The organism is Eisenbergiella porci, assembly GCF_009696275.1.
GTDB classification, from domain to species: domain Bacteria; phylum Bacillota; class Clostridia; order Lachnospirales; family Lachnospiraceae; genus Eisenbergiella; species Eisenbergiella porci.
This window is the reverse complement of record NZ_VUMI01000036.1, coordinates 1-57,671: the sequence shown is the minus strand read 5'-3', so window position 1 is coordinate 57,671 and position 57,671 is coordinate 1. Positions and strand designations below refer to the sequence as shown.

The following is a 57,671-nucleotide window of genomic DNA, read 5'->3' as shown; positions in this document are numbered from 1 at the left end:
TTTTTTCAGCTTCTCTTTTGCATTTTCAGCCTTAGTATTACGAATGAGTTCATGGAAACTGTCAAAAACATACTGTGCCCTCTTCTGTATGACAGCCTCCAGAATCTCTTCTTTTGACTTGAAGTGATGGTAAAGCCCGCCTTTGGACAGCTTCAGAGCGTCTAGGATGTCCTGGATACTCGTCTGCTCATACCCCTTTTCTGAAAAAAGCCGGGCAGCTGTAATTATGATTTTCTCAACTGTTTGTTCAGGATATTTGTTTCTTTCCATAATGCCTCCATATAAACCGACGGTTGGTTTGTGTTGAGGATATCAGAGATTACATGAACCGTCAAGCTAAATAATGAACAATTGATTTATTTTCATTGACATCCGATCTTATATGAACTATAGTGAAAGTGTGAAAAGTAAGAAAAGTAATACTTTTAATACAAAAGTGCATATGTGAAAGAAAGGAAAACTGTGACATGAGTAAAATTGTATTTTTCTGCATTCCTGCCTATGGGCATACCAATCCTACCATAGAGGTCGTCCGTGAGCTGGTAAAAAGGGGAAATCAGGTTCATTACTATTCCTTTTATGAGTTCCGGTCCCGTATTGAAGAAACAGGCGCCGTCTGCATACCCTGCGATGATTTTATGCCTCCCGCTCCAAAAGATATTGACAAAAAAGTAGGCAAGGATCTGTCCTCCCTGGTGGATATGACTGTGGATGTAACGCTTGCCATGGAAGATAAGGTACTGGGTGAGCTGCGGGCCTGGAAGCCGGATTGTATAGTATCGGATTCCATCTGTATCTGGGGAAAGCTGTATGCGAAAATACTGAATGTTCCCTTCGTCTGCTCCACAACCACCTTTGCATTTAATCAGCAGACGGCGCGTCTTATGAAGCAGAGCCTTTCGGAGCTTCTGCGTATGCTGTCCGGGATGCCCCGAATCAATGCCAGGCTCAGGCAGCTGCGCCGCCATGGTTATGAAATCCGGCAGTTTTACGAGCTGTTACAAAATGATAATGATACGGAAACCATTGTTTATACATCGAAAGAATTCCAGCCCATGTCGGAAACCTTTTCCGATAAATTTACCTTCATCGGCCCTTCCATTGCGGTTCCGAAGCCGTCAGGACATAAGAAAAGCAGGCCGCTGGTTTACATATCCCTGGGAACCGTGCTGAACAGGCAGGAGGATTTCTACATAAGCTGCATGAAAGCGCTGAAAACAGAAGCTGTGGATGTCATTATGTCAGTAGGCGGGCGCACAGATATTTCCGGACTCGGAGTTATTCCGGATAATTTTCAGGTAACACCCAGGGTCAATCAGCTGGAGGTGCTTCAGGAGACTGATGTATTTCTTACCCACTGCGGCATGAACAGTGTGAGCGAAAGCCTGTATTTCGGCGTGCCTATGGTATTATTTCCCCAGCAGCCGGAGGAGGGCGCGGTTGCCCGCCGTGTGCAGGAGGTGGGGGCCGGAATCCCCTTGCCGGGAAGGGGAGCCTCCGTAATCCGGGAAAGTATCCTGCAGGTTTTGAAGAATGCCCGGTTTCGTGTGGCCGCGGGCGGAATCGGAGAAAGCTTCAGAAAAGCCGGAGGAGCGCAGAAAGCAGCTGATGTAATCGAAAAAATCTCCTCAAAATGATTTTTTTAAAGGGAAAATGTGGTATACTCTCATTAAAGTCCGGTTTCAGCCTGTTCCCTTGCAGAGCAGGCTGAAGCTGCGACATGCATTTTGAAAAGATCAGATTATTAAGGAGAGTAACACATGAGAATAGGAATGGGCTACGACGTACACCGCCTTACGGAGGACAGGAAGCTGATTATCGGCGGAGTGGAAATCCCTTATGAAAAAGGGCTTCTCGGCCATTCGGATGCGGATGTCCTTCTGCATGCCATCATGGATGCCCTGCTTGGCGCTGCGGCGCTTGGGGATATCGGAAAGCATTTCCCCGATACCGATCCCGCGTATAAAGGAATCAGCAGTATGGAGCTTCTGCGTAAGGTGGGCGAACTTCTGGAGGAACACAGCTTTCTGATTGAAAATATTGACGCAACCATTATTGCGCAGGCACCTAAAATGCGTCCCCACATCGATACAATGCGTAAAAATATTGCGCAGGCGCTGCAAATTGAGGTGGATCAGGTGAATGTAAAGGCAACCACAGAGGAAGGGCTTGGCTTTACCGGGACAGGAGAGGGCATTTCTTCCCAGGCCGTCTGCCTTCTGAATACACCCTACGGCCTGTATTCCCAGGATGTGAACGGAGGCTGCGCCGGGTGTGGAGGCTGCCCGAAGGCATAAATAATGAAGAAGGTTGGATAAAGGGATGGAATTACAAAAGCAGCGGATCAGACGGCTGGAGGCTGCCGGCTGCCGTAGTTTAAGGGAATTGTGGGAAGAAGCTTTTGCAGAAGACACGAAGCTGTTCAACGACTATTATTTTGATAATAAGGCGGAAAAAAACAACGCCCTGATACTGGAGGAGGATGGAAAGCTGCTGTCCATGGTTTCCATGACGCCTTATCAGGTCTATGTCCTGGAGAAAAAAGAACAGCCGGGATACGGTATGCTGGAGGTCAGGCCCATGGAGGAAGAGGATATCCCGGAGGTGGTGCGTTTTGCGGTTCCGTTGCTGGAGCGCAGGTTCCAGGTATATACGGAACGCTCCGCGGAGTACTATGAAATGATGCTGAAGGAAATGTACGCCCAGCAGGGGGACAGTTTCCTGCTTCTGGATGATAAGCGGATTGTGGGCTATTTCCTTTACAGCCGGGAAAAGGGCCCGGTGATACAGGAGGCGTTGATTTATCCGGAATTTGAGGAGCTTGTGCTTGAGCCGGATACTGTCAGCCAGCCGGCAATTATGGGAAGGATTATCAGTCTGCCCGACATGCTTTCTTTCATCCGTTGCAGGCAGAAGCTGGATGTGCTGCTGAAATATGAGGACATCTCCTGTAAGCAGATCAATCCCTGCCAACAGAGAAATTGTTCCCAAGCGTTTATATTCATAATCGCGATAGACTTCACCGTTATTTTCTGTTGGGCGCAGGTCATCTGAAGTATTTGAAACTGCTTGGATTCCCGGCTTTTCATCATAAGAAACAGTTATTGTAAGCTTATAATCATCCGATACTATGATTTCACCATTTGCGTCGAACTGCATCTCAACCTGTTTGTATACAAGCAGAACTTCATGCATTTTTGCTTCAAAATCCGGATCACGTTTTTCACAGTAATACTTGATTTTGAATGGTTTGATATCATTATCCTTAAGAAATTTTGAATATAAGTTTTTGTAACTGTTGAAGGCCTTGGAAAGCCAGCTTCTTCTGCATGTTTCTGAATGTGTTTATGAAGCTTTGCTAATGTCCAAAGTTCCTGTGCATATCCTAATTTTACAGGCCTCTGACAGCCAATCTGCAAGCGATTTCATCAAATGACAAACCATCGGCTTTGTATAAAAGAATTCTTGCACGATCAACTACTTGCGCCTGAATTGTTCTTGTTTTTGATAATGATTTAAGGTATTTTTTATCCTCATCTGTTAAGGGAAGGAATGTATTTTTCATGGCGATCATCCTTTCATTTATGAGTATATTTTACCATACATTATGCAAAAACGATATATGGTACTTATTATTTTTGTGTTGTACTAGTTAGCATTGACTGATAAAGAGCTTAGAATAATTTAACAGGGGATTAGGTGGGGGAATACGTAAAAAGAAGTTGACAAAAAAAGGAGTTTTGCATATCCTGTATATAGATAGCAAATGAAGGAAAAAGGCGATGAACGGAAAGAGTAGGTTGTTGGTTTGCCGCAGAGAGGGAGTGTCACCGGCTGGAAGCATTCCTGGCAGATATGGCTGAAAGTGCCTCCGGGAGCTGATCGGGTGAGGGGAGTTTTCCTGTAGCCGGGTACGTTTACGCACGTTACGCGTTTTGAGTGCAGGTATTAACCTGAATTAGAGTGGAACCGCGGCTTCAACCGTCTCTGTTGCAGAGAAGGGAAGGAACCGCGGTTTATTTGTTGCCCTGGAAAGAAGGAAGGTAAATGGGTATTATAGGAAACATAAAAGAGGAGATTAGGATTATCAGGGAGCGTGACCCTGCAATACATTCTTCTATGGAGGTATTTCTTTATCCCAGCTTTAAGGTCATGCTTCATTACAGGCTGGCTCATAAGCTGTATCGATCGGGCCATTTTTTTCTGGCAAGGTGGATTTCGCAGAGGGGCGTAAGGAAAACGGGGATTGAAATCCATCCGGGAGCGCAGATTGGCAGGGGGTTTTTTATTGATCATGGAAATGGTGTGATTATCGGGGAAACGGCGATTATCGGGGATAATGTGACTTTGTATCAGGGAGTAACGCTGGGGGGAACCGGGAAAGAGCATGGGAAAAGGCATCCTACGGTGGGGGATAATGTTATGATAAGCGCCGGCGCCAAGGTGCTGGGGTCTTTTACCATAGGGGAAAATTCCAAAATCGGTGCGGGAAGCGTGGTGCTGGAGGAGGTGCCGCCCAATTCCACTGTGGTGGGGGTGCCCGGCCGGGTGGTGAAAAGGGGAAATCAGCCGATTCCCCGTGATACCATGGATCAGGTCAATCTGCCTGACCCTGTGAAAGAGGATATTTCCAATCTTCAGCATGCAAACAGTGAATTAATCAACAGACTGCTTGACCTGGAGGCGGAATTGCGTTACCTTAAAAGAACAGAGGAAAAAAGCTGTGAGGAAGGAAAATGCGCTTATCGTGAGGTGTGCCGGCAGAAGGAACGGTGTCACGAGAAGATAAAATGCTGTCAGAAGGGGCAGGAGGGCTGTCCCGTGTCATGCGGGGAGAAACAGACGGAAAACTGAGCGTCCTGAACAGTTACGATAAAATTATTTGAGAATATGAAAAAGGAGAACCAGTCAAGATGAAAATTTACAACACCCTGACAAAGAGAAAAGAAGAATTTGTGCCGATTACCCCCGGTGAGGTTAAAATGTATGTCTGCGGCCCCACTGTATATAATCTGATCCATATCGGCAATGCCCGTCCGATGATTGTATTTGATACGGTGCGCCGTTATTTTGAGCATAAGGGCTATAAAGTAAATTATGTGAGCAACTTCACTGATGTGGATGATAAAATCATAAAGAAGGCGATTGAAGAGGGCGTGGATTCCACGGTGATTTCCGAGCGTTATATTGCGGAATGCAAAAAGGATATGGAATCCCTTAATGTGAAGCCTGCCACCACCCATCCCCAGGCAACCCAGGAAATCTGCGGCATGCTGGATATGATACAGGAGCTGATTGACAAAGGGCATGCCTATGCGGCGGAGGACGGCACGGTATATTTCCGTGTCAGAAGTTTTAAGGAATATGGTAAGCTTTCCCATAAGAATCTGGACGATTTGGAGGGCGGAAAGCGTTCCCTGCTGGTATCCGGCGAGGCTCAGAAGGAGGATCCCTTTGATTTCGTACTCTGGAAGCCGAAAAAAGATGGGGAGCCTTACTGGGAGTCTCCCTGGTGCAAAGGCCGTCCCGGCTGGCATATCGAATGCTCCGTAATGAGCAAGAAATATCTGGGGGAAGAGATCGATATCCATGCAGGCGGGGAGGATTTGGTTTTCCCTCATCATGAGAACGAAATCGCCCAGTCCGAGGCGGCAAACGGCAAGACCTTTGCCAGGTACTGGATGCACAACGCATTTTTAAATATTGATAATAAAAAAATGAGCAAATCTGCCGGAAACTTTTTTACCGTGCGTGATATTGTGGCGAAATATGATCCGCAGGTGGTCCGTTTCTTCATGCTTTCCGCTCATTACAGAAGCCCGCTGAACTTCAGCGACGAGCTGATGGAAGCGGCCAAGAACGGTCTGGACAGAATCCGTACCGCTGCAGCCAACCTGAATTTCCTTCTGGAAAAAGCGGGCGCGGGCGAAGCCACGGAAGAGGAGAAGAAGCTTCTTAAGGAGGCTGCCGGATTTGCAGTGAAGTTTGACGAGGCTATGGACGATGATTTTAATACGGCGGACGCCATTGCCGCTATTTTTGAGCTTGTGAAATTTGCCAATACCAATGCCGGCGCGGATAATTCCGCCGCTTATATAAAAGCGCTGCTGGAGGAAATCAAGGAGCTGGCCGATGTCTGCGGGCTTATCGTGGAGAAAAAGGAAGAAATGCTGGATGAGGACGTGGAAGCGCTGATCGCGGAGCGTCAGGCAGCCAGGAAAGCAAAGAATTTTGCCAGAGCGGATGAAATCAGGGATGAGCTGCTTGAGAGGGGAATCATTCTGGAGGATACCCGCGAGGGAGTAAAATGGAAGAGAGCTTAAGCCTGCTTACGCAGATTAAAAAAGAATTCAACCTGGGGGAAGTAGATCTTCGGACCTACTCCCCCCTGACTCTTGCCTTCGTGGGGGATTGTATTTACGATCTCATTATCAGGACTGTGGTGGTGGAGCGGCATAATGCGTCCCCCAACAGGCTGCATAAGGAAAAAAGCCATCTGGTCAAGGCGCAGACACAGGCGGAGATGGGAACTGTTTTGCAGCAGTATCTTACGGAGGAGGAGCTTGCCGTATACAGGCGGGGGCGGAATGCCAAGTCCTATACCACGGCCAAGAATGCTTCCGTAGGGGATTACCGGAAGGCCACCGCACTGGAGGCGCTTTACGGCTACCTTTATCTGGACGGCCGGATGGAACGGCTGATGGAGCTGGTGAAAATTTCACTCAGGGAGCTTGATCTTGCTCTCTGAATAAAAAGAGTATGAAAAATCCGTTCCGGTGTGACCTGCCGGAGCGAAACTGAAGGAGTTGTTATGAGATACGAAGAACTGACCATAGAAGGGCGGAATGCGGTTATAGAAGCCTTCCGTTCGGGAAAAACCATTGACAGAGTTTTTATTCTGGACAACTGTCAGGACGGTCCGATTATGACCATCAAAAGAGAAGCGAAAAAGACGGATTGTCTCATTAAATATGTTTCCAGGGAACGTCTGGATCAGATGTCTGAAACAGGAAAACATCAGGGGGTTATTGCCTATGCCGCTGCCTATGAATACGCGCAGGTAGAAGATATGCTGAAGCTGGCTGAGGAAAGGCAGGAGCCGCCCTTTTTGATATTATTGGATAATATTGAAGATCCCCATAATCTGGGGGCGATCATCCGTACTGCCAACCTGGCGGGCGCACACGGTGTCATTATTCCTAAAAACAGGGCTGTGGGCCTGACCGCAACCGTGGCCCGTACCTCTGCCGGGGCCTTGAATTACACACCGGTGGCCAAGGTGACCAATCTGGTAAAAACCATGGACGAGTTAAAGAAAAAAGGAATGTGGTTTGTGTGTGCGGACATGGACGGAACCAGAATGTATGATTTGAACCTGACCGGCGCAATCGGCCTTGTTATTGGTAACGAAGGCGAAGGAGTGGGAAGGCTGGTGAAGGAAAACTGTGACTTTGTCGCGTCCATCCCCATGAAGGGAAACATTGACTCCCTGAATGCCTCAGTGGCGGCAGGCGTGCTGGCTTATGAGATTGTCAGACAGAGACTTATATAAAAAGGTAGAAGGAAGGTAACTGCCTGAACCCTTCACAGCTACAGAGGCAACATTCCTTCATTGCAGGAGCATTAAGAAAAAATGAAAAATTTGAATTTTCTGGCGGTTACGGGATGCGGTCTTCTGGCTGTATTCCTGATTTCCTTTACAGCGGCATGCAGCAGGCAGTCCGGGGCGGCCGACGCTCCGGTCATGCAGGCGGACAGCAGCGGGCTGCAGAGCGTGGGAACCGTGGATAAAACAGAAAATGGAACAGCGGATGCAGGACAGGCGATGGACCGCGGCGGGGAGGAAGCCGAAGACACAGGCCAGGTGTCCGGAAATGATGGCGGAGAAGGCGGAGATGAAAGTCTCGTATCCGGAAATGGCAGAGCAGAATCCGGAGATGCAGGCCAGGTATCCGGAAATGACAACGGGGAATCCGCCGGTGAAAATCAGGTATCAGGAAATAACAGTGTGGCGTCTGTAAGCGGAAACCAGATATCCGGCAACGGCGGCCCCGGCAGTGACGGCGGTGAGAATCAGATTTCAGGAAACAGAATTCCCGCAAGGCAGTTACTCCGCCCATGCGGAGGAAGCGTATCCGGCAGTAGTATTTCAGAAAATGACATTTCAGGAAATTCCCTGTCCGGCAGCACTTCCGGCAACAGTATATCTGCAAACAGCATTTCCCAAAACAGCACAGGTGGAAATAAGGATTCAAAAAAGGAAAACTCCTCCGGAAGTGAATCCGGCAAAGAAGAATCGGGAGGCAGTTCCTCCGACAGCACAGTTTCAGGCAGCAGTACGTCAGGCAACACCGTTTCAGGCAGCAGTGCCTCCGGCAATTCTGTTTCCGACAGTGATATTATAGCTCATATGGGAAGGAATACGGCAAAGCTGGAGGATCCTTTTGACAGGAAACACTACACCCTGGCCCAACGGCAGGAGGTCCGCAGCTCCCATAAGGAAACGCTTCTCGCCAATGAATTGGATAAACAGACGATATCGGGAAACAACATTGATTTTTCGGATATCAAAATAACCTGTCTGGGCGACAGCATTACCCAGGCCGTAAACCTGGATAATCTGGATAATTATCAGGAGCTTGCCTATCCTCATATCCTGCAGGAAACGCTGGATGCCAGAAAAGTATATAATCTGGGAATAGGAGGCTCTTCTATCGGGAGATACTGGGCGGACGCCTTTGTAGACCGCTATCAGAAAATCCCTGAGGACAGCGATATCATTCTTGTAATGGGCGGCACAAATGACGAGTTCTGTGCAAGCCTGGTGGAATTCGGAAATTCCGCGGAGCGTAAAAGGAGAACCTTCTGGGGGGACCTGGATGAACTGATGGATGGGCTGAAGACGGACTATCCCAATGCGGAGGTGATTTTCATGACACCTCTTCCCAACAGCCTTCAGGATTACCTGAAAATCCAACACCCCTACCTGATTCCCCAGGATAAATTCGCGGATGTCATCAAGGAGCTGGCGGACGAACATGGAATGGAAGTGATTGACCTTTACAATTCCAATATTCTGGACGGACATGATAAAGACAATGTCCTGCATTTCATGCCGGACGGCGTACATCCCAACGCGGAGGGCTATGAGATTCTGGGAGAGCATGTGGCGGCGGATTTGATACGGATTCTGCAGTTAAGGCAGAAGAAAGGAACGGATTCCCAATGAAAGATTCCTACCGGGAATATACCGACGAGGAGCTAATCGTGCTTCTCCGGGACGGTGAAAATGATATCACGGATTACATTATGGAAAAATATAAGGGCATGGTGAAGGCAAAAGCCAAGTCCATGTACCTTTTAGGCGGGGACAGCGATGATTTAATCCAGGAAGGCATGATTGGGCTTTTCAAAGCTATCCGGGATTATGACAGCGGCAGGGATGCCAGCTTCAGCACCTTTGCGGATCTTTGCGTATCCAGACAGATGTATACGGCAGTGCAGGCCTCTTCCCGGAAGAAACACATGCCTCTTAACACCTATATTTCCCTGTACAGCAAAAACATCGGGCCGGATGGGGATGGCAATGAGGAAAACAGTCTGATGAACGCCATTCCTGCAGCGCTGGAAATGAGTCCGGAGGAGCTTTTTATCGACCGGGAAAATGTGGAAGGGCTGGAGCAGGCGATTGAGAAGGAATTAAGCGGCTTTGAAAAGCAGGTGCTGGATCTTTACATTACGGGGATGAGCTATAACCAGATTGCCCGGGTACTGGGCAAGGATGGAAAAAGTACGGACAATGCGCTTCAGAGGATTAAGGCAAAGCTTCGCAGGGCGATTTCCGGGGACTGAGCCGGATTGAAACGCTGCGGTGCTTTTAAAGGGAGGAAAACTGCAGATGAAGGATAAAGAAGGCACGAATGAAAATATGAGGGACAGGGAAAAGGGTATGATAAATTTGAATTTTGCAGGGATCCGATCCAGGGAGGAACTGTACAGATATCTGCAGGAAAAGCTGAATCTGCCGGAATCCAGGGGAGAAAATCTTGACAACATTTACGCAGTGCTTACGGAAGCTTCCGGGAAAATACATATTATAGTAGAAGGGCTGTCAAAGAGCCGTAGAAGGCTGGGAAGCTATCTGGACGGCGTTTTGAAAACGCTCAGGGCCGCGGAGGCTGTTACAGAGGATTTAACCATAGAAGTGCGCGGACAAATCGATGCTGATAAGGAATGGCTGGATAATCCTGCGGTAGTGGAGCAATCCTGCGCGTACAGCCGGCCTGTAATGACGGCGCCGGATGGTAAGCCGGTTCCCCATAATTCCAGGGAAGGCCTTTTGTACCGTGCAGAAGGCATGCCTTATGTCAGGCTCCGTTTTCCCAATGCGATGAATGTCCAGCTGCAGATTGGCGATATCATGTATCCGTTCCTGGAGACGGAAAAGGATGTGTGGACGGTGGATCTGCCTCTGGAGCCGGGATTTTATTATGTGCATCTCTACGTGGACAACTGTCTGGCAATCAGCCCGTTCCTTCCCATTGGCTATGGCTTTTCACGGCCGGTGAACTATATTGAGGTCGGGCCGGTGCCGGAATTTTTACAGATGCACGATGTGCCGCACGGGGATATCAGGCATGAGTATTATCCCTCTGCTGTTACCGGAAGGACGGAAAGCTGCATCTGCTATGTGCCGCCGGGATATGAGGAGGGGACGCTGGAATATCCGGTACTCTACCTGCAGCACGGCTTCGGGGAGAATGAACGGGGCTGGATATGGCAGGGAAAGGTGAATCATATCATGGATAACCTGCTGGCGGAAGGAAAGGCCGTGCCCATGCTTATCGTTATGGCAAACGGTATGGTCATGGAGGAAGACGGGGATGGGGAGGCAGTGCTCCGGCACAGCCTTTTTCCGGAGGAGCTTGTGCAGGATATCATTCCCTTCATTGAGAAGAAATACCGGGTGAAAAAGGACAGGGATCACCGGGCGATGGCCGGGCTTTCCATGGGATCCATGCAGACAAGCATGACGGTCTGCCGTTATTCGCAGCTTTTTGGCTGGGAGGGGCTGTTCAGTGGTTTTATGCACAATTTTATCGGAGAAAACCTGGATAACAGCTATCTGGAAATTATGAAAGAAAAGGAATTCCAGGAGAAGCAGCATCTGTTTTTCCGGGCTATGGGAAGGCAGGATGAGTTCTGGGATTTTTTTACAGAGGACGATGCTTTCTGTGAAGAAAACGGGATTCCCTGTGTGCGCAGGGAGTACAGAGGCGGGCATGACTGGAATGTCTGGAGACAGTGTATCTATGATTTTCTCCCACAGCTTTTCCGGGAAGATGCTGATAAATAGAAAAGCAGGAAAGACACAGGATAAAGTATGGACGAAAATTTTGTCAGGGAACGTGAAAAAGCCGTACAGGCAGTAAAGGAATGCGGCGAAGAAGCATTGCTGGGCGGCCGTCTGTGGCATGCGGTAAGCCTCTATGAGGGAACCACCTTTTATACGAGCAAAAAGCTTCCCTTTACCTACCGGATTAAAGGACGTGAGCTTTTCTGCGACCGGAAGGAAAAATCCATTACCGAGGCAACCGTGCTTCGGGCTTATAAAAAGATTCTGGAGGCGCGGGCGGCAAGTGAGCCGATCCGCGGGCCGAAGAAGCTCAGTATGTTCGGCGCTCCCTATATCTGGGGAATTCTGAAGGGGCTGGGGCTGGTCGGGGATGAAGAAGCGGAACGGGCGGCCGAAACACCAGCGGATGCCGCCGATGCGAAAATGACCGGTCCGGACGATGCAAAGATTGCGTCCGAACTATGAAAGGAGCCGAAGATGCTTACAATCAGCAGGGATAAGGTATATGACAGACTGGATAAAAACATTCCTCCGTCAGCCATTTGCGAAAGTTGGGAAACGGTAATATTTGAAACCAGGGACTGCTATGACGACAGTGTAACCAGTGAAGAGCGTCCTCTGGGAGACAGGGAAGATGTCCTGGTAAATCCAGCAACCGGACCCTTGTATATTAACGGCGCGGATGCGGGGGATGTGCTGAAAGTAGAAATCCTGGATATCAGCCTGCATTCCCGGGGCGTTATGTGCGCTTCCTTTTCATGGGGTATTTTTGCAGGCAGACTGCCGGAAGCAAAGGCGGTAATGTATGAAATCGAGGGAGATAAGATACGCTTTGATGATATGCTGCTGCTTGACTGCTGTCCCATGATAGGAGTCATCGGAACGGCGCCTGTGGGAGAAGGGATAGCCACATCTGTTCCCGGAGTCCACGGCGGCAACATGGACTGTAGAAAAATCGGGGCAGGAACGGTCCTTTATCTGCCTGTTGCGGTTCCGGGAGCATTGCTTTCCATGGGAGATCTCCATGCCCTGATGGGAGACGGAGAGGTTTTTGGCTGCGGGCTGGAAATTGCGGGAACGGTTACCGTAAGGGTAAGTGTATTAAAGGAAATTCCCATCCCCACGCCGTTTTTGATAACCCGGGATGCTGTAATTACCATTCGGTCGGCGGCTACCGTGTTTGAGGCGGGAAAGACAGCCGCCAGGCTGATGGAAGAATTTGTGAGAAGGGTGACCGGCCTGGAGGAAGTGAAATCCGAGATGCTGATGTCGCTGGTTTCGCATATGTCTGTATGTCAAATCGTAGATCCGCTGATGACGGCGCGCGTGGAATTCCCCAGGAATATATTGGAACGGTATGAATGAAGGGCGGAATAAGGAAACTATAAAAATGTAGTAATGGTTCGGCTTTGTTGGGGAATAAATACATGTTTTAACAAAAATTTACCATTTTACTACCGTATATGGAAGCAATTTTGTTAAAAAATGGGATAAAATGTATTTATAAGCTGAGGAGGCCGGATATGTCAGAGCAGGAGAAGTTAGCAAACCGTATTAAGACCCTTTGCTCGGCAAAGGACATGTCTTATTATACTTTGTCCTACCGTTCCGCAGTTCCGATGACGACACTGATGCACATCATTGATTGTTCTACCCAGAACCCGGGGATTTTTACAATCTGCAAGCTGTGCGGAGGACTTGGTATTACATTAAAAGAGTTTTTCGATTCACCCGAATTCCTGGAAATTGAGGTGGGTGAAGAATAGCGTCTTACGCTTTCTTCCATTTATTGGTTGATTATACCCTTCATGAAGATGGCCGCCCTGGTGCTTGGGGCGGTCATTCTTTATGCATAAACAGGCTGGCGGACACAGAAACCGGAAAACATGGGAATGATGGATAAAGGCCAAATAGGGCAGAACTTTAACAGCAGCAGGGCTGAATAAAATGTATGAGCTGTGAGGGATACTGAACAGTTACCAAATTTTTTTATAAAAGTACTTGCTTTTTTTACATGAGGTGAATATAATAGCATTAAACATATGAAAGATTGTTCATATGTTTGAATGAAAAAATAAATAAAGGATACCCTATGATTGGAGGAGCTTCTATGAAAAGAAATTATGAGCATGCGGAGAGCTGTGAATATATTCATGTCCATGAGGATATTGTTGAAAAAGTAAATGCGCAGATGCCGGCGGAGGATGATTTGGATGATCTGGCTGACTTTTTTAAGATATTTGGGGATACTACAAGAATTAAAATGCTGTATGTGCTGCTTTGTTCCGAAATGTGTGTCTGCGATTTGGCGCAGATACTGAATATGACGCAGTCGGCAATTTCCCACCAGCTGAGGGTGCTTAAGCAGATGGATTTAGTGAAGAGCAGGAGGGATGGGAAGACTATTTTTTACTCGCTGTCCGACGGACATATCAAGACAATTTTGAGCCAGGGGCTTGATCATATTCAGGAGGATGAAGAATAATGACCAGGAAATTAAAGAAAAGACTGAAACGGATTATCATCGGAGCCGCTTTTTTTGCGGCTGCTGTACTGATTGAGAATTTTGCGCCGGGGCTGCCCTGGTATGTATTGCTGGCCGTATTTTTGACAGCCTATGTGATTGTGGGCGGAGACGTGGTGAAGAGAGCGGTGGGCAACATCGGCAAGGGCCAGGTTTTTGATGAGAATTTTCTTATGACCATTGCCACGGTGGGGGCCTTTTTTGTAGGGGAGTATCCGGAAGCGGTGGCGGTAATGCTGTTTTACCAGGTAGGTGAGCTGTTCCAGAGTTACGCGGTGAACCGTTCCAGAAAGAACATAACGGAGCTGATGGATATCCGTCCGGATTTTGCCAATGTGCGCAGGGACGGCGTGGAAGAGCAGGTGGACCCGGATGAAGTGGCCGTGGGTGAGACGATTGTGGTGAAGCCCGGCGAGAGAATCCCGCTGGACGGCGTGATTACAAAAGGAAATTCCAGCCTGGATACGATGGCGCTCACCGGTGAAAGCGTGCCCAGAGAGGTCCTCTGCGGCGAAGAGGTAATCAGCGGATGCATCAATCTGACGGGTGCGCTTGAGGTACAGGTCAGCAAGCCCTTCGGTGAATCCACAGTGTCCAAAATCCTGGATCTGGTGGAGAACGCCAGCAGCAAAAAGGCAGAAGCGGAAAATTTCATCACCAAATTTGCCAGGTATTATACGCCCATTGTGGTGCTCTGTGCCGCTGTTCTGGCAGTAATTCCGCCGTTGTTTTTAGGAGGCTGGTCCACTTGGATTTACAGAGGGCTGACATTCCTGGTGGTTTCCTGCCCCTGCGCCGTGGTTATCAGTGTGCCGCTGAGCTTTTTCGGCGGGCTGGGAGGCGCCAGCAAAGCGGGTGTCCTGATCAAGGGGAGCAATTATCTGGAAGCTCTTGCGGAAGCGGAAATTGTTGTTATGGATAAAACAGGCACGCTCACAAAGGGAATCTTTAAGGTGACGGAGGTGAAGCCTGCTTCTGAAAACGGTGTTGAGGTGATTTCCGGGGAGAAGCTGCTGGAGCTTACTGCTTATGCGGAAAGCTATTCCAACCACCCTATTTCCCTTTCCATCCAGAAGGCCTATGGAAAGGAACTGGATAAAAACAGGCTGGAAAGCACGGAAGAGCTGGCTGGGCACGGTGTCCATGCGGTCATTGACGGATTTGACATTTATGCCGGAAACGAAAAACTGATGCGCCAGCAGAAAATTAGCTTTACCAATGCCGCGCAGATTGGTACAATTGTTCATGTAGCAAAGAATGACCAGTATCTGGGATATATCCTTATTGCTGATGAAATCAAGGAGGATGCCGCAGAATGTATCCGCGGGCTGAAGGCCGAGGGTGTTAACCGGGTGATAATGCTCACCGGGGACCGGAAGGAAACGGCGGATTATGTGGCTTCGCAAATAGGCCTGACGGAGGTTCACTCAGAGCTGCTTCCCGGTGATAAGGTGGATGAGGTGGAGAAAATCATCGCATCCAAATCGTCAAAGGGCAGGCTGGTATTTGTGGGAGATGGCATTAACGACGCGCCGGTCCTGGCAAGGGCGGATATCGGAATCGCCATGGGCGGCCTGGGAAGCGACGCAGCCATTGAAGCGGCGGATGTGGTAATCATGACGGATGAACCGTCCAAGATTGCCGCAGCCATGAGGATTTCCCGCAAGACGCTGGGGATTGTAAAACAGAATATCGTTTTTGCCCTGGGAGTAAAAATCCTAGTTCTTATTCTGGCGGCTTTCGGAATTGCCAACATGTGGCTGGCGGTTTTTGCCGATGTGGGTGTGGCGGTTATCGCCATCCTCAATGCCATGAGAGCCATGCAGGTGAAGGGCATTGACTGATGAGTGATAAAGTGCGGCGTTTCGGCCAGGGCTGCGCATATACCGGGAAAGCGGAGTATGGAAAAAATACAACTTAATCCACAATTTACGCAGGAAGATATACAAACAGCAATAAGTCGGTATCATTATCAGGATACCGACTTACCGCTGTTTTTTCAGGTTTATGAAGAAGTGCGGAAATATCTGGATCCGGAAGGCTATTATGTGTATTCCGGGCCGGATAGGGAAAGAATCGGAAACAGGATATGGAAGGCGGCCGGGGAAGAAGCCAAAAAAGAAGCACAAAAAGAAACCGGGAGAAAAGCTGGGGAAGAAGCCGGGGTGGCCGGCGCGGAGGACAACATAACCGCGTCCGGTGAGGCTTTAATGCTTCCCGGCGGGAAGCATGGCTTCTGTCAGGTGATCGTGACACTTGGCAGCGGGCCGGACCGGCTCCAGGAAGGGTATGCGGCAAAGGGAATGCTCACGGAAAGCTATATGGCGGAGTGTATCTGCACGGAGCTTCTGTGGAAAGCCTATGAGGAGCTGAATGAAAAAATAAGGGGAAAATACGGACTGTTCGTGGAAAAGATGCTTTTTCCGGGAAGTGAGTTTCCGCTGGAGGCCATGGAAGGGATGTTTTCCCAAATCGGGCAGACAACGGTTTCCTTCAACCGCTTTTACGTACTTTCACCGAAAAAAAGCGTGGTGTACCAGGCACGGCTGGGGGACACGGCCTGTACAGAGCTGTGTTCCTCCTGCGGAAATAAGGACTGTCCCAACAGGAAGACAGCGATATGTGAAAAGGAAAGGGAGGACGTCGGGATGAAGCTGGAAAGAGGACTGATTCATTTATATACGGGAGAAGGAAAGGGAAAAACCACAGCAGCCATGGGACTGGCCCTGCGTGCGGCAGGATCGGGGAAAAAGGTGCTGATTGTACAGTTCATGAAGGGCAGGGATACGGGGGAGCTTCACAGCCTGGCACGTATCCCTGAAATCAGGATTCTGCGCAGTGAAAAGGATTTCGGATTTTTTTCCTCTATGACCCTGGAACAGAAGGAGGAGCTGACAGAAATTCATAACCGGATTCTGGAGGAGGCGATTTTGCAGGCACAGGAGGGAAAGGCCGATGTCCTTGTGATGGATGAGGTGACCTACCCTGTGAACTGGGGGCTGCTGGACGGCGGCAGGCTGAAGGATTTCCTGCTGCATAAGCCGGAGGCTGTGGAGGTGGTATGCACCGGAAGGGATGCCCCCGCTTTTTTGACGGATGCTGCGGACTATATTACGGAAATGCGCTGTGTCCGCCATCCTAACCAAAAAGGAATTATGGCCAGGAAAGGGATAGAATTCTGAGTGGATCAGAAGAACAGGCAGCTGAGGAACTGTTGGCAGGAAAAAGAAAAATATACGCAGCTGTGAAGCTGTAAAAGCGATTCAGCGGTAGGAGTAATATGGCAAAGAATAACGACAAAACTCAAAGATATTATCCAGGAATAAAAACAGCCTGTCTGGCAATGCTGGCGCTGCTTTTTCTGCTGGCGTGCGTCTTGCTTCAGGGGGACGGGGGAGAGAGCCTGGGTGGAGGAGACGCGGCTGCCGGCGCTGGTGAGCATGGTTTTTATTATGAGAATCTGGCCCTGATGCCCGGTGTGGAGGTGACGGCGGACAGTGTGGAGAATGACAGCTTCCTGCCGCAGCTGGCGGCGGATGGAAAGAAAAATGCCGGCGCCGGCCGCTGGTCCAGCGCCAATGAGGCGGGAGCGCCGGAGCACTGGCTGCAGTTTTCTTTTCCACAGGAGCAGAGTTTTGCCTTTGTCAGCCTTTACTGGGAACGTCTGAACGTGCTGGGATTTGTAATCGAGGTATCCCGGGACGGGGAGCACTGGACACAGGCCGCCCTGTGGGAAGGTACGCCGGAAACCAATGAGCAGCAAGTGGTTTTGGATAATCCGGCGCAGGGCAGGTTCCTGCGCCTGAGAACCACGGCGGTTTCCGATACGGAGGAAAACCAGTACCTTTATTATCAGAATGTTTCTTTGCTGGAAATGGAAGTGTACGCCCAGGCTCCGGTATCCTGGTGCCTTCAGGTTCCGGAAATCAGGACAGCGGAAGACGGAAGCCGTTTCCTGCCCCTTCCCGAAGCGCCCGCAGGATATGAAATCCGGCTGCTTGGATCGGATTATGAGGAAATCATTGACGAGGACGGCACGGTATATCCCACGCTCGAGGAAAAAGCGGTTACCGTGGGATACCGGATTTCGCAGGGCGATAAATATGAGGATTCCCCTTCTTATTATGTAACGGTTCCGCCCTCCGTTTTTACGGACAATCCGGAATCGCCCGCGGATAATTCGGAAGCGTCTGTGGTAAATGACCGGCCGCGGCTATCGCCTGAGGTCTCGGAATGGAAGGGAGGCGCCGGTTTTTTCTTTCCAGGGGATGCGAAGCGCATTGTGATGCAGGCTGGCAGGGAGGCGGAGCTTAGGCAGCCTGCCCTAGATTTACAGGAAAGCTGGAAAAAGTTGTCCGGTGAGGAGCTGACGGTGGTTTCCGGTGAGGAAGCTTCCCTGCAGACGGGGGATATTTATCTGGGCTTTGCCGGAAAAGAGATGGGATTGAAGGAAGAAGGCTATTGGCTCGATATCCGGCCAGGCACTATGGTGCTCCGGGCAGAGAAGCTCCAGGGGCTTATCTGGGCAACGGTCACGGCCGCTAATCTTCTTGAAAATGCCGGAGAGGGAATCCCCTGCGGCACGATCCGGGATTATCCCCGCTATTCCGTGCGAGGTTTTCATATAGATATAGGCAGGAGGATGGTTTCCCTGGAAACCCTGAAACAGATTGTCCTGACTCTGAGTGAACACAAAATGAATAATCTGGGTGTGCATCTGAATGACAATGAGATTCTTTCCACCAGCGGAAAAAACGATTCCATTTCCAACGCGTTTACCGCTTATGCGGGCTTCCGTCTGGAATCCGGGCTGAAAAACAGCAGGGGAGAGGGAATTACCTCCCAGGATGGTTCCCTGACCAGGGAGGAGTGGAAGGAACTCACCCGTTTTGCGGCAGAAAAAGGGGTGCAGGTGATACCTGAAATTGACACGCCCGCCCACAGCCTGGCGCTGACAAGGATTTTCCCGGAATATGCCCTGGCGGACGAGCCGGATAATGTGGATCAGCTTGATTTGGGTAAAAAAGGGACAGTTGACCTGGTGCAAAAGCTCTGGAAGGAATATCTGGAAGGGGAGGATCCCGTTTTTGAAGCAGGGGGGCTGGTCCATATCGGAATGGATGAATATTTTGCGGACGGGGAGGACTACCGCAGCTTTGCCAATGACATGATAAGCATGATTCAGGAAAGCGGCCGCACCGTGCGTATGTGGGGCAGCCTGAGCCGCCTGCCCGGCAGGACGCAGGTGGCTTCGGAAAATGTGCAGATGCAGATCTGGAATATGGAATGGGCCGATCCGCAGGATATGTATGAGGAAGGCTTTACCATCATCAACTCCCTCAACAGCAGCCTGTATATTATCCCGGGAGGCGGCTACGACCGTCTGGATCTGGAAGTACTGAAGCAGTGGGAGCCGAATCTTTTCGCCGCTGGGACACAGGCGGAAATGCTGCCTGCCTATTCCGGGCGGATGGCGGGGGCGGTTTACTGCCTTTGGAACGATACGATAGGAAGCCTGGATACGGGCGTCACAGAGGAGGGAATTCTGGAACGCTTTCTGGAACCGCTGCCGTTGCTTTCGGGAAAGCTGTGGTAGAATTTGATTGCGGCTACGGCTCCGGAAAGCTGTGATAAGCCCCTTCCTTCCGGTACTGCCTTGGACTGAGCTGGTAATAATTCTTAAATGCGGAGGAAAAATGCTCCATGGAGGAATACCCCAGGGCTTCAGCCACGGAGGTGATGCTCCGGTTGCTGTCGGAAAGCAGGATGGCAGCGGCGGACATGCGCGCCTCCGTTTTTTTCTGCAGAAAGGTCTTGCCGTAATGCTTCTGCAGGAGCCGTTCCGTCTGTCTTGTGCCAAGCCCCAGCTTTCCGGCCAGCTCCTCTAAGGACAGGCTCTGATATTCATAGAGAAAATAATCTTCAATGATCACGGAGGTTTTATCAGCCGCCGCAGAGAAGCCGGAAGCCCTCCCGGTTTCTTTTTTTTCTTCATAATTGCGCACCAGCCTGACCAGAAGCTGCTGCAGCAGCAGCTCCACCTGCAGCTGAAAACCGGTATAGCGGTTTTCCAGTTCGGAAAAAAGCTCTTCCATCAGAAAAGCCACATTCTGGGTATCCTGGCCGAACCAGAAGGTGGTCCCTTCAAACAGGGACAACGCCCGTTCCCTGCCGTCTGGCTGCGGCCCGGCGGAGGGCTGGGAGCGGCGCTTTTTTTCCGTTTTCAGATAAATACAGTATTCACACATGGGATCCTCCAGGTGCGGCGTCTGCGCGTGCTCCACATGCGGCCCGGTCACATAAAGCGTCCCGGGAACAATGTCATAAAAACGCCCATTGATGCGTGCACGGCCGTAGCCGCGGGGAATATAGTGGATTTCATAGCTTCCGCTGCCATGGCTGTGGCTGGGAACCGTGCGGAGAAATCTTTCATAGATAATATTAAGTGCCTGAAACCGCGTATCCCCAATGGTAAAGCGGATATTCAGATCGCTGAAATTCGTGCGCATATCTTCTGTTTCCTTTCAAATATCATCCAACCGTTTAAAAGCTCTGTGTGATGGGCCGGCGGCTGGCTGCTGCCGTATATTCGTTTGGCCAACGCAGTAATGCGGGGCCTGCCTGACCTGTTTCGTTCTGTCTTATATATTAATGTAACGTTTCCTGGCCGGGAAGTCAAGAAACCTGCGCTGATGCGACATAAAATGAAGCAAGTTGTCAAATCCTTCTCTAATACTTTTTCCCATTAGCTTTTATAATAAGGATATCAGTTAACACACAATTTGTGACATAGTCACTGCTGCTGTGAAGCGGCTGAAGGCTGAAGAAGAGAGGCCGTTCACTGTCCTGACGGTTGCTTTTTTAGAAAAGAAAGGGGTTAAACAATGGAAAAAATGAGAATGAGAGGGGCGACACTGCCCGGCAACAGCTCAGTGGAAATGAAGGAATTTGAAATTCCCAAGCCCGGTCACGGCCAGGTGCTGATCCAGACCAAGGCTACCACGATCTGCGGAAGCGATATCCGCTGCATCTACAGGGAACATGTGGGAAAAGGTCCGGAGGGCTACATTCCCGGTATGGTTGCAGGCCATGAGCCCTGCGGCGTCATCGTGGAAGAAGGAGAGGGCTTAAAACGCTTTAAAAAGGGCGACAGGGTTATTGTTTACCATATTTCCGGCTGCGGCGTATGCAACGACTGCCGCAGAGGCTATTACATATCCTGCAAGAGCCGTTTCCGTCAGGCATACGGCTGGCAGAGGAACGGCGGCATGGCGCCCTACATCCTGGCGGATGAAAAGGATCTGATCGCGCTGCCTGACGAACTGACCTACAAGGATGGCGCACAGGTAGCCTGCGGCTTCGGCACGGTATATGAAGCCATTGAAAAAATCGGAATCTGCGGCAACGATGCAGTGCTGGTAACCGGCCTGGGCCCGGTGGGACTGGCTGCTCTTATGCTTGCAAAGGCTATGGGAGCCAACATGCTCATCGGCGTGGAAATGAATGATTACCGCATCGGCCTGGCAAAGAAACTGGGACTGGTGGATTATGTGTTCAAACCGGACGAAGCCATGGACGGCATTATGAAGGTAACGAACGGAAACGGCGTGGAGCGCGCCATTGACGCCAGCGCCAGCGATCCGGGACGCCAGCTTGCCATCCGCGCCACAAGGGAATGGGGCAAAATCGCATTCGTCGGCGAAGGCGGCACCTGCACCTTTAATCCCAGCCCTGACATCATCCATGGACAGAAGACCATTTACGGCTCCTGGGTAACCTCGCTGTGGAGAATGGAGGAACTGGTGGAGCGCCTTGTCCGCTGGGGCATCCATCCGGAGGATCTGATTACGGATGAATTCCCGCTGGAAAAAGCAGGAGAGGCCTATGCGCTTATGGCAGGCGGAAACTGCGGCAAGGTAGCAGTTGTTTTTGACTAAACAGTAACCGGTGAAAGCCGGCGGTAAAAGCGGCTGCTGTGTGAAACGGCAGCCGTGAATTTCCAAAGTAAATTCCTGCCGGCAAAAAGGAGAGAATATGACAGCAATCATAGATCAGAATAAAATCCCCCGCCGCGCCCTGTACACAGGAGAGACCATTCCGGCGGTAGGGCTTGGCACCTTCGGTTCCGACAAATACGGCCCGGAACAGGTGGCGGAAGCCGTTTACGGAGGAATCAAGGCGGGCTACCGCCTGATTGACTGCGCAGCGGTATATCAGAACGAAGACAGAATCGGAGAAGTGTTAAAACGCGTTATGCAGGAAGGCATCGTGGAAAGAAAGGATCTGTTCGTAACCTCCAAGGTATGGAACGACATGCATGGTGAAGGAAAGGTACTGGAATCCTGCCGTAAAAGCCTGCAGGATCTGCAGCTTTCCTGTATTGATCTTTATTTTGTCCACTGGCCCTTCCCCAACTATCATGCGCCCGGCTGTGACGGAGATTCCCGGAATCCTGATTCCAGGCCCTTTAGTGTGGAAGAATTCATGAGCACCTGGAGACAGTGCGAACAGCTGGTGGATGAAGGAAAGGTACGCTATATAGGCATGTCCAATATGACCGTTCCCAAGCTGGAGGCAGTGCTGCCGCTGTGCAGAATCCAGCCGGCAGCACTGGAAATGGAACTGCATCCCGGATTTCAGCAGCCGGAGCTGTTTGATTATGCCGTAGCCCACGGCATTCAGCCTATCGGTTACTGTCCCATCGGTTCCCCTTCCCGTCCGGAACGGGACAGAACCGCAGAGGACATCGCTGATACCCAGATGCCGGAAATCGTGGAAATCGCTGAAAGACACAACATCCATCCTGCCCTTGTGTGCCTGAAATGGGCTGCGCAGAGAGGCCAGATCCCCATTCCTTTTTCCGTAAAGGAACCCCAGTATGTAAGCAACCTTGTCTGCGTAACTGAGGATCCGCTTACTGAAGAAGAGATGGAGAGCATCCGCAGGGCGGATAAAAACTGCAGACTGATCAAAGGACAGGTATTCCTGTGGGCCGGGGCAAAGGGCTGGGAAGACCTGTGGGATATGGAGGGCACAATCACATGTTAAAAGGAATTCCGAAAATTTTATCCCCCGAGCTTCTGAAGGTTCTGTGTGAAATGGGCCACAGCGACCGCATTGTCATAGCAGACGGCAACTTCCCCGCAGAATCCATGGGCAAAAATGCGAAGGTAATCCGCATGGACGGACACGGCGTCTCTGAAATACTGGATGCCATACTGCAGGTATTTCCGCTGGACAGCTATATGGAAAAGCCCTTTTCCCTCATGGAGGTAATGCCCGGTGATAAGGTGGAGACGCCCATCTGGGAAACCTATGCGCAGATCGAGGAAAAATATGAAAGCCGCGGCAGAGAGGCTATCGGCCACATAGAACGGTTTGCTTTTTACGAGGAAGCAAAAAAAGCGTATGCAATCATAGCGACAGGAGAGACGGCGCTTTATGCCAATGTCATGCTCCAGAAGGGTGTGGTGACGGACTGATGGCGGAGCTGAAGGAATATCTGGAAAAAATAGAAAAAGTAATCGCACAGGGACCCTATAAGGATACCTGGGAGAGCCTGGGGAACCATCCCATGCCTGACTGGTTCGTGAAGGCAAAATTCGGTATTTTTATCCATTGGGGCGCCTACAGCGTTCCGGCCTTTGCCAATGAGTGGTATCCCCGGAACATGTATATTCAGGGAACGCCGGAATTTGAGCATCATGTGAAAACCTACGGGCCGCATAAGGAATTCGGCTATAAGGATTTTATCCCTATGTTTAAGGCGGAAAAATTCAACCCGGAGGAATGGGCTGATCTGTTTGAAAAGGCGGGAGCCAGATACGTGGTGCCCGTAGCGGAGCATCATGACGGCTTCCAGATGTACAAGAGTGAAATTTCCCACTGGAATGCCGGGGAAATGGGACCCAAGAGGGATACGCTGGGAGAGCTGACGGAAGCCTTTGCAAAAAGAGGGCTTATAGGCGGCGCCTCCTCCCACCGGGCGGAGCACTGGTTTTTCCTGGGGCATGGAAAGGAATTCGACAGTGACATTAAGGAGCCTCTGAAAAGAGGGGATCTGTACTGGCCGTCCATGGCGGAGCCGGATCATCAGGACCTGTACGGGAAACCGGAGCCTTCGGAGGAATATCTTCAGGATTGGCTGGTAAGAACCTGCGAAATCATTGATAAATACCAGCCGAAGCTTCTGTATTTTGACTGGTGGATACAGCACAGCGCCTTTAAGCCTTACCTGAAAAAGCTGGCCGCTTATTATTATAACCGTGCAGAGGAATGGGGTGAGCAGGTCCTCATCAACTACAAGCATGATGCTTTCATGTTCGGCACGGCGGTGGTGGACATTGAACGCGGGCAGTTTGCGGATGTGAAGCCGTACCACTGGCAGACCGATACGGCGGTTGCTCTGAATTCCTGGTGCTATACGGAAAATAATGACTTCAGGCCTGCGAAGGATATCATCTGTGATCTGGTGGATATCGTGAGCAAGAACGGCAACCTGCTTCTGAATATCGGCCCGAAGGCGGACGGAACCATTTCGGAGGAGGACACCCGGATTTTGACAGAAATAGGCGACTGGCTGAGAGATAACGGGGAGTCCATTTACGACACAGGGGTGTGGAGAAAATACGGAGAAGGCCCTACACAGATTGTGGAAGGACAGTTCTCCGATGGAATCAAAAAGGATTTTACCCCTGCGGATGTGCGCTACACGGTAAAGGGAGATCATATCTATGCCACAGCCCTGAAATGTTCCCCGGAGGGCAGCTATCTGTTCCCCGCGCTGGGTGAACAGGATGCCTCCAAGAAGCCCAACTTCCATGGAATCATCCGCAACGTTGAAATTCTCGGCTTTGATTCGGAGTGCAGCTGGTCCAGGGATGAGGAAGGGCTGCATGTGAAGGTGAACGGCGTCAATACCGATAAGCCGGTGGTGTTCCGGGTTACGGTGGACTGATGCGGCAGCTTTGGCAGTGGTTTCCGTTTACTCCCGCAAGCAGTGAGCCAAGTAACCATGCTTGCATGGATATTTGGCGACTGCCGCGAGGGTCAAATACCCCGCTGCTTAGCGGCCCTGCAAGTTTGATATTCTGTTGCCGCGGGGTATTTGATTGCGCAGAACATATGAATAAGTGAAAAAGACAGGCATCCAACCAGGCGGACAGAGATTGTCGGCGGCGGGATGCCTGATTTTTTATGCCTGAACTGTTGATTTTTATGTAACAGTTCAGATGGGACTGCGCATTTATTGCACAGTCCGTGAGAAAACGTGGTGACAGCAGGCATCCGCCCCTCGCCGAAGGCGACTTATAATGGGAGGATGCAGTAACAGTTCGGCCGAAGGCTGAACTGTTACGGTTATACAAATAAATACTATCAGGAATTGTTGCAGAAACTATATCTGTATGCTACAATCGGGATAAGCAATGACTTCAACAAATCTTTTTATCTTTTAAGATTCTGCGCCGCTCTGTGAAGGCAATTCAGCCCACAGACCGGTATCTGCACGCAGCTTCGCGTGTGCATGGACGACATATGTACAGACTTCTGCCTGACGGAGGTTTTCTTTTTTACATGTGTACGGTAATGCATGAACTCCTTGCTGACAAATGAATAAGCAGGGAGGACAAAGCGGCTGCCGGATATCTGTGCAGCCACAGAAGGCATGGTTCTCTCTGCAAAAAAAGAAAGAGAGGAATGCCTATGAATTCTAAGACAACCGGAACGGCTGCCACGCAGGCGCTGTCCCAAAACTATCAGTTTAATCTGAGTGATTTTGCTTTATTCTTATCTGTCATGAAGAGTCAAATACCCCGCTGCAAGCAACGGGGTATTTGACTCTCGCGGCAGTCGCCAAATAGCCATGCAAGCATGGCTACTTGGCTCGTTGCTCGCGGAAATAAAACCGCTTATGAAAGTACGCTGAGCATTATTCTGGATGAGCCGGATTTGAAGCTGACAGATGTAGAGGTGGAGCAGGTAGTGCTCAACAAGAGCGGGAAAAGGGCTATCCGGCTGGATGCCTGGGCACGGGATGTATCTGACCGCCGTTTTAATACGGAGATGTCCTGAGCTGATAAGCCTGCTGCAGTATATGAAAAATACCACGATTGATAATCCTGAGGTCAAGATAAAGGATAAACGGATTATTACGTTGGATGAAATCGTAAATGAAGTGAAGCAATCGGAAGAATGGGAGGCTGTAAAGATGAATATTCTTGAGATTGGTATTGAAAAAGGAAGACAGGATGGGTTAAAAACAGGCCGTGCCGAAGGAGAAGCAAAATTAGTATTTATGATAAGAAGAAAACTGAAAAAGGGGCTTAATGCTACTGCAATTTCAGAAGCATTGGAGCTGGAAGATGCTTATGTACAAAAGGCAATCGATTTAATAACGGAGGATTCTTCCAAAAGCGATCTGGACATAGCTAAGATGTTACTTAACCAATAATCCAATGCCTATATAAACAGGGGCAGCTAAATGCGCTCTATGATGGAGCGGATGTTTGCTGCCGCCGCATATTCTTACAGTCTGCATATTAACTATGCAGACTGTAAGAATTATTAAGATATATTATTTTTTTAACAGAGAGGAAGAAACATGGAATATACTACCTTGCTTTTGGATATGGACGGGACCTTTCTTGATTTCTCAGCAGCGGAGCATTCTGCCTTTTACCGCGCTATGGAGGCTCATGGTTATCCGTGTGACGAGGAAAGCTACCGGATTTATTCCCGGATCAATCATAGTCTGTGGGAGGCCTTTGAACGGGGCGAGATAGATAAGCCGACGCTGCTTTTTACCAGGTTCGGCAGGCTGTTTGAACAGCTTGGGATCGATGGAGACGGCGTTGCTTTTGAAGAAGAGTATCAGATGATGCTGGGAGAGGGGCATGAACTCATTGAGGGGGCGCAGGAGGTTCTGGACTGGCTGTTTCCAAGATATGACCTTTACGTGGTCACCAACGGTGTGGAGGTCACCCAGCGCAACCGGCTGAAGCTGTCCGGGCTGGACCGTTTTATGAAGGATATTTTTGTGTCGGAGGCGGTGGGCTACCAGAAGCCCCAGACGGAATTTTTCGACTACTGCTTTCAGAGAATCCCGGATTTCCAAAGGGAAAAGACCATGATTATCGGGGATTCCCTGACGTCGGATATCCAGGGCGGCAACAATGCCGGGATTGCCGCCTGCTGGTTCAATCCCGCAGGAAAGCAGAATACCCCGGGACTGCGGATTGACCGGGAAATCAGACATTTGCGTGAATTGAAGGATTTTTTGTAAAAGATAAAATAGTGATATTGTTTTTACTCCGTTGCTTTCGGCGGGGTATTTGACTGACAGTTCTGTTATCCGGACTGCGATCCGTGCGGCAGGTCAGTGCATTTGGGTGATTAAATGTTTTAAGAACATACGGGCGATAGTGGACAGATACGCATTTTTGTTATGGATAACGGAAATGCTGGTAAAGAGTCTGCTGTCGCTTATTTTGTATACTTTTGTATGTGGATTTTGAAGCAGCGGCTGCGAGGAAGCAGGTACGATTCCCACGCCCAGGCCGGCGTCCGCCCAGCGGACGGAGGTCCTGGCATCGTCATTGAGGCAGAAATAGGAGGGGGAAAGTCCTTCCCGGGTAAAAGCGTCATGCAGGGGCGTTTCCCATCTGCGGTATACGATCAGAGGCAGGCGGCTCAGGGCCTCCAGGGTAATGCAGCCGTCAAAACAGCCGGAATCAGAAGGCACCACAGTTTTTTCCGGGAAAAAGGTTTCACTTCCCACCGCCAGCATCGGTTCCTCGCACAGGGAAGTGCAAACAAAGCCTTCAGCATGAAAAGGAGTACGCACAATGGCCAGTTCCAGCAGGTTGGAGCGCAGCTGTTCCAGGAGCTGATAGGTATTTGCCTCAAACAGTTCAAAGCGTATGTCGGGGTAGGCCTGATGGAACGCGGCGGCCCAGAGCGGCAGCAGGCTGCTTCCCACGGAGGAAACCACACCCAGACGCAGCGCCCCGGTCAGACCGCTGTTATAGTCCAGCAGCTCCCTGCGGGTTGCTTCCGAAAGCTCCAGCATAGTTACGGCTCTTTCATAGAGCAGCTGCCCGGCCTCCGTCAGTTGTATTTTTCGGGAACCGCGTTCAAAAAGGACGCAGCCGAACTCGTCCTCCAGCTGTTTCATCTGGGTACTCAGCGGCGGCTGCGACAGATTCAGTTTCCTGGCGGCGCCGGAGATGGTACCTTCCTTTACCACGGTTACAAAATGTGAAAGCTGTTTTAATTCCATGAATCTACCTCTCCTGTGATTGTTTTTGAGTGTGAAGCAACCGAGGCATCCTGTCCCCTGGCCCGGCTTTCCTGCGGTGGCGTATGCTTTCCGCGGGGCGGAGGCGCTTTTTTGCGGGTGCGGGTTATACCGGGCATTCCGATGAGCCCGGGACAAAAAATGTCAGGATACCTTCCAGTTTTTCGGTCTCCTCTCCATGGTATAAAATACACCCGCAAAAAACACCTCCGTCCCGCGGAAAGCATACGCCGCCGCAGGAAAGCCCGGCCGGGGGACAGGATGCCAAAGTGTCGGGGACACCAGACCCAGGATGCCTCGGTTGCTGCCGGAGGGTTACTGTAAAACCCGGAGCAGAATTTGGGTAATGTATTTGCTAAGAGTATGGGGTGTAATAAACCGGGAGTGGAATTTGAGTAATATATGTTAAAAGTATGGATTATATATAAATATAATAATTTTAATATACCTGATTTTATGATACGATAGACGAGGAAATTTGGCAAGTAACTGTTTGGCAGGTGGAACAGCAAATGTAACAGTTCAGGCAGGTTTGCGCATTTACTGCGCAAACCGTGAGAAAACGTGATGCCAGCAGGCAGCCGCCCCTCGCCGAAGGCGACTTATCATGGGCGGATGCAGTAACAGTTCGGCCGAAGGCTGAACTGTTACCAGCAGATCAGGGCAATTGCTGTGAAGGTGGATTGAACAGTTATTTGGGATTTTTAAAATATACTGAAGGAGTGAGGGTGTGAAGAAGTTACTTGTTTTCTTGAAGGATTATAAGAAGGAGACGGTTCTGGCGCCGTTGTTTAAGCTGCTGGAGGCTTCCTTTGAGCTGTTGGTGCCGCTTGTTATGGCGGCGATTATTGATAAGGGGATTGGGAATGCCGACAGAGGGTATATCGGCAGAATGTGTTTTGTCATGATCATGCTTGGTGTCGTGGGGCTGGTATGTTCCATTACGGCCCAGTATTTTGCGGCGAAGGCGGCGGTCGGATTTGCGGCGAAGATGAAGCATGCGCTGTTTGCCCATATCCAGAGCCTGTCGTTTACGGAAATGGATACGGTGGGGACGTCCACGCTGATCACGAGAATGACCAGTGACTCCAATCAGGTGCAGAACGGGGTGAACATGGTGCTGCGTCTGTTCCTTCGTTCCCCGTTTATCGTATTCGGCGCTATGGTTATGGCCTTTACCATTGATGTGAAGGCGGCTCTTGTATTTGTGGTGACCATTCCGCTGCTTTCCGTTGTGGTATTCGGAATCATGATGCTGACCATGCCTCTTTATAAAAAGGTGCAGGGAGGGCTGGACAGGGTGCTGGGGATTACCAGGGAAAACCTGACCGGTGTCCGTGTGCTTCGGGCTTTTAATAAGGAAGAGAACGAAATCGACAGGTTTGAAACAAGCAATAATACGCTGACCTCCATGCAGAAGCATGTGGGTAAAATTTCCGCGTTGATGAATCCCGTAACCTATGTGATTATTAACGGCGCGATCATTGTTCTGGTCTGGACCGGTGCGTGGCGTGTGGAAAATGGCATAATTACGCAGGGCGCGGTGGTTGCGCTGGTCAATTATATGTCCCAGATTCTGGTGGAGCTGATTAAGCTTGCAAATCTGATTATTACAATTACCAAGGCTATCGCCTGCGGAAACCGTATCCAGAGTATTTTTGAAATAGAATCCAGTATGAAGGACGGGAACGGCTGCCAGGATGATGGACACAGAGATGGTGTATCAGGCCAGGGCACTGGCGCAGTTGGAAAAAAGGCTTTGGACAGGCTCCCTTCCGTGGAGTTCGATCATGTCTGCCTGACCTATAAAAATGCAGGGGCGGAGTCTCTGACGGATGTTAGTTTTAAGGCCTATAGGGGAGAAACCATAGGAATCATCGGAGGAACCGGTTCCGGAAAATCTTCCCTGGTGAACCTGATTCCCCGTTTTTATGATGCCACAAAGGGACAGGTACTTGTGAGCGGTAAAAACGTGAAGGATTATTCGTTGGAGGAACTGCGCCGGAAGGTGGGAATGGTGCTGCAGAAGGCGGTTCTGTTTAAGGGAACCATCCGGGAAAACCTCCGGTGGGGAAAAGAGGACGCTACGGAGGAAGAGCTTTTAAGGGCGCTGGATATTTCTCAGGCAAGGGAGTTTGTGGATAACAAGGACGGCGGGCTGGATGCTCCTGTGGCCCAGGGCGGGAAAAACCTGTCGGGCGGGCAGAAGCAGCGCCTTACTATCGCCAGGGCCCTTGTAAGAAATCCGGAAATCCTGATCCTGGACGACAGCGCCTCCGCGCTGGATTTCGCAACCGATGCCAGGCTCCGTAAGGCGATCAAGGAAATGGAAGAAGGACCCACTGTATTTATTGTATCCCAGCGGGCTTCCTCCATCCGTTATGCGGATCAGATCATTGTAATGGATGATGGGGAAGTGGCAGGCATAGGCACTCATGAGGAGCTGCTGGAAAACTGTCCGGCTTACCAGGAAATTTATTATTCCCAGTTTGAAAAAAGGAAGGAGGCGTAAGCTCATGGCAAAAGCAAAAGAAGATAAGACAAAACAGAAGGCAACCCTTGTCAAGGTGCTCCGGTATCTGAAGCCTTACTGGTTTTACCTGGGGCTTTCCCTGGTACTGGCCGCCGTCAGCGTGGCACTCACCCTTTATGTGCCCAAGCTTACTGGGCGGGCCATTGACCATATTATTGCCAGGGGGCAGGTGGACTTCCCGGCAATTCTGGCCGTCCTGAAACAGATAGCCATAGCCATTGCCGTTACTGCCCTGGCTCAGTGGATCATGAATATCTGCAATAATAAAATGACATATCACATCGTCAGGGATATCAGGAACGAAGCCTTCCGAAAGATAGAAATCCTTCCGCTAAAATACATTGACAGCCACTCCTACGGCGAGATTGTCAGCCGGGTCATTGCAGATGTGGATCAGTTTGCGGACGGCCTGCTCATGGGCTTTACCCAGTTTTTTACCGGCGTAATGACGATTGCGGGGACTATCCTGTTCATGCTTGCAACCAATGTGGGAATTACCTTTGTGGTAGTGCTTATCACACCGTTGTCCCTGTTTGTGGCGGCTTTTATCGCAAAAAAAACCTTCACCATGTTCCGGCTTCAGTCGGAAACAAGAGGGGAGCAGACCGCTTTGATTGATGAAATGCTGGGAAACCAGAAGGTGGTGCAGGCCTTCAGCCATGAAGAAAAGGCGATGGAGCAGTTTGATGAAATCAATGAGCGGCTGCAGAAATGCTCCCTGAAGGCTATATTTTATTCCTCCATCACCAATCCTGCCACCCGCTTTGTCAATAACGTGGTTTATACAGGAGTCGGACTGGTAGGCGCGCTGGCGGCGGTGGCGGGCCGGATCAGCGTGGGCGATTTGTCCTGCCTGCTCAGCTATGCCAACCAGTACACCAAGCCCTTTAATGAAATATCCGGCGTGGTAACGGAGCTGCAGAACGCGCTGGCCTGCGCGGGACGCATTTTTGATTTAATAGAGGAAGAACCCCAGACACCGGAAAAAGAAGGGGCAATGCACCTGAATAATATCCGGGGAAATGTGGAGCTGTCCCATGTGGCCTTCTCCTATACGCCGGAGCAGAAGCTGATTGAGGACTTCAATCTGCAGGTAAAGCCTGGACAGAGAGTGGCAATTGTAGGCCCTACAGGCTGTGGTAAGACGACCATGATCAACCTGCTGATGCGTTTTTATGATGTGGACAGCGGCCAAATCCGGGTGGAGGGAACGGATATCTGGGATATGACACGCAAGAGCCTGCGCGCCGGTTACGGTATGGTGCTGCAGGATACCTGGCTGAAGGCGGGAACTATCCGGGAAAATATTACCATGGGAAAGCCCGATGCCACGGAGGAGGAAATCATAGCGGCGGCCAGGGCCTCCCATGCCCACAGCTTTATCAAACGTCTGCCGGAAGGCTATGACACAGTGATTTCAGAGGACGGGGGAAGCCTTTCCCAGGGACAGAAGCAGCTTTTGTGCATTACCAGGGTCATGCTGTGCCTGCCGCCCATGCTCATTCTGGATGAAGCAACCTCTTCCATTGATACGAGGACGGAAATGAAAATCCAGGAAGCCTTTGCCCGCCTGATGGAGGGCAGGACGAGCTTTATTGTGGCGCACCGGCTTTCCACAATCAGGGAGGCGGATGTAATCCTGGTGATGAGAGATGGGAAAATAGTGGAACAGGGCCGCCATGAAGAGCTGCTTGAAAAGAACGGCTTCTATACCGGATTGTATAACAGCCAGTTTGCAGTCTGACGGGGGCAACGGAAGCTGAAACGGCGAAGAGGAGCGCAAGGGGCTGTGGCGCAGCGGAATGCGGACGGCAGCCAGCATAGAAAATCTTTGTTTCCAGACAGCCTGCAGGACATTTCCCAGCAGAAAAAGACAGGATTAATAAGCAAACAGAGAATAGAATAGATTCATCCACCGTAACAGCCAGGATATCTGAGCTGTTGCCAGACGAAAACACAGACAGGAAGAAAGGATGAAGCATTCTATGGAAAAACAGAAAGTAAGCTATTATGAACTGGAAGGGACGTACCGGGAAATAGGAAGACAGATAGCAGGACAGGAGGATACGGGAAAATGGTATGTTCCTGCCCCTGAATATTTTACCAGGGAGGCGCTGGAGGAAGCGCTTGGGCTTTACGATATGTACTGTCCCGGCATCCGGGAGGAACTGGAGGGATTTTCGGAAGCGGCCGGCATTCCGGTTAAGGACATTGCCTATACCTGGATGACCATGCTGGTGCCCCGCTGCTCCGGCCTGATACTTACCGGAAAGAAAACACTGGACGGGCATCCAAAAATCGCCCGCAATTATGAATTCACCATTGAGGATGAGGATCTGAAGCTTTGCAGGACCGCGCCCGCGGGAAAATACGCCCATATCGCAGGTACGATCGTGGAGTTCGGCAGATGCGAGGGAATCAATGAAAAAGGGCTGGCGGTATCCATGTCCTCCTGCGGCTTCCCGGTCAGCAACATGCCCGGCATGCGTGCGCCGAAGATAAAAGGGCTGCAGTTCTGGGCGGTTATCCGCAGCCTGCTTGAAAACTGCGCCAATGCACAGGAGGCTTTGGAAAAGGTAATGCAAATGCCCATTGCCTATAATATCAACCTTTACCTGGCCGATCCTTCCGGTACAGGGATTTTATTCGAAACCATGGACGGAGAAAAAGCATATGAGCAAATCAGTCCGAAAGAAGGCCCTCAGTATCTGTGCGGCACCAATCATATCATAATAGAGCAGCTTAAGCATCTGGAACCGGCCGGTATGAACAATTCTATTGTAAGGTATGACAGATTGAAGAAGTTTGCAGAAGAAAAGGAACGGTATTCGGAGGAAGAAATCCGTAAATTTATGCTTGCAGAATATCCGGAGGGAATGACTGCGCATTACTATAAGGATGGTTTTGGTACGATTAAAACAGTAATTCTTGATCCCGTGGAAAAACGCTACAGTATCTGCTGGCTGGGTCAGGAGGAAAACGGTTGGATGGATTATCTGGTTGATGAAAAAAAGGGGGCCTGTGTGGAAGAGCTGCTTTACAGAAATGAGGACGGGAATCCGGAATTCTTTGCCTTCCGGCCCATTGGATGATCTGTATTGTTACAGGAATAACTCAGATGGAGACGGAAAATGTCCGGTATCCAGCTGAATAAGAGGGCACTTGGTAAAGTTATTTTTTACCAGGTGCCTTTTGACATCCGTAAATGCAGTATTTATGCCTGGTTACAGCTTTTTTTAAGAAACATTGCAACTAAAAAACGTCATTTTGCCTATTGAATTAAATATGTTATGCGATTAATATAAAAACACGAATTCGTTGTAGCTGAAATTGGCAGTGCCAGAATGAAAAGTAAATCGGTGCCTCTTCTTAGGTGCCTGCAATCCTATGTTGCTGCACTCATAAAAAATGTGAGTAGCCGGTTTATCCGGCAGGACAGCATGTCATTTTATCAGAGCCGGTAAGAATCAGTCTGTTAAATTTCAAGGAACATTAGTCAAATGCTAAAAAAGCCAAAGACATAGACTGATACGGGATCTGTTCTCATCGGAGGTAGCATATCTTGCAAAGGGAAAAAGGATTAGATATCAGGGTAAAGCAGCAGCTTCGCAAACCTGTTATTTTTTGTGATTTAATAAACGGAGGTCTGTTTTGCGGCGAACAGCGCCTGCATCCGGAAATGCTGCAAAGGATGCCTGAGATCCTCAATTACAGTGAGGAACAAACGGAAAGGGAATGCCGCAGCTATGAGCGTATCCCGGATGTGGTTTACGCGGCGGGAGCAGGGGAAGGTTATCTTGTACTGATGGATGAAAACCAGAACTGTACGGATTATGCCATGCCGTTGCGTAATATGTTTGATACAGCAATTGCTTACATGCAGCAGAAAAAAACAATTGAAAAAGCGCACAAAGAAGCAAAGAACTTGAAAACCGGCGGTGAATATCTCAGTGGGTTTGCCAAACAGGACAGATTGCATCCGGTAATCTTCCTAACCTTCTATCATGGAGAAGAACCGTGGAAAGGGGGAAGCAGTCTGCATGATATTTTAAAATTTCCGGAAGGACTTGAGGATATGAAGCAGTTCTGTCCGGATTTCCGGATGAATCTGATTCACGCCTGGAATGTGAACCCGGAAAATTTTCGGACCGGCTTGCGGGCGGTCTTTGAACTTCTCCCTGTGGCGGCAGACAGGAAGGGATTAAAGGATTACGTAAAGGGACATACAGAGCATTTTGGAAATCTGACGGAGGAAGAATGCGATTTGCTGGAGGTATTCATTGGAATGAAGAAGCTGGGCAAAGGAGAGCGGGAAACTTACCGAAATGAGAATGGAGGATATAATATGTGTACGGCGTTGATGGATATTAGGGAAGAGGGAATCGCAGCGGGTGAGTCTGCATTATCCAAGTTGGCCCGGCTGATGCAGGCGGATGGACGTGAGAAGGAATTTTTTGAATGCTGTGGGAATGATAAGAAACGAAAGAAACTGTATAAGGAGTATGGAATAATATAATATGACTACAGGTGGCCTGCTGGTAATTTCAGAACAATAGATAACCTGAATTAAGTATGAATGTATTTTATCTGCCCTTTTAGGTGAAAAGCCTTAGGGGGCAGATTTTTTGTTGCGGTTTCCATTCGTGCGCCTTCAAAACCATTCGGTCTTTGCTCATTTCCTCCCGTTTATTCTGCAGCCAATGCATCCCTTTGCACCTCCTGTCCCATACATTCCTTCTGATAATATCTGCTTTGAATTCCAAACAGCCTTGCGTATGCCCCGCCGGAGGCAAGCAGCTGTTCATGACTGCCCTCCTCCAGAATACTTCCGTTTTCCATGAAAAGGATCCGGTCACAGAACCGGGTGCTTGACAGCCTGTGAGAAATAAACAGCGATGTTCTCCCCTCCGACATACGCACATATTTCTCATAAACCTCCTGCTCTGCCAGCGGATCCAGCGCAGCCGTCGGTTCATCCAGAATCAGCAAAGGCGCCTCCTTATAAAAAGCCCTGGCCATCCAAAGCTTTTGCTGCTCTCCACCGGAAAGCCCGACTGCATTTTTCTGTATCCCTTTCCCAAGCGAGGTATTTTTTTATCAGTAAAATCTTCTATCTTTTCCCACAGTCCTGCCAGCTTCAGGCAGTTTATGACTTTTTCCCGATCCATATTTTCCTTCGTACCCGAGCTTACATTTTCCGCAATTATCAAAGGCAGAAGCTGCACATTCTGAAACACGGAAGATATCAGGCCATAATAGCTCTCTTTTTCATAATCGCCTATCGCCTTGCCGTCTATCCGGATTTCTCCCTCTAAGCTGTCATCTGTGCGCGTTGAAGCTTTTGTTCTGTTATAACCGGGAATGGGCGCTTGTGGGGCTCACCATACTGATGGACAGTCTTTCCCCATTTGTTGTGATTTATCTGTCTTCCATGCTTCTGGAGGCCTTGTACGAGCAGCGGCCGATCCGGGAAATGCTCGTCTGGGCGGCAGCAGGAGCGGGTGCGGCGCTTTTTATCAATGTCGTCAGGCATTGGGCGGCCAAGCATAAAAATGTCATGTGGTGGGGATTGCAGTACCGGATGGCGGAGCCGGTGCTTATGAAAACCATGGGTATGGACTATGAGCTTACGGAAAATGAAGAAGTGCGTGCAATGAGAAGCCGGCAGGAGGAATACAGGAAAAGAAATATCGGTGCCTTTGAAGTTTTTATCCGTTTCATGCAACAGCTTCTGACGGCTTTTCTGAAGGTGGTGATTGCGATGGCAACGATACTGCCGCTGTTTGTTTCACAAGCGGCGCACAGGAGGCAGGAAACACCCTTTGTTTTTCGTATGACGGTACTGACAGGGCTGCTGCTTATCATGGGCTTTGTTCTGATACAGAAAGCGGTCCGGCGGAAGGATAGAAAGAAATATGCCATAACGCAGTCCGTAATTGAGAAGAACCGTCTGAATGAATATATGATGGAAAAAGTGGTGCTGTCCACAGAAGCGGGAAAGGATATCCGCATTTTCCATCAGGAAAAGCTTATGGAGGAATATGGTGATAATATGACCTCCGGATGGAGGAATGCAGCAAAACAGCTGGCGGGCAACGGCGCAAAATGGGATGGTATCCAGGGCTTTCTTTCTGCCTGTATCGGAGGGATAGTCTATCTTTACATCGCGATATGCGCCTATGTGGGAGAAATTGCAGCGGGCAGTGTTGTCAGATATGCCGGTGCGATCCAGCAGCTCATCCAGGCTTTAACCGATTTGATGAGCGCGTGGACGCGGCTGCACAGAAACCGGGCGGTAATGGAGGAGTATCTGGCATACCTGGATCTGAAGGATGTGAAGAAAAAGGGAACCATTCCCGTGGAAAAAAGAAGGGACGGCAAATTCCTGATAGAGTTCAGAAATGTTTCCTTCCGTTATCCGGGTACGGAAAAATATGTACTTAAGGGAATGAATGTGACGCTGGAGATCGGGGAACGTATGGCGCTTGTAGGACCGAACGGTTCCGGAAAGACAACCTTTATCAAGCTGTTGTGCAGACTTTATGACCCCACGGAGGGAAGTATTTTACTGAACAGTGTGGATATCAGAAAATATGATTATCAGGAATATATGCAGCTGTTTTCTGTGGTTTTTCAGGATTTTCAGATATTTTCCTTCGTGTTGGGGGAATATGTGGCAGGCAGCGGTCAGGTGGAACGGGAGAGAGCCATAGATGCGATCCGGCGGGGCGGTTTGGCGGAGCTTGGGCTGCCGCTGTTTCGCTGTCACCGTTCCTACATGGTAAATATTGCACAGGTGACGGGCATCGAAAAGGATGCTGCGGTTTTGGCCGATGGGGGTAGGATACCGGTGAGCAGGAGGATGTACCATGGCCTGTATCCGTTTTTTCAGCAGAGGAGGAAATGAATGGCCGCATGGATAATAGGAATTTGCATTTGCCTTCTGGCAGGCAATGCCGCGCTTCTTTTTTTATGGATCCCAGGATATGTGGATCGCAGAATAGAATGCTTTCAGAGCGATCTTGTTGACCAGCATTATGCCGAAGTGGAGAGTATGTACCGTACCATGCGCGGCTGGAGGCATGATTATCATAATTATATTCAGGCTATGAAGGCATATGCACAGCTGGAAAAATATGACGAGCTGATGGTTTATCTGGGACGGCTGGATGAAAGCCTTTCTCAGGTGGATCAGGTGATAAAGACGGGAAATCTCATGGCGGATGCCATTTTAAACAGCAAGCTGGGCTTAATGAAAAGCCGGAACATCCATACGGATGTAACGGTCCATGTGTCTGAGCAGATGAAGACATCGGATATGGATTTGTGTGTTCTGGTGGGAAATCTGCTGGATAATGCAATTGAGGCCTGTGATGCGGTAAAAGAGGAGGAAAATCGCTTTATCCGCATTTATATTGATACCCTGCAGAATCAGCTGTACATTTCAATCATGAATGGCATGGAGGGAACTGCAAGGCGGCAGGGAGCCCGCTTTGTGAGCAGTAAAAGAGGCGACAGGCGGCAGGGCTTCGGTTTGCAGCAGGTGGATCTGCAAAAGAGCATAGGAGAAAGGGGGTGGGAATTGCCTGTGCCTCTGCAATGCTTCTGGACTGTAAGGCGAGAGGGCTTGACGTACACTGGGATGCACAGAATCCGGCGTCACGCAGCCTGGCGGAAAAAATGGGATACCGTCTGGATTGTACATATCAGGCGTATTCGTTCATGACTCCTGAGGAACCTTAAAAATATTAAAACCTGACATAATGTTGTCACGCCCGTTTGTTATACTGAATGAAAAAGGGGAGTTATTACAGAATGGAAGAAAAAAATCACCTGCATAATGAGGTGGACGGGACGGCAGAGTTTGAAAAGGAAATGCTCGTAAAGGGGATAGAAATATCCTGGACCACCTGGGGAAGAATGCGTGGGGAGAGACTTATAACGGGGCCTGTCAGTTATCTGAAGGCAGAAGGAGACAGCGGCTTTGAGCGGATTTATTCGGTGGATATGAAAGAAAATCAGGAGCTTGAAATACCGAAGATGATATCTTTGATAAAGGCAGGTATTCTTCCCGATTCCATACTGATTACTCCGATGACAAGACCCTCTAATCTGGCGGAAATACTGGCAAACAGAGGATTTATAATAAATGAACAACCTCCCTGCATGTTGCTGTATCTGGATAATTTTAAGGAAAATAGATATCTCATTAATCAGTACACCATATCTGAGGTAACTAAGATGGTTGAACTGAAAAGCTGGCTGGATATTATAAATAAGGCCCTTTTTGAAGGGGAGCTTGTTACGACAGAGCAGTTTGGCGATGTACTGAGGCTTGATAATACCAATTTTTATCTTGGTTTTTCGGAGGGAAGGCCGGTGAGCACCTGCATGACAATCTCAGATGGTGATACCGCTGTATTGGAAATGGCTGCGACTTTAAAGGATTACCGTTGCAGAGGCTTTGCATCCTGTCTTATCGGGAAGGCGCTGGCAGATTTGCAGGAAAAAGGCATCCGGACGGTTTCGCTTCGCGCAGAAGAGGACGGCGTTTTAACCGTGTAATTGCTTTTTACAATAGGAAAAGTATCTGATACAGTATGGGGGAGGTATATGCTTCTCAAAAAACAAAAATGCACCTGAGCCTGGAGGGGATTGAACAAGAAAATTGCGGCAGGATTTGAGCGTGATGTTGCACAAGAAGATTGACGCAAGATTTGACAGCGATGCAATAATGGGCTACAATCTGAAAATCAATGCTGATGAAATCCGGGTTACGTAAAAGGTCAGCAATCTCCTGTTTCTAAAGGTGAGGGAAAGGATCGATTAATATGAAAATTGAAAGAATTAAAGCGGAAAAAGTCTTTCGGGATTATGTGAGCGCCTATAATGCGCAGGATGATAAGGTCAGGCTGAAGATAGAACATACCTTCCGCGTGGCGGTGTTATGTGAAAAAATAGCAGCTTCGCTGGGCATGGCGGAAGACGAGCGGGATTTGGCCTGGTTTACCGGGCTGCTGCATGACGTGGGGCGGTTTGAGCAGCTGAGAAATTACGGAACCTTTATAGATGCTGAATCCATTGACCATGCGATGTATGGGGCGCAGATTCTTTTTGATGATGGGAAAATCAGGGATTATACGGAGGATTCCTGCGAGGATGGGCTCCTTCGTACCGTGGTCGGCGTCCACAGCGCTTACCGTATCCCGGAGGGGCTGGATGAAAGGACGCAGAGGTTTTGCCATATCCTGCGGGATGCGGATAAAATCGATATTCTGAAGGTGAACGTGGATTTTCCCCCGGAGGAAATCTATAATGTTTCCACCAGGGAGCTGAAAAACTGTACGGTTTCTGAAGCTGTGATGACAGCTTTTTTTGAAGAGCATGCCATACTGCGTACCCTGAAAAGGACGGCGGCGGATCATCTGGTCGGTCATATTTCACTGGTGTATGAGCTGGTTTTCCCTGAGAGCCTGCGGATTGTGCTGGAGCAGGGATATCTTTCGAAGCTGATGGCTTTCGAATCCGAGAACCCTGTGACGAGAGAGCAGTTTTGCAGGATGAAAGAATATATGGAATTGTATGTGAAGAGAATACAGGCGGCGGAATGACGCCGCCATTTTGGTATTTGCCGGCAGAGGAACGTATTTTGACAGGAAAGAGAAATGCCATGAAGAAGCTGGAAATAAAGCATGTCAGATTAATTTATGATGAATGGAAATGCATAGAGAGAAAGAGCTACCGTCAGAAAAGGATAAAGAACCCGGATTTTTCAGGCTTTCTGGCTCTGATTGATATCGAAAAGGTGAAGGAAAAGCAGGTCTGGAGTTGGGGGAAGGAAAGTCTGACCGTATGTGACGACGGCATGAAATGGCTCATTATTATTCCGGAAAACGAAAAATATGCTGTAACTGTATATATGAATCAGGAATACAGGCCGGTGCTTTGGTATATTGATATTATTGACGGTATAGGTGTTGATGAAGACGGGATGTTTTTCGTCAGTGATTTATTCCTTGATTTACTGGTATCGCCGGAGGGTGAAGTTAAGGAGGAGGACAGGGATGAACTTGAGGCGGCGCTGGAGCAGGGCGTGATTACGGAATGCCAGTTTGCACAGGCTGACAGGACCGCACAGGAGCTGCGGCTTTATTTGGAGAAGAATTTTCAGGAGTTTCGGGTTTCCTGCGGCCGAAGGCTGGAGGAAATTATGGTACAGGGAAATTAGGGCGCGGAAGGCGGATATTTCCGGAGCCTTCTGTTTGTATTCGGAGGATGCAGTTGTGTGTAATGAAGAAAAAATAATTGCAGCATGGAATGCGGAAATGTATGAAAAATATGAGACAGAGACAGATGACGTGGACTTTCTGCTGTCTGTGATTGGTTCAAAGCCTGTGAGAGTATTGGAGGCAGCCTGTGGAGGCGGGCGTATCCTTGTACCGCTGGCGCAGGCAGGACATGCTGTAACAGGTTTTGATATTGACGATTGCCTTCTTGAAAAAATAGGGGCAAAGGCAGAAGAACTTGATAATATTGTCTGGTATAAGGCTGATGCGGTAAAAGATGCTTGGGGGAGCGGATTTGATGTTGTAGTTCTTGCAGGAAATATTCTGTTTAATATAATGTCGGAGACAGACTATGCTCAGGCGCAGCGTCAGATGATTCGGAGGGCTGCAGGAGCGCTGGCTCCGGGAGGCCATATTTATATCGACTATCAGTTTTCAATGCATCCCGAGCTGTTGTTCCGGTCATCCGGTGAAATGGTAATCTGGGAGGGAACCGACAGCGAAGGCAATTCAGGGAAAATGTTCCTGACGGAACAAAGCTTTGAGGAATCTACAGGAATGCTTTCGTTTGTCCGTAATTTTGACTTGATACTGAAGGACGGAAGAAGATTAGAAAGGAAGATTCCTTCTAAGAAGCATTATATACAGTTGGAACAGCTGCATGACTGGCTGGATTCTGCTGGCTTTGCCATAGAAAAAGAGTATGGAGACTATGCTGGAAATCCAATAGGAGAGACAACCGGCAGAGCCATTCTATGGGCAGTAAAAAAATCCGTGGGTAAATAATGAGTGAAATGGATTCCCCGTAATCATGCGGCACATGGATTCTGAAGGTGTTGAAGGGAACCCTTGCCGGAAAGCCTCAGGGAGAGGTTATTGCGAAGGATATGATGAAGAAATAGGACAGGTAGAGTTCCTAAGGATGAGTGATTCCGGCAAAACAGATAAGTAATTATAGCAGGGGGATTCAGGCTTTCTCGGGAGCCTGGATCCTCCTCGTTTTTTTCCCGTATTCCCCTGGGGAAAGGCCGGTAATGCGGCGGAAGACCTTGGTAAAATAGCTTTGAACATCATACCCAACCATCTGGGAAATGTCCGTCAGGCGGTATTCTCCGCGGCGGATCAGCTCCTTGGCTTTGGTGATGCGCACATTGTTCAGATACCGGTTGAAGGTGGTTCCAGTTTCCTCTTTGAAAATGCGGCTCAGATAATCGGGGGACAGGGAAACGGTGCGGGCGGTATCCTCCAGCGTCAGGTGCTCCGCATAGTTGGTGCCTATGTGCTGGATGCATTTATGTATGATATTGGCATGCTTGGCGTCAGGGTAGGACTGGATACTGTCCATAAAACGGTCAACCGTATGGTACAGCCAGTTGCTCAGGGCGCTGAAGCTGCCCAGGGAGGGGATGGTTTTCTGGCAGATATGGTTAAAGAGCATCGTCTCTTCTTCCTCCGCCCCGTTTTCCGCCGCGGTCCGGGAAATCATGACGATAAGCTCCGAAGCCCTGGATTTCATCCAGTCCAGCCGTCCGCCTCCGGAAGCCAGAAGGGCGGCAAGCAGTTCCTTGAGCTGCTTTCGGGAGCTTTCCCGATCCCCGTGTGAGATTGACAATAGCAGGGCGCGTTCCTTTTCAAAGGGATAGCGGGGCGGGGCGTCCTGGTTTTTCAGGCCGGAGATATAGGCGCTGATCTGCCCCTGCAGAAGGTCAGATCGTTCGGCCTCCAGAAGCCTGTTTTCAGCAGAGACGTTATTCATGAAGCCGACGACCATAAAAAGAAGAACAGACAGCTCCTGCACCTTTGTGGGCGGCATCTGCGGAACCTCCTTAAGAAGCCGGATCAGCTCCGTCCGCGCTTCCTGAGTGAGCGGCAGATTGTCGGTGAGTTCACAGTCGATAAAGTCCTGGAAATCCACCATCATAAACGGCCCCACGGTGATCTTGGCGGTACTTTTCACCTCGCCGATGATAGGGGAGACAAAGCAGGTCAGTCCCAGGGGGCAGAAATAAATATACTTCCCGCCGAAACGCTCCGCCTCGGTCATTCCATAGTTATGGGCGCGGATACAGTTCTCATGGGGAAGCCCCGCCGCCTCGCACAGCGTACAGCTTCCGCATCCCTTCCCATGTTCATAAAAAATATGTCCGGCCGTATCCGAAACCGTACAGCCAAGCCCTGTGGACACCGAAAAAGCCCGTGCGCACTCCTGGGCCAGCTTGTGATCAAACGTATCCTGCACCATTAAAGAAGCCTTCCTTTGTAAAATACCGTGTAATTGTTCTATAAATTTAAGTGATCGTTTTATAAATTCAAAGTAATCCTTCGATCCATCCATAGCAGCAATATTGCTCTATCTGCATTATGCCCGTGAATTTTTGGTATGTCAAGGAAACAGGTCGGAAAATTACCAAAACGGGCGAATAACTACAAGGAAAAAGAAAAGGAGGATGCTATAATCAGGGCAAATAATGTAGTCATACTCAGTAAGGAGGATTTTTTTTATGGCTGTCTTGGAGGAAATTTCACAGAATCTGCAGAGAGGCAAGGCGAAGATAGTAAAGGAACTGGTACAGCAGGCGATTGATGAAGGAATCCCTGCGAAGGAGATCCTGGAGAAGGGACTTCTGTCCGGTATGGATATTATCGGGGAAAAATTCAAAAATAACGAAGTTTTTGTACCGGAGGTGCTTGTGGCGGCCCGCGCCATGAATATGGGAGCTTCCCTGCTTAAGCCTCTGTTAGCTGACGGGGACAACACCTCGGCCGGCAGGGTCTGCATCGGAACCGTACGCGGTGACCTGCATGACATCGGCAAGAACCTGGTAAAAATGATGATGGAAGGCAAAGGCCTGGAGGTTATCGATCTGGGAACGGACGTATCTCCTGAAACCTATGTGGAAACAGCGGTTTCCCAGAACTGCCAGATCATCTGCTGCTCCGCGCTTCTGACAACTACGATGTCAGTGATGAGCGATGTGGTAAAAGAAGCTGAAAAAGCCGGAATCCGTGATCATGTAAAAATTATGGTGGGAGGCGCGCCTGTAACGGAAGCCTTCTGCGAACAGATCGGCGCTGATAAATACACAGCCGATGCGGCAAGCGCTGCGGATGCTGCTGTGGAAATCTGCAGGAGCCTGGCAGGTTAAGGAAAACGGCAGACAGCGGGGGAACTATGGAAAAAGAAGCATTGAGAGAAGAAGTGCTGCGCCTGGGAGCTTACCGGGCGGAATTTATTGAGACGGAACGGATCGAGGCGGATGCTTCCTTCCGCAAGCTGTGCGAATCCAACGCCTGCGGCAATTACGGCAGGAGTTACATGTGCCCGCCCGATGTGGGAGAGGTGGAAACCCTCATGGGCAGACTGAAGGATTATCGTCTCGCCCTTGTTTACCAGACAGTGGGAACGCTGGAGGACAGCTACGATTTTGAAGGAATGATGGAGGCCGGAAAACGGCATAATGACCTGGCGCAGCAGGTGCGGCGTCTGGCGGAACAGCTTGACTGTGAGAAGGCGCTTCATCTTGGGGCCGGCGGCTGCAGGGTGTGTGATGTCTGCGGTAAAAAGACAGGCGAACCATGCAGGCATCCGGAGCAGGCCATGTCTTCCCTGGAGGCTTATGGAATCAATGTTTCAACGCTGGCTGCGCAGTGCGGAATGCGCTATATCAACGGCAAGGATACGGTAACCTATTTCGGAGCCGTGTTCTTTTCATAAAGCCGGGAACCGGGAGGATGGAGTTCATGAGTAGAAATATGAAGCAATGGCTTGTGCAGTTAAGGGAAATACCGGAAAAAAAGGCGCTCCCCGTTTTATCCTTTCCTGCTGTGCAGCTGATGGGAATCAGCGTAAGGGAACTGATTTCCGACAGTGACAGACAGGCGCAGGGAATGAAGCTGGTTGCGGACAGGACAGACGCCGCGGCAGCGGTGAGCCTGATGGATCTTTCGGTGGAGGCGGAGTGCTTCGGCGCGCCGATTTCCGTAAGCGATGATGAGGTGCCGACGGTAAAAAGCAGCGTCGTATCCACGCCGGAAGAGGTGGAAGCGCTTGCAGTGCCGGAAATCGGCGCCGGAAGGACGCAGATTTACATTGACGCCATTAAGAAAGCGGCGAAGATGATAGAAGACAGACCCGTGTTTGCCGGGATTATCGGACCATACTCCCTGGCGGGACGGCTTTTAGATGTGACGGAAATCATGTTTTATTGTTATGATGAACCGGAAATGGTGCAGCAGCTTCTGGATAAGGTGACGGAATTCCTGATTGCCTACGGACAGGCATATAAGGAAGCGGGAGCGGACGGCATCGTGATGGCGGAACCGCTGGCAGGCCTGCTCTCACCGGCGCTTGCGGAAGAATTTTCTGCGCCTTACGTCAAACGGATCGTGGAAACGCTTCAGACGGATGATTTCCTTGTTATTTATCATAACTGCGGCAACAGCACCATCCAGATGATAGATTCCATCCTGGATACGGGCGCCGCGGCCTACCATTTCGGCAACGCCATCAATATGGCGGAAATGATGACCCATATCCCGCCATATACCATAGCCATGGGAAATGTTGATCCTGCGGGACAGTTCCGGAACGGGACGCCGGAAAGCATCAGGGAGGAAACCTGGGCCATTATGGAGGCCTGCTGCAAATATCCTAACTTTGTCATTTCCTCCGGCTGTGATATCCCGCCGCTGTCCAAATGGGAAAATATCGACGCCTTTTTTGAAGCGGTGCAGGAATTCTACGAAAAAAAGCGGATGGCATGAGGATGCAGGACATGGAAAAGGTAACGGTAAACGGCCGGATTTTTCAGACGGAAAAAGGAACGGTGCTGGCAGATGTCCTCCGGGAAGCCGGAGGACTGAAAATGCCCTGCGCAGGGAAGGGAATCTGCGGCAAATGCAGAGTCCGGGCGTCAGGGCTGCTCAGCGAACCGGATGAAACGGAAATAAAGAAGCTTACCAGGGCGGAGCGTGAAAACGGCATCCGCCTTGCCTGTCGTACCCGGGTGCTGGGAGAATGTGAGGTGTCCTTTGAAGAGGAGGCTACACGCCAGACTCCGGAGGAAGCGCTTTTGGGGCTTCAGCCTGTGAGGCCTTTGTTTGAAGGGCTGGGCGCTGCGGTGGATATCGGTACGACGACGCTGGCGGCGGTGCTGTTTGATAAAAACGGCTTCCGGGCCAGGGCCGGGGCCGATAATCCCCAGTCTGTTTTCGGAGCGGATGTGATTTCCCGGATGGAAAAAAGCATGGCAGGGGAGCGGGAAGCGCTGGCCCTGTGCATCAAATCGGGGCTGACGTCCCTTTTGGAGGAGCTAGCAAATAAAGACGGCTGTTCCCTGACAGATATTGATACTTTGGTGCTGACCGGAAATACGGCCATGCTTTATTTTTTTACCGGAAGGGATCCTTTCGCCCTTTCCCATGCGCCCTTTGCCCCGGACTGGCTGGCCGGGGAATGGCTGACGGCGGAGCAGCTGGGTCTGCCGGGGATACAGGCGAGGGCCTGGCTGCCGCCCTGCGTGTCCGCTTTTGTGGGAGCGGATATTACCACGGCCATGCTCAGCGTACGGACGGAAAAGCCCGGAAATGACCGTCTTCTTGTGGATATCGGAACGAATGGGGAGATTGTGTTGTGGAGACAGGAAGGAATTTTCTGCTGTTCCACAGCGGCAGGGCCGGCCTTTGAAGGGGCGGGGCTGAAGATGGGAATGCAGGGAACGGACGGCGCGGTTGCCCATGTGCGGGTGACGGAGAACGGGCTTGCGGCCGAGGTGATAGGCGATAAAGAGCCGATAGGCATCTGCGGCAGCGGCGTCATCGATGCGGTGAGCTGCCTGCTGCAGACGGAGGATCTGGATGAAACCGGCTATCTGGAGCATGAGGAAGCGGTGATTGCCGGGGAGGTCCGCCTGTTCCAGGAGGACATAAGGAAGGTCCAGCTTGCCAAAAGCGCTATCTGTGCCGGAATCAAAACCATGCTGCACCGGGCGGGCATGCAGCCGTCGGAGCTGCAGGAGCTGTTGGTTGCAGGGGGCTTCGGCAGCTTCATCCATCTGGAGAATGCGATTGCCATTGGCCTTTTGCCGGAGGTGGAATTGGAAAAAATTACGGTGACAGGAAATGCGGCGCTTATGGGAGCGGCCATGCTGCTGCTGGATAAGGAAAAGCTGCCGGAAGCGGAGCGGCTGGCAGCGGCGGCACAGACTGTGGATCTGGCGTCGGATGCTTTCTTCAAAGAAAGTTATATGGAAGGAATGCTTTTTTAAAAGCGCTTGTAACTGTTGGATTCCTTCACAGTTACAAGCGTTTTACTACTAAATGGGGATTATAAAATGACGAACAGAGAGAGATTTATACGGACTTTAAAATGTGAGCCCATCGGCGGCCAGGTGCCCACCTTTGAGCTGGTCTTTTTTCTGACCATGGAGGCCTTCGGCAAGGTGCATCCCTCCCACCGTTTTTATGAGCAGTGGAACCAGATGAGTTACCGGGAACGCAGCTTTCATATGAATGAAATGGCCCAGCTTTATATCGATACAGCAAAAAGATATGACCACAGCGCTATTTTTATCCATCCCAATCCCGGGGACGTTGAGAATATCCAGTGGCTGCTGGAGCTGATCCTGGAAAAAAGCGGGGATGAAAGCGGGCAGGGGATATGTTTTTTCCACCTCAAACTGCGTTTACACAGGCCTGCCGCTGGAACGGTATGAAATGATGATGGAGCTGTGGAGGCAGTACGGCAGCTACGATGCTTATAAAAAAAGCTGAAACAGTAAAAAAGGCGGCTGAGTAACGGCTTAAAAATCCTGTGTGAAGTATCGCGTGCAGTCGCCCCTCTTGTAAATGTACCGTTGGTCGGCTAAAATGGAGCTATCGATGACGGGGAGGGGAATGCTATGGATATGGAAACCTGGTTTGCGCCGGCCATTGAAATGGGGCGGCTGGTCCGGCAGTACCGGATTGCGCAGGAGGACGAAAAAGTGGAACTGGAGCGCCGGATCCAGAACTCCGCGTATATCTCTCGGCTAAATACGATGCAGAGCTTTAGCAGCGTGGATTTTTTACGGGGGATAGTGGAGGAGCAGAAGGTGAACTTCATCAAACGGGATTTTTTTCTGAATCCCGCGACGCCTTCCTTCGGCGGGGAGGGGGAGGCCCACTACCAGCTGAGCTATCACAGACATGATTATATGGAATTTATTTTTGTGCTGCGGGGAAGCTATGTCCAGTCCATCAACGGCGTGCTGCACCGGCATCAGGCGGGGGATGTATGTATGCTCAATCCCAATGTGATCCACAGGGACGAGGTATCAGGACCGGAGGACAGGGTGCTGTTTATGGGGCTGTCCGCAGGCTTCCTGAAAGGGGAGCTGGCTCGCTTTTTTGCCCCGCATCCGGAGATCGCGGCGTTTATGGAGAATCAGTTCGGGCGCACAGATCAGCAGTATATTCTGTTCCACAGGGAGGATTTTTCCCCGGTGGAGGGGCTTTTGGAACAGATTGTGGAGGAGGATGAACGAAAGCTGCCCGGACATCATCTGGTGATCAAGGGTTATCTGGTCCGCCTGTTCGGGCTTCTGGCGGAAAACCACGGCTATACCTACCACTATCAGAGCCGGAAGGAAATCGAGGAAAACCTTCTGGCGGAAATACTGAACTATATGCAGGAGCATCTGGATACGGTCAACCGGACGGAGCTGGCAGCCTTCTTCCATTTTAACCCGGATTACCTCAACCGTTTCCTGCTGCAGAAAACCGGGGAAAATTATTCCTCCCATCTGCGTTTTATGCGCCTGCAGGCGGCTGCGGAGCAGCTGAAGGCTACGGATAAGAGCGTGAATGAAATTATCAGGGAGCTGGGTTTTTCCAACAAGGGGCATTTTAACCGGATGTTCAGAGAAAAATACGGTATGCTGCCGGGAGCCTATCGGAAGGAATGGGAAAATTGAATAACATATACCATTAAAATGAGCGGATACTATTCAGAAAGTCTGAAATGGTAACCGCTCTTTCTTTTTGAATCTGTTAATGTTACTGAAATAATGGAAAATGACTGCTATATTGTATGTATGAAATGCACAAAACAAAAAAGGAGGGGACTATGGACAAGATTGCTTTTTTAGGTGCCGGCAGCACGGTTTTTGCGAAAAACGTGCTGGGGGACTGTATGCTGACAGGGCCGCTGCAGGAATTTGAATATGCGCTGTACGATATCGATATGCAGCGTCTGGAGGAGTCCTGGCAGATGCTGTCCAACATCAACCGGAACTCTAACGGCGGCAGGGCGCGGATCGTAAAATATATGGATCGTATGGAAGCGCTGCGGGGAGCCAGATATGTGATTAATGCCATCCAGGTGGGCGGCTATGAGCCTTGTACGGTGACGGATTTTGAAATCCCGAAAAAATACGGCCTGCGTCAGACCATCGGGGATACGGTGGGAATTGGCGGGATTTTCAGGGCGCTGCGCACCATTCCGGTGATGCTTGATTTTGTCAGGGATATGGAAAAGGTCTGCCCGGAGGCTCTGTTTTTAAACTACACCAATCCCATGGCAATACTGACCATGGCGATGTGCAGGGCATCCTTCATACAGACGGTGGGAATCTGCCATTCCGTACAGGTCTGTGTGCCGCAGCTGCTATACAGGCTGGGGCTGCCCCAGGATCATGTGAAGTATAAAATTGCGGGAATCAACCATATGGCATGGCTGCTGGAAATCACGCGCAACGGAGAGGATTATTACCCGCAGATCAAACAGAGGGCCGAAGAGGGGCCGATCCTCAAACCGTATACCAGGGAAATGCTGAAGGATTATCCCCAGCTGCTTTACCCGGAATATGATTTCACCCCGGACAGACACGATGATCTGGTGCGCTTTGAAATCATGAAGCAGTTTGGCTGCTATGTGACGGAATCCAGCGAGCACAATGCGGAGTTTATGCCTTATTTCATCAAGAAGGCTCATCCGGAGCTGATTGAAAAGTACCAGATTCCGCTGGATGAATACCCGCGCCGCTGCCGCATCCAGATTGAACACTGGAAGCAACTGAAAAACAGTCTGGTGAATGATGAAAACCTGATCCACCAGCGCACGCATGAATATCCGTCCTACATTCTGGAAGCGCTGGAAACGGGCAGGCCGTTTACCTTTGCGGGGAATGTGATGAACGAAGGGCTGATTGACAACCTGCCGAAGGACTGCTGTGTGGAGGTTACCTGCGCAGCCGGACAGGGAGGCATCCAGCCGTGCCATGTGGGAAGCCTGCCCCATCAGCTGGCGGCCTTGAATATGAGCAATATCGGCCTGCAGCAGCTGACAGTGGACGCAGCGCTCACCGGCAGCAGGGAGGCCATTTATCAGGCGGCCATGCTGGATCCCCATACGGCGGCGGAGCTGACGATAGACGAAATACGCAGCCTGGTGGATGAGCTGATAGAGGCTCATGGCAGCTGGCTGCCGGAATATCATTAAACAAAAGAGAGGGAGGAATGACTCATGGGAAAAACTGCAGCAGTAAATGAAAACGGCATGGCTGATACCAGGCCGGCCAGGCGGAAAAATATGGCTTCCAACAAGGAGGTTCTGGGACATGCGCTGGGAGGCGTGGGCCAAAATACGGTTTATGCGCTCTGGAGCGGCTTCATCACCGCCTTTTATACGGATGTATTCGGCATGAACCCGGCAATCATGGCAGGAATTTTCCTGTTTGCCAGAATTTGGGACGGCATCAATGATCCGATGATGGGAATTATCGCGGACCGCTCAAAAAGCCGGTTCGGGCGCTACCGCTGCTGGCTTCTGCGTATGCCGCCGGTGGTTGCGGCATGCCTTGTGCTGAACTTTACCGTACCTAATTTCGGGCCTACGGGAAATATTATTTATGCGGCAATCACGTATATCATTATGGGAATGGCCTTCACCAGCGTGGATATTCCCTACTGGAGCCTTCCGGCGGCCATGACCAGCGATCCGGAGGAGCGAACCAAGATTTTTACCACGGCTACCCTGGGGACCAACCTTGCAAATACTGTCGGCAACATGCTTATCCCTATCCTGCTTGTGGCCTTCGGCGGTACGGGAAGCGCCCATGCCTATTTTATGACGGCGCTGATTTTCGCGGTAGTGGGCTGTGTGCTGTACCTGACCTGCTTTGGCATGGTAAGGGAGCATGTGGAAGCGCCTACGGAAAAATTCAGCTTTGCGCTTGCCTTTAAATCCCTTTTTACCAATAAGCCGCTGTTCTGCATTATGATTACCAATCTGGTAATCAACCTTGCCTTTATTATGAAAATGACACTGAATTATTATTACACCACCTATACGTTGGGGGATGTGAAGCTGATGAGCTTAATGAGCCTGATCACCCTGCCCAGTATCCTGCTGGGGACCGTGGCGGCTCCCTTCCTGACGAAAGCCCTGGGAAAGAAAAAGACGCTGCTAGGCCTGATGATAGCCAACCTTGCGGTAAGCGCTGTTTTTTATCTGGTAGGCTATCACAACATCACGCTGGTGCTCGTTATGGGCGCACTGCAGATTCTGTTCGTGGGGGCGGCCTTTGTGGTTATCAGTTCCATGACGGCTGATACCATCGAATACGGCGAGTGGAAAACAGGCCAGCGTAACGAAGGCGTTATCACCTCCACCCGTACCCTCATCACCAAAATCGCTTCCGCGCTGGTAGGCGTGGCGGTTGCCGTGGTTCTGTCTATGACAGGCTATGTGCCCAATGTAGAGCAGACCGAGCATACCATGAATGCCTTTCATTTTGTGGTATCCTTCCTGCCCGGCATCGTTATGATGATTGGGGCGATTCCCATGTTCTTCTATACTCTGACCGAGGAACGCCATGCGAAGATCGTAGCCGAGCTGAAGGAACGCAGGGCGGAAAAGGAAAACGGGACAAATAACTGAAAATAGGGTATTGTTTACATATAGGAATGTATAGGTAAGAAAGGCCGGCGGCGGAAGCAAAGCCGGCCTTTCGGAAATGGAGGAGGAAAATGCAGCAGAAAATTCCGCTGAACTATGACTGGCTTTACAAACCGGATTTTGTGCCGGAGGATATAAAATGCACACCGGAGGCCGCGGGGTATGAGACGGTGGATCTGCCCCATACCAATAAGATGCTTCCCCTGAATTACTTCAGTGAAACTGAATATCAGTTCGTCAGCTGCTATAAGAAGCTGCTGGAAATCCCGGAGGAGTGGCAGGAAAAATCCATTTTTCTGGAATTTGAGGGAGTCATGCTGGCCTGTGATGTTTACTGCAACGGGATTTTGACGGGAAGGCATGAGGGCGGCTATACGCCTTTTACCGTGGAGCTTACCGGGGCAGTGCGCTTCGGGGAGGAAAACATACTTGTCGTCCGCGTGGATTCCAGGGAGCTGGGAGGCATCCCTCCTTTTGGAAATGTGGTGGATTATCTGACCTACGGCGGCATTTACCGGGAGGTATGGCTGTACGCCGCAGGGCCGGTGCGGCTGGAGCGCCTGTGGCTGGACTGCCCTGATCCGCTGGAGGAGGTGAAGACCTTACGCTGCGCATGTGAAATTACTTGCGACCATGCTTGGGAGGGAATTTTGGAGCTTACGCTGTTTTCCCCGGAGAACAGCATGGCCGGGAATTGGGAGGGAAAGATTTCCCTGAAACCCGGCACACAGAAAATCCCGGCGGCCCTTGAAGGGCTTACGGATATTTCCTTATGGGATACGCAGCATCCGGTCCTTTACCGGGCGGAGGCAAAGCTGAAGGAGAAGGAGAGCGGAAGCTGCGTCAGCCTGAGCAGCAGCCGTTTCGGCTTCAGGCAGGCCCGGTTTACACCGGAAGGATTTTTCCTGAACGGCGTGAAATGCAAACTCATCGGCCTGAACCGCCATCAGTCATGGCCCTATGTGGGCTATGCCATGCCGGAGCGGATACAGCGCCGGGATGCGCAGCTTCTGCGACGGGAGCTGGGCTGCAATGTGGTGCGCACCAGCCATTATCCCCAGTCCAGGCATTTCCTGGATGCCTGCGACGAGCTGGGACTGTTGGTAATGGAGGAGATTCCGGGCTGGCAGCACATCGGGGATGAGGATTGGAAGCAGCATTCCCTGGAGGAGCTGAAGGCTATGATCACGCGGGATTATAACCGGCCCTCCATTATTTTGTGGGGCGTAAGGATCAATGAATCCCAGGATGATCATTCCTTTTATGAAAGGACCAATGCGCTGGCCCGCGCCATGGATCCTGGCCGGCAGACCGGAGGGACCAGGTATATTCAGCGAAGCGAGCTTTTGGAGGATGTGTATACCTACAATGATTTTACCCACGACGGGGGAAAAACGGTATTCCGGCCACAGAAGGAAACCACAGGGCTGGACAGGGCGGTGCCTCTGCTTGTGACGGAGAGCAACGGACATATGTACCCCGCAAAGCGTTTTGACCAGGAGGCGCGTCTGACGGAACATGCGCTGCGGCATCTGCGGGTGATAAACGAAAGCCTGGGCCGTGAGGATCTGGCAGGTGGCATCAGCTGGTGCGCTTTTGACTATAATACCCACGGCAGCTTCGGTTCAGGGGATAAAATCTGTTATCATGGCGTTTTTGATATGTTCAGGAACCCCAAATACGCGGCCTTTGCCTATGCGTCACAGAAGGAACCGGAGAAGGAACCGGTGCTTGAGCCTGTTACGCTGGTAAGCCGTGGGGAAAAGGACGGCGGAGGCACGGTGCCCTTTTATATCCTGACCAACTGTGATTATGTGAGGGTTTATAAAAATGGGAAAAAAGTGTCGGATTTTTATCCCCGCAAGGAGGAATTTCCCCATCTGAAGCACCCTCCCGTCATGATTTTCCATTTGATGGAGGAAGAACTGCTGGCTGATTTCTCCGAAGAAGACAGAAGAGGACTTACCACATTCCTGGAAAAAAAGGTGACTGAAGGGACGCTTACCGCCATGCAGCAGGAGGATTATATATTCCTTTCCGGGCTGGCGGCGCGTTACAACAGGGAAATATCGGGGCTTATCGGCATGGTGATCAAATCCGCAGGCGGCTGGGGAGAAACGGAAAACAACCTGGTGCTGGAGGGATGGCTTGGGGACCGCATCGTATGCAGAAGGGAAGTGGGAGAAAGCCGGTATGCCGCCGGAATCATCGCCAGGGCTGATGATTCCGTCCTGTACGCAGACGGCGATACCTATGACGCCACCCGTATTACGGTGAAGGCGGTGGACAATATGGGAAATCTGCTGCCCTTTACCCAGGAATGTGTGGAAATCCAACTGGACGGCCCTGCCAGGCTGCTGGGCCCTGCGCGGTTCCCCCTTACCGGAGGCGTATCCTCCTTCTGGATCAGGACGGTGGGGAAGACCGGCACGGTGCGGATAGGTGTGTTGGGGGTGGAAAGCCGGACGGAATGTACGGTTGATGTGAAATAGAGGAAATTGGGATAAAAACTGTTTCAGAGTATGGATGCTCCGGAGGCCATGGGATGCTGTGGCCCGCCGGAGCTTTTTTGCGCCTAAAAATCGGCCCGTGTGTATTCGGAAGGCGTGATATTTTTATAACGTTTGAAAACCTTTACAAAATAGCTGGCATCGTGGAAACCGCAGTCAAAAGCGATTTCCGTAATCGTTTTATTCGTATAAGACAGCTGCTCGCAGGCGGCCTCCACACGGTAATAATTCAGGTAATCCAGTGGTGTGCGGTGGGTCAGCTCCCGGAAATAGCGGCAGAAATAATTGCCGTTCATATTTGCGCAGGCGGCAAGGTCGGAAAGCCGGATATCTTCCGCATAGTGCTCATCTATAAAGGTAAGCACATCCTTCAGATGCAGCACTTTTTTCTGGGTGCTGAGAGCGGGTGCTTCGGAATAAAAATGGTTCTGGAAAAGCTGACCGAACAGCAGGAAGGTATAGCCCTGCAAAAGAAGCGTATAGCCCTCCGGCTTGAAACGCAGCAAATCCAGCATACTGAAGAGAATATCGTTGATTTGCGTGCATGCTGCAGGAAAATAATTATGGATAAGTATTTTCTGGTTCAGGAGGTCGAAGATTTTATGTTCATAAACTCTGGTGGATGAGCCGGACTGAAAAATAGTATCCAGATCCATCAGCAGGCATTCATAACAGCAGCTTTGCGCTTCCAGGGGCGCGCCGCCGTGGGTAACGCCTGAGGAAATAAAAGCGCTGTCTCCGGGAGAAAGCAGCAGTTCACAATCTTCCAGCTGCAGCCGGAAATGCCCGGAGAAAACATGGACGATTTCACAGAGGGGATGCCAGTGATAAGGCATGGTGTAGCGGGGATGAATATAAGTAACATGGTAGAAAAAATAGGGGAAGTCCTGGCTTCCATGTCTTTGCTGCTCCGGATAGTCCAAAAATTTCATAAAAAAACTTCCTTTCCTTTTTTGATGCGGGCCCTAACCATATCTATATTCCCTTACTATAACACAAAAAGTGAATTTATTACCAGAAATCACTAAAATATTACAAGAAGAAAAGGCTCCGGCACATTAAAATAATAGTATGCACAAGCGGAAAGGCCTGGGAGGAAACGTTTGTAAGTCCTTTCCAACTATGGATGGATACTATATCGCAGGAAAGCCTGCGGTATGCGGGAGGTATAAAAATGAAAAAGACAGTAGCTGCCATAAATAGCAGAAAAAAGAACCAGACCTGGAAACTGATGAAGAGAAACTGGTGTCTGTACCTGTTTCTGGTTCCCGCCGTGGTATTTATAGGAATATTCTGCTATGCGCCGATGTATGGCGTACTTATGGCCTTTCAGGATTATTCGCCGGGGAAAGGGATAATGGGGAGCAACTGGGTGGGTTTAAAATGGTTCCAGACCTTTTTCCATCTGCCCCGTTTCTGGCAGATAGTGAAGAATACACTGGTGGTGAGCCTCTATTCCCTGGTGGTGGGCTTCCCAATCCCCATAGTGCTTGCGCTTATGATAAACAGTGTAAAAAGTACCAGATTCAAAAAACTGACACAGACGATAACCTATATGCCGCACTTTATTTCCACAGTAATTCTGGTCGGTATGATGTCGGTTTTCCTCTCTCCCAGATCGGGTTTTTTAAATCATCTGATTGCTATGCTGGGAGGACCGGATGACTTGTATTATATGGGCAGCGCCTCAGCCTTTGCACATCTTTATGTCTGGTCGGGGATCTGGCAGAACATGGGCTGGAGTTCCATAATTTATCTGGCAGCGTTGGCCGGCGTGGATCAGGAGCTGCATGAGGCGGCCATGGTGGACGGGGCGAACAAGCTGAAGCGGATTATCCATATTGATTTGCCCGCCATTATGCCCACGATGGTAATACTGCTTATCATGAACGCAGGGAACATTATGAGCGTAGGCTATGAAAAAGTATATCTGATGCAGAATGATCTGAATCTTACCACGGCGGAGGTGATCTCCACCTATGTTTATAAAATCGGTCTGAAACAGCAGCAGTACAGCTACTCGGCGGCCATAGGGCTGTTTAACAACGCAATAAATTTTTTCCTGCTTGTGGTGGTGAATAAGATATCGAAAAAGGTATCCGGTTCCAGTCTGTGGTAGGAATAACAGGAGACAGGAGGAGACGATATGACGACGCAGGGAGCCCTTTCCCAGAAAAAGAAAAAATTCCGGTTTACCCAGGATACGGTTTTTGACATTGTGGTTGCGGCAGCGCTGCTGTTGATAATAGTTATTATGGCATATCCGATTTATTTCGTTTTTGTAGCTTCTTTTTCGGATCCGGCGTATGTCAATAACGGGAGTATGTTGCTGTGGCCGAAGGGCTTTACGCTTTTGGGATATCAAAAGGTGTTCGAGGATGCCCGGATTTGGATCGGTTACGGTAACACACTGATTTATACGGCCGGGGGTACGGCGCTGGGGACGCTTGTAACCATGATGGCAGGCTATGCCCTGTCCAGAAAGGACCTGCCCTTCCGTAATACTTTGATGGGCTATTTTGTGTTTACAATGTACTTCGGCGGCGGCCTGATTCCTTTTTATATGGTAATAAAGAAGCTGCAGCTGACCAATACAAGAACCCTGATGGTAATTATCAGCGCAGTGGCAGTCTATAATATCATTATTACCCGCTCCTTTATGGAAAGCAATATACCAGAGGAACTGCGTGATGCGGCCAGAGTGGACGGCTGCGGAAACGGACGGTTCTTTTTCAGAATTGTAATGCCGCTTTCCAAGGCGATTATGGCGGTACTGGTACTTTATATTGCGGTAACCTACTGGGATTCATATTTTAATCCCATGATATTCCTTACCGACAGAAGCAAATATCCGCTGGCGCTGTACCTGAGGGAGATCCTGCTGACAGCGGCGACCGGGGCCGCCAATTCCATGACCACAGATGCGGATGCGGCGCGCAAGCTGCAGACCATGGTGCAGGTGATTAAATACGGCGTAATTGTAGTATCCACGCTGCCTATTATCTGTGTATATCCTTTCCTGCAGAAGTATTTTGTAAAGGGCGTCATGATTGGCTCTATTAAAGGGTGAAATCAATGGGTGACAATCCATTTTGATGAATAAAGAAGTCCAGCTAAGAAATGTCAATAGGTAAAATGAAAAATGTTTACAAAGTTTTTTTCAAGCAGCTGATGTAAAAAAGGGTAACCTTAATAAACCCATTGCCATGGGATTTTAAAATGTAATTCAA

At 50.1% G+C, this 57,671-nt stretch carries 51 protein-coding genes, 2 pseudogenes and 1 other annotated feature (1 of these 54 running past the window's edge); of the genes and pseudogenes, 46 read left to right on the top strand and 7 right to left on the bottom strand.

From position 1 onward, the window contains the following. Positions 1-270, bottom strand: partial view of a TetR/AcrR family transcriptional regulator gene (locus FYJ45_RS19395; RefSeq protein ID WP_154466764.1) — the 5' portion only. 360 nt of this gene lie to the left of the window's left edge; 270 of the gene's 630 nt are visible here — the first part of the coding sequence; its start codon is at positions 268-270; its stop codon lies off the left edge, out of view. Positions 271-467: 197 nt separating this feature from the next. Here FYJ45_RS19395 and FYJ45_RS19390 point away from each other — a divergent pair, with 197 nt between their 5' ends. The 3 genes from FYJ45_RS19390 to FYJ45_RS19380 all read left to right on the top strand — a co-directional run bounded on the left by FYJ45_RS19390 (position 468) and on the right by FYJ45_RS19380 (position 3,054). Then, positions 468-1,637: a macrolide family glycosyltransferase gene (locus FYJ45_RS19390; protein WP_154466762.1), complete on the top strand. Its 1,170-nt coding sequence runs from the start codon at positions 468-470 to the stop codon at positions 1,635-1,637. 123 nt (positions 1,638-1,760) lie between these two features. Further along, a complete protein-coding gene (gene ispF / locus FYJ45_RS19385; RefSeq protein WP_021635324.1) occupies positions 1,761-2,297 on the top strand; it encodes a 2-C-methyl-D-erythritol 2,4-cyclodiphosphate synthase in 537 nt (178 codons plus the stop codon). Between the two features lie 25 nt (positions 2,298-2,322). Beyond that, complete coding sequence (locus FYJ45_RS19380) at positions 2,323-3,054, top strand: GNAT family N-acetyltransferase (protein ID WP_154466760.1); 732 nt, start codon at positions 2,323-2,325, stop codon at positions 3,052-3,054. Here the strand turns inward: FYJ45_RS19380 and FYJ45_RS32795 are convergent. Further along, positions 2,938-3,565, bottom strand: a pseudogene (locus tag FYJ45_RS32795) (IS630 family transposase); the annotation flags it as partial. The gene FYJ45_RS19380 and the pseudogene FYJ45_RS32795 sit on opposite strands and share 117 nt — an antisense overlap. Before the next feature lie 208 nt (positions 3,566-3,773). Further along, positions 3,774-3,992 (top strand) — a binding site (T-box leader). Positions 3,993-4,047: 55 nt separating this feature from the next. Between FYJ45_RS32795 and epsC the strand changes: the two are divergent. From epsC to FYJ45_RS19305, 14 genes are all read left to right on the top strand, one after another. Beyond that, a complete protein-coding gene (gene epsC, locus FYJ45_RS19370) occupies positions 4,048-4,854 on the top strand; it encodes a serine O-acetyltransferase EpsC (protein WP_154466758.1) in 807 nt (268 codons plus the stop codon). A gap of 59 nt (positions 4,855-4,913) precedes the next feature. Next, positions 4,914-6,323, top strand: coding sequence for a cysteine--tRNA ligase (gene cysS / locus FYJ45_RS19365; RefSeq protein WP_154466756.1), 1,410 nt, complete (start codon positions 4,914-4,916; stop codon positions 6,321-6,323). Further along, on the top strand, positions 6,308-6,748 hold the full coding sequence (locus FYJ45_RS19360; RefSeq protein ID WP_021635319.1) for a Mini-ribonuclease 3: 441 nt from the start codon (positions 6,308-6,310) through the stop codon (positions 6,746-6,748). Before cysS ends, FYJ45_RS19360 begins: the two co-directional genes overlap by 16 nt. Before the next feature lie 63 nt (positions 6,749-6,811). After that, complete coding sequence (rlmB, locus tag FYJ45_RS19355; protein ID WP_025491572.1) at positions 6,812-7,552, top strand: 23S rRNA (guanosine(2251)-2'-O)-methyltransferase RlmB; 741 nt, start codon at positions 6,812-6,814, stop codon at positions 7,550-7,552. A gap of 81 nt (positions 7,553-7,633) precedes the next feature. Then, positions 7,634-9,229 (top strand): GDSL-type esterase/lipase family protein, encoded by a 1,596-nt coding sequence (locus tag FYJ45_RS19350; RefSeq protein WP_154466754.1) that lies wholly within the window; start codon positions 7,634-7,636, stop codon positions 9,227-9,229. After that, positions 9,226-9,852: an RNA polymerase sporulation sigma factor SigH gene (gene sigH / locus FYJ45_RS19345; RefSeq protein WP_154466752.1), complete on the top strand. Its 627-nt coding sequence runs from the start codon at positions 9,226-9,228 to the stop codon at positions 9,850-9,852. The genes FYJ45_RS19350 and sigH overlap by 4 nt, the downstream gene beginning before the upstream one ends. A gap of 46 nt (positions 9,853-9,898) precedes the next feature. After that, the gene (locus tag FYJ45_RS19340; protein WP_154466750.1) at positions 9,899-11,356 is read left to right on the top strand and encodes an alpha/beta hydrolase-fold protein; all 1,458 of its coding nucleotides are present in this window, start codon (positions 9,899-9,901) and stop codon (positions 11,354-11,356) included. A 27-nt stretch (positions 11,357-11,383) separates the two neighbouring features. Then, positions 11,384-11,821: a hypothetical protein gene (locus FYJ45_RS29720; RefSeq protein ID WP_195841895.1), complete on the top strand. Its 438-nt coding sequence runs from the start codon at positions 11,384-11,386 to the stop codon at positions 11,819-11,821. A gap of 12 nt (positions 11,822-11,833) precedes the next feature. After that, complete coding sequence (locus FYJ45_RS19330; protein ID WP_154466748.1) at positions 11,834-12,721, top strand: acetamidase/formamidase family protein; 888 nt, start codon at positions 11,834-11,836, stop codon at positions 12,719-12,721. Between the two features lie 158 nt (positions 12,722-12,879). Next, positions 12,880-13,122 (top strand): helix-turn-helix transcriptional regulator, encoded by a 243-nt coding sequence (locus FYJ45_RS19325; RefSeq protein ID WP_025491577.1) that lies wholly within the window; start codon positions 12,880-12,882, stop codon positions 13,120-13,122. 344 nt (positions 13,123-13,466) lie between these two features. Next, positions 13,467-13,841 carry an ArsR/SmtB family transcription factor gene (locus FYJ45_RS19320; RefSeq protein ID WP_025491578.1) on the top strand — a complete coding sequence of 125 codons (375 nt, stop codon included), beginning with the start codon at positions 13,467-13,469 and terminating at the stop codon, positions 13,839-13,841. Next, on the top strand, positions 13,841-15,724 hold the full coding sequence (locus FYJ45_RS19315; protein WP_154466746.1) for a heavy metal translocating P-type ATPase: 1,884 nt from the start codon (positions 13,841-13,843) through the stop codon (positions 15,722-15,724). The genes FYJ45_RS19320 and FYJ45_RS19315 overlap by 1 nt, the downstream gene beginning before the upstream one ends. Positions 15,725-15,781: 57 nt before the next feature. Further along, entirely contained in the window at positions 15,782-17,062 is a 1,281-nt protein-coding gene (locus FYJ45_RS30875) for a cob(I)yrinic acid a,c-diamide adenosyltransferase (RefSeq protein WP_235930900.1), read from the top strand. Positions 17,063-17,160: 98 nt separating this feature from the next. Then, on the top strand, positions 17,161-19,476 hold the full coding sequence (locus FYJ45_RS19305; protein ID WP_154466744.1) for a family 20 glycosylhydrolase: 2,316 nt from the start codon (positions 17,161-17,163) through the stop codon (positions 19,474-19,476). Positions 19,477-19,489: 13 nt separating this feature from the next. On the opposite strand, the gene FYJ45_RS19300 is transcribed toward FYJ45_RS19305, so the two are convergent. Next, positions 19,490-20,389 (bottom strand): helix-turn-helix transcriptional regulator, encoded by a 900-nt coding sequence (locus FYJ45_RS19300; protein WP_154466742.1) that lies wholly within the window; start codon positions 20,387-20,389, stop codon positions 19,490-19,492. 375 nt (positions 20,390-20,764) lie between these two features. Here FYJ45_RS19300 and FYJ45_RS19295 point away from each other — a divergent pair, with 375 nt between their 5' ends. The 7 genes from FYJ45_RS19295 to FYJ45_RS19265 all read left to right on the top strand — a co-directional run bounded on the left by FYJ45_RS19295 (position 20,765) and on the right by FYJ45_RS19265 (position 27,162). Beyond that, entirely contained in the window at positions 20,765-21,817 is a 1,053-nt protein-coding gene (locus tag FYJ45_RS19295) for a zinc-dependent alcohol dehydrogenase family protein (protein WP_025491583.1), read from the top strand. A 97-nt stretch (positions 21,818-21,914) separates the two neighbouring features. Further along, the gene (locus FYJ45_RS19290; protein WP_154466740.1) at positions 21,915-22,928 is read left to right on the top strand and encodes an aldo/keto reductase; all 1,014 of its coding nucleotides are present in this window, start codon (positions 21,915-21,917) and stop codon (positions 22,926-22,928) included. Further along, positions 22,922-23,362 (top strand): RbsD/FucU family protein, encoded by a 441-nt coding sequence (locus FYJ45_RS19285; RefSeq protein WP_154466738.1) that lies wholly within the window; start codon positions 22,922-22,924, stop codon positions 23,360-23,362. Before FYJ45_RS19290 ends, FYJ45_RS19285 begins: the two co-directional genes overlap by 7 nt. Further along, positions 23,362-24,837: an alpha-L-fucosidase gene (locus tag FYJ45_RS19280; protein WP_154466736.1), complete on the top strand. Its 1,476-nt coding sequence runs from the start codon at positions 23,362-23,364 to the stop codon at positions 24,835-24,837. Before FYJ45_RS19285 ends, FYJ45_RS19280 begins: the two co-directional genes overlap by 1 nt. A 914-nt stretch (positions 24,838-25,751) precedes the next feature. Beyond that, on the top strand, positions 25,752-25,952 hold the full coding sequence (locus FYJ45_RS19275) for an exotoxin (RefSeq protein ID WP_154466734.1): 201 nt from the start codon (positions 25,752-25,754) through the stop codon (positions 25,950-25,952). Positions 25,953-25,974: 22 nt separating this feature from the next. Beyond that, the gene (locus FYJ45_RS19270) at positions 25,975-26,331 is read left to right on the top strand and encodes a regulatory protein RecX (protein ID WP_154466732.1); all 357 of its coding nucleotides are present in this window, start codon (positions 25,975-25,977) and stop codon (positions 26,329-26,331) included. A gap of 150 nt (positions 26,332-26,481) precedes the next feature. Next, on the top strand, positions 26,482-27,162 hold the full coding sequence (locus tag FYJ45_RS19265) for a YjjG family noncanonical pyrimidine nucleotidase (protein ID WP_154466730.1): 681 nt from the start codon (positions 26,482-26,484) through the stop codon (positions 27,160-27,162). Between the two features lie 93 nt (positions 27,163-27,255). Here FYJ45_RS19265 and FYJ45_RS19260 read toward each other — a convergent pair whose 3' ends face one another. After that, complete coding sequence (locus FYJ45_RS19260) at positions 27,256-28,158, bottom strand: LysR family transcriptional regulator (protein ID WP_154466728.1); 903 nt, start codon at positions 28,156-28,158, stop codon at positions 27,256-27,258. 748 nt (positions 28,159-28,906) lie between these two features. On the opposite strand from FYJ45_RS19260, the gene FYJ45_RS19255 reads away from it, so the two are divergent. The 4 genes from FYJ45_RS19255 (at position 28,907) to FYJ45_RS19240 (ending at position 35,225) form a co-directional block, all read left to right on the top strand. Then, entirely contained in the window at positions 28,907-30,688 is a 1,782-nt protein-coding gene (locus FYJ45_RS19255; RefSeq protein ID WP_276925148.1) for an ABC transporter ATP-binding protein, read from the top strand. Positions 30,689-30,692: 4 nt separating this feature from the next. Beyond that, positions 30,693-32,453 carry an ABC transporter ATP-binding protein gene (locus FYJ45_RS19250; protein WP_154466726.1) on the top strand — a complete coding sequence of 587 codons (1,761 nt, stop codon included), beginning with the start codon at positions 30,693-30,695 and terminating at the stop codon, positions 32,451-32,453. Between the two features lie 241 nt (positions 32,454-32,694). Beyond that, positions 32,695-33,801, top strand: a complete 1,107-nt coding sequence (locus FYJ45_RS19245) for a C45 family autoproteolytic acyltransferase/hydolase (RefSeq protein WP_195841894.1) — start codon at positions 32,695-32,697, stop codon at positions 33,799-33,801. Positions 33,802-34,271: 470 nt separating this feature from the next. Next, a complete protein-coding gene (locus FYJ45_RS19240) occupies positions 34,272-35,225 on the top strand; it encodes an Rpn family recombination-promoting nuclease/putative transposase (RefSeq protein WP_154466722.1) in 954 nt (317 codons plus the stop codon). 170 nt (positions 35,226-35,395) lie between these two features. Here FYJ45_RS19240 and FYJ45_RS30870 read toward each other — a convergent pair whose 3' ends face one another. After that, the gene (locus FYJ45_RS30870) at positions 35,396-35,779 is read right to left on the bottom strand and encodes an ATP-binding cassette domain-containing protein (RefSeq protein WP_276915370.1); all 384 of its coding nucleotides are present in this window, start codon (positions 35,777-35,779) and stop codon (positions 35,396-35,398) included. A gap of 301 nt (positions 35,780-36,080) precedes the next feature. Here FYJ45_RS30870 and FYJ45_RS31865 point away from each other — a divergent pair, with 301 nt between their 5' ends. The 7 genes and pseudogenes from FYJ45_RS31865 to FYJ45_RS19205 all read left to right on the top strand — a co-directional run bounded on the left by FYJ45_RS31865 (position 36,081) and on the right by FYJ45_RS19205 (position 41,781). Then, on the top strand, positions 36,081-37,616 hold the full coding sequence (locus FYJ45_RS31865; RefSeq protein ID WP_154466720.1) for an ATP-binding cassette domain-containing protein: 1,536 nt from the start codon (positions 36,081-36,083) through the stop codon (positions 37,614-37,616). After that, positions 37,617-38,246: pseudogene (locus tag FYJ45_RS19225) on the top strand (sensor histidine kinase); the annotation flags it as partial. A gap of 62 nt (positions 38,247-38,308) precedes the next feature. After that, positions 38,309-38,452: a GNAT family N-acetyltransferase gene (locus FYJ45_RS33240; RefSeq protein ID WP_408609511.1), complete on the top strand. Its 144-nt coding sequence runs from the start codon at positions 38,309-38,311 to the stop codon at positions 38,450-38,452. Positions 38,453-38,524: 72 nt separating this feature from the next. Beyond that, positions 38,525-39,274: a GNAT family N-acetyltransferase gene (locus FYJ45_RS19220; protein ID WP_195841892.1), complete on the top strand. Its 750-nt coding sequence runs from the start codon at positions 38,525-38,527 to the stop codon at positions 39,272-39,274. A 266-nt stretch (positions 39,275-39,540) separates the two neighbouring features. Continuing rightward, the gene (locus tag FYJ45_RS19215) at positions 39,541-40,320 is read left to right on the top strand and encodes an HD domain-containing protein (protein WP_154466714.1); all 780 of its coding nucleotides are present in this window, start codon (positions 39,541-39,543) and stop codon (positions 40,318-40,320) included. Further along, positions 40,317-40,937, top strand: a complete 621-nt coding sequence (locus FYJ45_RS19210; RefSeq protein WP_154466712.1) for a DUF402 domain-containing protein — start codon at positions 40,317-40,319, stop codon at positions 40,935-40,937. Before FYJ45_RS19215 ends, FYJ45_RS19210 begins: the two co-directional genes overlap by 4 nt. Before the next feature lie 55 nt (positions 40,938-40,992). Then, positions 40,993-41,781, top strand: a complete 789-nt coding sequence (locus FYJ45_RS19205) for a class I SAM-dependent methyltransferase (RefSeq protein WP_154466710.1) — start codon at positions 40,993-40,995, stop codon at positions 41,779-41,781. A gap of 181 nt (positions 41,782-41,962) precedes the next feature. On the opposite strand, the gene FYJ45_RS19200 is transcribed toward FYJ45_RS19205, so the two are convergent. After that, entirely contained in the window at positions 41,963-43,237 is a 1,275-nt protein-coding gene (locus FYJ45_RS19200) for a helix-turn-helix domain-containing protein (RefSeq protein ID WP_195841891.1), read from the bottom strand. Between the two features lie 259 nt (positions 43,238-43,496). On the opposite strand from FYJ45_RS19200, the gene FYJ45_RS19195 reads away from it, so the two are divergent. The 9 genes from FYJ45_RS19195 to FYJ45_RS19155 all read left to right on the top strand — a co-directional run bounded on the left by FYJ45_RS19195 (position 43,497) and on the right by FYJ45_RS19155 (position 54,423). Then, complete coding sequence (locus FYJ45_RS19195) at positions 43,497-44,141, top strand: corrinoid protein (RefSeq protein WP_021635072.1); 645 nt, start codon at positions 43,497-43,499, stop codon at positions 44,139-44,141. 26 nt (positions 44,142-44,167) lie between these two features. After that, positions 44,168-44,710: a DUF2284 domain-containing protein gene (locus FYJ45_RS19190; protein ID WP_154466706.1), complete on the top strand. Its 543-nt coding sequence runs from the start codon at positions 44,168-44,170 to the stop codon at positions 44,708-44,710. Positions 44,711-44,736: 26 nt separating this feature from the next. Further along, positions 44,737-45,759, top strand: a complete 1,023-nt coding sequence (locus FYJ45_RS19185; RefSeq protein ID WP_154466704.1) for a uroporphyrinogen decarboxylase family protein — start codon at positions 44,737-44,739, stop codon at positions 45,757-45,759. An 11-nt stretch (positions 45,760-45,770) separates the two neighbouring features. Next, the gene (locus FYJ45_RS19180) at positions 45,771-47,261 is read left to right on the top strand and encodes an ASKHA domain-containing protein (RefSeq protein ID WP_154466702.1); all 1,491 of its coding nucleotides are present in this window, start codon (positions 45,771-45,773) and stop codon (positions 47,259-47,261) included. A gap of 66 nt (positions 47,262-47,327) precedes the next feature. Then, complete coding sequence (locus tag FYJ45_RS19175) at positions 47,328-47,708, top strand: hypothetical protein (RefSeq protein WP_154466700.1); 381 nt, start codon at positions 47,328-47,330, stop codon at positions 47,706-47,708. Positions 47,709-47,894: 186 nt separating this feature from the next. Then, entirely contained in the window at positions 47,895-48,947 is a 1,053-nt protein-coding gene (locus FYJ45_RS19170) for a helix-turn-helix transcriptional regulator (protein ID WP_154466698.1), read from the top strand. Between the two features lie 152 nt (positions 48,948-49,099). Further along, on the top strand, positions 49,100-50,473 hold the full coding sequence (melA, locus tag FYJ45_RS19165; protein WP_154466696.1) for an alpha-glucosidase/alpha-galactosidase: 1,374 nt from the start codon (positions 49,100-49,102) through the stop codon (positions 50,471-50,473). Positions 50,474-50,497: 24 nt separating this feature from the next. Continuing rightward, positions 50,498-51,913 carry an MFS transporter gene (locus FYJ45_RS19160; protein ID WP_154466694.1) on the top strand — a complete coding sequence of 472 codons (1,416 nt, stop codon included), beginning with the start codon at positions 50,498-50,500 and terminating at the stop codon, positions 51,911-51,913. An 89-nt stretch (positions 51,914-52,002) separates the two neighbouring features. Continuing rightward, positions 52,003-54,423, top strand: a complete 2,421-nt coding sequence (locus FYJ45_RS19155) for a glycoside hydrolase family 2 protein (RefSeq protein ID WP_154466692.1) — start codon at positions 52,003-52,005, stop codon at positions 54,421-54,423. A gap of 83 nt (positions 54,424-54,506) precedes the next feature. On the opposite strand, the gene FYJ45_RS19150 is transcribed toward FYJ45_RS19155, so the two are convergent. After that, positions 54,507-55,373, bottom strand: coding sequence for an AraC family transcriptional regulator (locus tag FYJ45_RS19150; RefSeq protein ID WP_154466690.1), 867 nt, complete (start codon positions 55,371-55,373; stop codon positions 54,507-54,509). Between the two features lie 242 nt (positions 55,374-55,615). Between FYJ45_RS19150 and FYJ45_RS19145 the strand changes: the two genes are divergently transcribed. Together FYJ45_RS19145 and FYJ45_RS19140 are read left to right on the top strand one after the other, a co-directional pair. After that, positions 55,616-56,560, top strand: a complete 945-nt coding sequence (locus FYJ45_RS19145; RefSeq protein WP_154466688.1) for an ABC transporter permease — start codon at positions 55,616-55,618, stop codon at positions 56,558-56,560. A 27-nt stretch (positions 56,561-56,587) separates the two neighbouring features. Further along, positions 56,588-57,511, top strand: a complete 924-nt coding sequence (locus FYJ45_RS19140; protein WP_154466686.1) for a carbohydrate ABC transporter permease — start codon at positions 56,588-56,590, stop codon at positions 57,509-57,511. Positions 57,512-57,671 lie beyond the last annotated feature (160 nt).

What these genes read in the sequence shown, in the direction of transcription:
- FYJ45_RS19390 (WP_154466762.1), top strand. Translation starts at nt 468, where the DNA reads ATGAGTAAAATTGTATTTTTCTGCATTCCTGCCTATGGGCATACCAAT.
- ispF (WP_021635324.1), top strand. Translation starts at nt 1,761, where the DNA reads ATGAGAATAGGAATGGGCTACGACGTACACCGCCTTACGGAGGACAGG.
- FYJ45_RS19380 (WP_154466760.1), top strand. Translation starts at nt 2,323, where the DNA reads ATGGAATTACAAAAGCAGCGGATCAGACGGCTGGAGGCTGCCGGCTGC.
- epsC (WP_154466758.1), top strand. Translation starts at nt 4,048, where the DNA reads ATGGGTATTATAGGAAACATAAAAGAGGAGATTAGGATTATCAGGGAG.
- cysS (WP_154466756.1), top strand. Translation starts at nt 4,914, where the DNA reads ATGAAAATTTACAACACCCTGACAAAGAGAAAAGAAGAATTTGTGCCG.
- FYJ45_RS19360 (WP_021635319.1), top strand. Translation starts at nt 6,308, where the DNA reads ATGGAAGAGAGCTTAAGCCTGCTTACGCAGATTAAAAAAGAATTCAAC.
- rlmB (WP_025491572.1), top strand. Translation starts at nt 6,812, where the DNA reads ATGAGATACGAAGAACTGACCATAGAAGGGCGGAATGCGGTTATAGAA.
- FYJ45_RS19350 (WP_154466754.1), top strand. Translation starts at nt 7,634, where the DNA reads ATGAAAAATTTGAATTTTCTGGCGGTTACGGGATGCGGTCTTCTGGCT.
- sigH (WP_154466752.1), top strand. Translation starts at nt 9,226, where the DNA reads ATGAAAGATTCCTACCGGGAATATACCGACGAGGAGCTAATCGTGCTT.
- FYJ45_RS19340 (WP_154466750.1), top strand. Translation starts at nt 9,899, where the DNA reads ATGAAGGATAAAGAAGGCACGAATGAAAATATGAGGGACAGGGAAAAG.
- FYJ45_RS29720 (WP_195841895.1), top strand. Translation starts at nt 11,384, where the DNA reads ATGGACGAAAATTTTGTCAGGGAACGTGAAAAAGCCGTACAGGCAGTA.
- FYJ45_RS19330 (WP_154466748.1), top strand. Translation starts at nt 11,834, where the DNA reads ATGCTTACAATCAGCAGGGATAAGGTATATGACAGACTGGATAAAAAC.
- FYJ45_RS19325 (WP_025491577.1), top strand. Translation starts at nt 12,880, where the DNA reads ATGTCAGAGCAGGAGAAGTTAGCAAACCGTATTAAGACCCTTTGCTCG.
- FYJ45_RS19320 (WP_025491578.1), top strand. Translation starts at nt 13,467, where the DNA reads ATGAAAAGAAATTATGAGCATGCGGAGAGCTGTGAATATATTCATGTC.
- FYJ45_RS19315 (WP_154466746.1), top strand. Translation starts at nt 13,841, where the DNA reads ATGACCAGGAAATTAAAGAAAAGACTGAAACGGATTATCATCGGAGCC.
- FYJ45_RS30875 (WP_235930900.1), top strand. Translation starts at nt 15,782, where the DNA reads ATGGAAAAAATACAACTTAATCCACAATTTACGCAGGAAGATATACAA.
- FYJ45_RS19305 (WP_154466744.1), top strand. Translation starts at nt 17,161, where the DNA reads ATGGCAAAGAATAACGACAAAACTCAAAGATATTATCCAGGAATAAAA.
- FYJ45_RS19300 (WP_154466742.1), bottom strand. Translation starts at nt 20,389, where the DNA reads ATGCGCACGAATTTCAGCGATCTGAATATCCGCTTTACCATTGGGGAT.
- FYJ45_RS19295 (WP_025491583.1), top strand. Translation starts at nt 20,765, where the DNA reads ATGGAAAAAATGAGAATGAGAGGGGCGACACTGCCCGGCAACAGCTCA.
- FYJ45_RS19290 (WP_154466740.1), top strand. Translation starts at nt 21,915, where the DNA reads ATGACAGCAATCATAGATCAGAATAAAATCCCCCGCCGCGCCCTGTAC.
- FYJ45_RS19285 (WP_154466738.1), top strand. Translation starts at nt 22,922, where the DNA reads ATGTTAAAAGGAATTCCGAAAATTTTATCCCCCGAGCTTCTGAAGGTT.
- FYJ45_RS19280 (WP_154466736.1), top strand. Translation starts at nt 23,362, where the DNA reads ATGGCGGAGCTGAAGGAATATCTGGAAAAAATAGAAAAAGTAATCGCA.
- FYJ45_RS19275 (WP_154466734.1), top strand. Translation starts at nt 25,752, where the DNA reads ATGGCTACTTGGCTCGTTGCTCGCGGAAATAAAACCGCTTATGAAAGT.
- FYJ45_RS19270 (WP_154466732.1), top strand. Translation starts at nt 25,975, where the DNA reads ATGAAAAATACCACGATTGATAATCCTGAGGTCAAGATAAAGGATAAA.
- FYJ45_RS19265 (WP_154466730.1), top strand. Translation starts at nt 26,482, where the DNA reads ATGGAATATACTACCTTGCTTTTGGATATGGACGGGACCTTTCTTGAT.
- FYJ45_RS19260 (WP_154466728.1), bottom strand. Translation starts at nt 28,158, where the DNA reads ATGGAATTAAAACAGCTTTCACATTTTGTAACCGTGGTAAAGGAAGGT.
- FYJ45_RS19250 (WP_154466726.1), top strand. Translation starts at nt 30,693, where the DNA reads ATGGCAAAAGCAAAAGAAGATAAGACAAAACAGAAGGCAACCCTTGTC.
- FYJ45_RS19245 (WP_195841894.1), top strand. Translation starts at nt 32,695, where the DNA reads ATGGAAAAACAGAAAGTAAGCTATTATGAACTGGAAGGGACGTACCGG.
- FYJ45_RS33240 (WP_408609511.1), top strand. Translation starts at nt 38,309, where the DNA reads ATGCTTCTGGACTGTAAGGCGAGAGGGCTTGACGTACACTGGGATGCA.
- FYJ45_RS19220 (WP_195841892.1), top strand. Translation starts at nt 38,525, where the DNA reads ATGGAAGAAAAAAATCACCTGCATAATGAGGTGGACGGGACGGCAGAG.
- FYJ45_RS19215 (WP_154466714.1), top strand. Translation starts at nt 39,541, where the DNA reads ATGAAAATTGAAAGAATTAAAGCGGAAAAAGTCTTTCGGGATTATGTG.
- FYJ45_RS19210 (WP_154466712.1), top strand. Translation starts at nt 40,317, where the DNA reads ATGACGCCGCCATTTTGGTATTTGCCGGCAGAGGAACGTATTTTGACA.
- FYJ45_RS19200 (WP_195841891.1), bottom strand. Translation starts at nt 43,237, where the DNA reads ATGGTGCAGGATACGTTTGATCACAAGCTGGCCCAGGAGTGCGCACGG.
- FYJ45_RS19195 (WP_021635072.1), top strand. Translation starts at nt 43,497, where the DNA reads ATGGCTGTCTTGGAGGAAATTTCACAGAATCTGCAGAGAGGCAAGGCG.
- FYJ45_RS19190 (WP_154466706.1), top strand. Translation starts at nt 44,168, where the DNA reads ATGGAAAAAGAAGCATTGAGAGAAGAAGTGCTGCGCCTGGGAGCTTAC.
- FYJ45_RS19185 (WP_154466704.1), top strand. Translation starts at nt 44,737, where the DNA reads ATGAGTAGAAATATGAAGCAATGGCTTGTGCAGTTAAGGGAAATACCG.
- FYJ45_RS19180 (WP_154466702.1), top strand. Translation starts at nt 45,771, where the DNA reads ATGGAAAAGGTAACGGTAAACGGCCGGATTTTTCAGACGGAAAAAGGA.
- FYJ45_RS19175 (WP_154466700.1), top strand. Translation starts at nt 47,328, where the DNA reads ATGACGAACAGAGAGAGATTTATACGGACTTTAAAATGTGAGCCCATC.
- FYJ45_RS19170 (WP_154466698.1), top strand. Translation starts at nt 47,895, where the DNA reads ATGGATATGGAAACCTGGTTTGCGCCGGCCATTGAAATGGGGCGGCTG.
- melA (WP_154466696.1), top strand. Translation starts at nt 49,100, where the DNA reads ATGGACAAGATTGCTTTTTTAGGTGCCGGCAGCACGGTTTTTGCGAAA.
- FYJ45_RS19160 (WP_154466694.1), top strand. Translation starts at nt 50,498, where the DNA reads ATGGGAAAAACTGCAGCAGTAAATGAAAACGGCATGGCTGATACCAGG.
- FYJ45_RS19155 (WP_154466692.1), top strand. Translation starts at nt 52,003, where the DNA reads ATGCAGCAGAAAATTCCGCTGAACTATGACTGGCTTTACAAACCGGAT.
- FYJ45_RS19150 (WP_154466690.1), bottom strand. Translation starts at nt 55,373, where the DNA reads ATGAAATTTTTGGACTATCCGGAGCAGCAAAGACATGGAAGCCAGGAC.
- FYJ45_RS19145 (WP_154466688.1), top strand. Translation starts at nt 55,616, where the DNA reads ATGAAAAAGACAGTAGCTGCCATAAATAGCAGAAAAAAGAACCAGACC.
- FYJ45_RS19140 (WP_154466686.1), top strand. Translation starts at nt 56,588, where the DNA reads ATGACGACGCAGGGAGCCCTTTCCCAGAAAAAGAAAAAATTCCGGTTT.